Genomic DNA, 46,680 nt, shown 5'->3' on the forward strand with positions numbered 1-46,680 from the left:
TGTGATCAAATCTACAATCCCTTATCGAGCTCCGTGAGATAGGTGGGGGGCTGGTCAGGGAGTGTTGCTTGTTCCTCAGTTCCGGCAGGCTTCTCGATAGCGCTGCGCATCGCTGATGAACCGGCCGCAGCCATCGCAATTGAACATCATCATTTTGGGCCTTCTCGGCTTTGGCAGCTTGATGCCGGTGCCGCGCAGGGCTTCCTTGATGTTCACGTCATTGCGTTCGACCAACCGGCGGCTATGCGCGTCGATGTAGGGTCTGGGCCAGACCACTGCGCCTGATTGACCGAGCTTTCCGATCCAGATCACGATGTGAGCTCTCGGCACCACGACAGCCTTGGAAAGGTCGCTTGTGAACACGCCATCTTCGCAAAGCCAAATTAGGTTGTTGCCGTTCCAGTACTGCGGCTTTTGGATGTAAAACTCGGCTGCGTCGGGGTGTTGGTCCAGCGCCTCGCTCAAGGTGACATTCTGGCAATCGACACCGACTCGCGCCCTGGCATCGACGTAGGCCTTGGGCCACGGGATATCAGTGTCGCGGTGATCGCAAGCACCGTCCCGTGTGAACACCTGAGCCTTGGCCAGATCGGTGAGATATCCAGATCCGCCAAAGCCCCAGAACGACAACCCGTCACCAACGTAGGCGTGGCTGCGACTGTCTTGCAGGTAGAACTGATCGTCCATGGATTATCTCCAGTCAGGCGCCGCCCTCCGTTTACCGGATGCAGCGAGTGGGGTGGCTGGAAAGAGGGCTTTGATGTAGATTTCCTCTCTTTCAGGGAGGGGCGCCACTATGTCGGCAGAAGCAATCAAGGTGTTTATTTCATATTCACATGATGACGAAGAGCATAAAGAGTGGGTGTTGAAACTTGCGTCAGACCTAAGGGGCAGCGGACTAGACGCGATCCTTGATCAGTGGGATTTGGTCCTAGGTAGTAATCTTCCAAGATTTATGGAGCAGGGTCTAAGTTCCTCAGATAGAGTATTGGTGATATGTACTGATAATTACAATAATAAATCGAATGCTGGTAAAGGGGGAGTGGGCTACGAGGGGCAGATTCTTACTGCCGAGATGTATCGTAAGCAAGATAGCGTCAAGTATATCCCTATTGTAAAAGGTGCTACTACTGAGCCTAAAACTCCGACTTGTTTGGATGGGCGTATGTATATGGATTTTACAAATCCGGACTCGTACGACAATAATTTTAAGGACTTGATACACGATTTGTACGGCGTCAAGCGTGTACCTAAGCCTGCGCTTGGCCCGAGTCCTTTTCTAGAAAAACCAAAGCCGAGGCCAGAACTTTACACAAGCACTGCCGCTTTTTTCAGTGAGCGATTTGGTAAAGCATTTCCGGGTGTAAGAGGCATACAGTGGTTCGATGTGCCAAAGCTGGCTGTAGATCGATTGTGTTTGTTATTGAAAGAGCCATTGGTTTTTTCAAATGTCTCCCCAGTTTGGTGGTGGCGTAATGGTGATTTACAAATTTCATCCATCAAAAGAGAAGGTGAAGACTTTCTTTTAATGGATGGGCAAGAACTTTGGGTGAAGCGCATTGCGGCTGTTGATCCTGGCGCCTATTGGCAGCAGTTCGTGTATGTTGAGGTTTTGCCGATGCCTGCTACAGGTGTCTATCCAGACATGGATGTCGAGAGGCACATCGAATCCAGAGGCTATGCCTCTGAAGAGTTTGGCTTGTTTAAGGGGCGCTTCATATCAAGAGAGGAATATGATGATGGAGCTGCAGTCATAGATGGTAATGTGGAGTCGCTCGACGGAAATGCGGAGCTTAGAGCCCGTTACCTATCTCCTTACAATTTTATAATCGCGCCAGTAGGGTCATGCATCAACAATCAAGAGTTTGACAGCGTTAGGCAGGAGATGATGGATGGAATGCTCAAGGGTACTACGAGTATTGAAGATCTCGCCAAACTCGTTCGAAGGCTTCCGAAAAATAGAGACTCGGCCTAGACAAAGCTATCAAAGGTTTTAGGTTTTAGGTTTCACGATTCCATGGTGCGCTCGATGTTTTTTGGTTGCCTCAAAAGGTGGGAAACTCATCACCTGGATCGCGTCGCAATTCCTTTAAGCTTTCCTCTTCGAATAAACGCGCCACGTTTTCGCTAATAACGATTTCGTGGCGCGGATAACGCAAGAACTCGATCAGCTCGTGGTCGGGCATCAAGTCCATCTTCATGATGGCGATCTGCAGGACTTCGCTGATGATCGGCACTTTGCTGCGTAGCCGAATACGCTCCATGGCCTGCTCGATACCCGGCCTCACCTTGTGCCGCAATTCCTTCTCGGCGACCGACAGGCGCTTCTGCGCAGCCTTCGCCGATCTTTCCTGAACAGTCTTGGCCATGGCCTACCTCTTCTATTCCGCTGGCCGGCAGTGCGAGCCAGGTTTGACGTTTGCGTTGCTGGATGCTGGCTATGCGGCGCATGTAGTGCTACCACGCCGCGCTTTGGGATAGTCGATGCCGTGGGCGGTGATGATCCGCTCGAAGGCCTTGTTGCCAATCGCCAACTTTCCGCAGCATTGGCGACGAGTGATCCCCAGTTCCAGGAATGCACGGATCCGCTCGGCGTATTTCGCGTCGCGGGCTTCGTCGGCTTCCCGCCGCACAAGATTCTGACAACGCTTTCTGCCTTGTCACTGAACTCGCCCTGGATCTCGTCCATGGCGTGCTGCAGTGCCTCTTTCAGCCCCTCGTCGTCGGTGTCAGCCATTGCTTGAAGTTCGGCTAGCTTGCCGGTGAGTGTGTAGAGCTGGGTCATGCTGTAGCCTCCTTGTCGGCGTCGGTGATTCTTTTCCATTCCAGCGAGACACGTTCGGCGCCCTTGGTGTCCTTGCGTAGGGTGAGTTTGCGCACGGCAACGTCATGGATCTTTTTCAGCTCTTGTGGAGACTGGGCGCCGGCCATCGTGTCGATAATCGACTTGATATAGTCGAGACGCTCTTGTTTCTGCCGTGCCTCTTCCGCGATTTTGTCTTCAGCCTGGTCCAGCTTCTCTTCGTCTTTGAGTTGGTTAACGTATTCGTCGTCGTCGAACATTCCCAGGAACACGTCGGCGCTGAAACCGAGCATTGACAGGGATTTCTTTATTGCGTCGGTAAGCGATTTTTTCGGCGCCTCACCGTCGGTAGTGGTGCCGTACTTCGACTTGTAGAGGTACTTGGTGCACCCGTACTGCTCGATCTGGCCGCGCTTGCCATCCAGCTCAAACCAGAAGTTGATTTTAATGGTGTGGTTAAGCTCAAGCCCTAGGGATGCGCGCTTGTCGCCCTCACCAACAAACATTTCCGCGCCCGGGTCGAATCGCTCTTCCATCACCGACCATCCAAACCCGATTCCAACAGGCCCGAAAATCTCGGTCGCCTTCATGATCATCGCCGTACCGTTCAGGCTGGTGATCTTCTGGCCGCCAACCTCGGCAGCTTTGGTGTAGCGGGTATCGGTGGTGCTGACCTTTTCCCAGATCTGCATGTTCGTCGACATGGGGATTCCTTGCCGCGATGCTCGCAGCGATGAAAGGGGTAGGGGAAATAAGAGTTGATAAACGTTCTTATTCGTATTTAAGATACGTAATAACGTATCAACTCAATGCAAGGAGCCTCACCTATGAAAGTGCTGTCCTCACTCAAAGAAGCTAAAAGCCGTCATCGCGACTGCCAGATCGTGAAGCGCCGGGGCCGGATCTACGTGATCTGCAAATCCAATCCGAAATTCAAAGCGCGGCAGGGCAGTGCGAAGAACAAGAACAAAGGCAAAGGATGATCAGCTCTGCCGCTCAACTCGGTAGCGCAGGACCTGGAGCACTCGACCGCCGTAGCCAGGTTCTGCGTACTGCTCAACCGGTGCACCGAAGAATCCACGGCGCTCGGCCAACCTGTACGCCTCGCGTAGATTGTGAGCGCTGATATCCTCAAGCTGCTCGTCGATCAGTGATTGGACTGGTGCAGTAGTCATGGCCTTCTCCTTGTATATGCGCCGCTGATTCTGATGTGCCCGCGAATGGTTTTTTCGACGAGTGACGTGTCTAGATCAATGGTTCTAAGGGCATTAGGGGTTGTCACCTCAGAATTTGGTGTTTACTCTGAAAATGTTCGAATTGTTACGAATAATTTCGGAAGCGCCTGTTTGTGAGGCGCGATACTTCAGGACGAGGAACGAAAAATGTTTTCACACGAAGGTCCCGCAATAGAGCTGATGGTGTTGGTTTTTTGTCTGGCTGGGCTGCTTCTGGTTGCTTGGTTAATTCACCATCTGTACGAGCGTAAAAACGGGAAAGGCGTTAAAAAACAACAAAATCGTAACGCAGGTCGTTCAACTTAGGATCGTTGCAGTTCTATCCATTTGAGCCAGCCGCTTCCGGCTGGCTTTCAGTAACCACGCGCTGTAGTGGTGAAATTCATCCGCTGTGAAGGTGCCGCTGGTGAAGTGACACACTATTAGTTTTTCAACCAGTGCCTCTGCAAAAACTGTGGAGTCGGGATGATCCAAGGCGAGCAGGGCGGTCGAAACTTCGACGTGCGGGCTCATAGCTCGTCATCCACGTCGTCTTCGGCTTCCTCACGCTCTGCTGCTAAGGCATCGGCGGCGTAAGGCCTTAGCAGGTCCATGGCGAACCCTTCGACTGTCTCGACTGGGCGCTCATTGCTAAGCAAGTCAGACGCATGATTGCGTGCCTCGCCCTGGCTGCCCAGGATCGCCGATAGAAAGAGGCGGGCAAACGAGTCTCGCTCATCCAGACCATCAATCTGGCGCTGATTCAGGATGCCTTGCAGGTAGGTGCAGAATCTGTCGAACGTCACCACCTGTGGCTGGCCGTGGCGGCGCTTCCACTTGATATCCATCCCGCGCACCAGTCGTTCCGCTGAGTGGTCCAGCCACTCCTGCTCCTGGCTCACCTCGCTGACCTCTGGAGGCAACTGAGCGTCGTAACGCTCCTGGCATATCTTCAATGCTGCGTTCATGTTCGCCTCCAGGTTGGCGGATATAGATCCAACAAAATTCGGCTGCACTCTTTCGCTCCGCTGACTGCCGTTGGGCGCGGAGGGGAGTGCATGCGAGTGTTGTCTGGGTAATGCAGAGGGGATGCTGCGAGGAGGTGCCAACGGCCGGCGATCAAGCCAGGCCGTCAGCAAAATGGACCTTTACTCTACTGAGCAGATCCAGCGGTGATTTTGCCGATACGGGGCACGGATGAAGTGGACATCAGAAACTAGTTTCAGACCGCGCTCCCGGAGTGCCTCTGTCAGTTGTACGAGTGTCTCTGCTTGGATAGTCATTGCTGTTACCTCGTCAGATTTACTACGTTCATAATTCTTGACCGGAGGGACAACGGGCTAATTCAAATTTTCTACAGCGCTGATTGATGCATCCGCATCGGGGTGTGAACTGCATGACGTTTGTCTGCCTTCGCTCTCGCGCTGGCTGGCGGTACTCAGTTCACACTCCGATGCAGCCTGGCTTCTCAGGTACGGACCTCCAGCCAGGTGACCGGGCAGTTAACGACAGGCTGTCGTGCCGCTGGTTGTTCAGACGGCACGTTCCAGTTCGCAGCATTGTTCGTAAGGGGTGTCGCTAAAGAGCGGCGCAGCTTTCGCTGCTGGCCGGCGTTCTTCGTAGCTGGCTTGGGTTGAATTTAAGCAAGCTGAAATCAATGTGTCAAGCATGCTTAATTAAATAATTCAGATTGCTGAAATTCACAGGCGATAAAAAGCCCGCTCATCGGCGGGCTCTTTTATGAGTCGCAGTACTCGCGCCAGCCGATCCGGACGGCTCCGCCTTCCAGGTGCTCGACCCTTATGCCGGCGGTGTCGCCGATATCCTGGATGACCTGGCGCCACGCTTCAGGGCTTTCGTCGTCGCGCCTGGATACCTCCACCAACTGAATCCTCTGGACCCGGGGAGAAGCGATCAAGCCTTGCAGGCGGCGGCCAACAAGCTCGTAGGAGTTTCGTGGTTTTGATGCGGAGTAGGGTGCCTGGTTCATGCCTCGCTCCTTGCGAATACTGTATGCATACACAGTATTAGCGCTGACATATCTTGGCAAGAGGGTGGCAAGAAGTTTCATGCACAAATGCATATTTTAAGGTGAGTGCATTCCGTTAGGTATGAAAAAGCCCGCGTTGGCGGGCTTTAAGCGAATAGGTGAGCGGCGGCTACCCCGCCAAGTCCAAGTCTCCACGATGAGCGATATGTACCTTGTTGCCATCTGGATCACGTAGGTACGCACCGTAGTAGCCGTCACCATAGTGGGGACGTTGGCCAGGTTCACCTTCATCAGATCCGCCCGCAAGAAGCCCAGCTGCATAGGCGCTGTCTACCGCATTTTGAGATGGTGCGGTGAAAGCCACCATGCTGCCATTCCCTGCTCCGGCTTCATTGCGGTCATAGGGGCTGTACACATAAAAACGAGGGAGAACGCTTTCTGGGTTAATCCAGCATGCCGAAGGTGGACCGCCATCAGGCGTTACAGGCCTGCGGCAAAGCCCTAGGGGGATTAGCACTGCGTCATAGAAGGTCGAGGCCTTATCAAGATCGTTTGTCCCAACGGTTACGTGACTGAACATCCTGTATTCCTACTTACGAAGGCGAGGCGTTATCGTGTCATTTTGACGGTGGGCGTGTATAGCGGTCGTCGGGTAAGTCGGGGAGGGCGAGTGTCGGCCCTACAAATCGCAGACAAAGAAAAGCCCGCGATGGGGAGTAGCGGGCTTAAAGGGATGATCGCTAGGAGCTGGGGTAACCATAAGCGCCCGACTGTGAAAGGGATGTGAAAGGTCGCGCTCAGTAGGACGTCGCGATCGATTTGGCGAGTTGCATATCAGACATGTGGGGCGACTTATAGCTTAATCGGTAGTGTCGTGATGCTTGCTCAAACTGGGCACCGCGAATCTCTCCATCAGAACCAATGAACGCCAGAGCGTCGGTCTTGGCTGACTTGAAAACCTTTGGCGGCTCGGTCGTTAGGGATGTGGTCGCACCAATCAAAATGGTCGGTGCGGAGATTGTGAGAAATAACGCGGCAGCGATGGGGTTGGCGCCATCACCTGATACGGCCTGCGTGCTGACCGATGCCAGTAGGGCGATCGCCAGGGTCTTCCATGAGTCCATGCTTCGTTGCGTCCGTTGCGTTCAGAGGGCGCCACCATAGCAGAGCAGGACGCTAGCCAGATACAAGAAGCCCGGCGCTGGGCCGGGCTCGATGATGGCTGCTTATGCCGCTACCGCCAGGGTATCGGCTCTCACAAGCACCAGGATATTCACAAGGCGGCCTTCAGGAGGACTTTGCATTCGGCGTCGTATTTTTCACGCAGCTTGGCAGTGCTAGCTGGCGTCATCGGCCCTGGTGTCTCTTTGTGCAATTCCACCATTTTTTGCGCAACTTCTTCCTGGGCCTGCGGGGTGTAGCCAGCGTGCACCAATAGTACATAGGAGGCTCTTGAGGACTGACTGCGGCTTATGTCTGGCTGGTCACCAGCTACTGAAAGCACTTCGTAGTAAGCCGCGCAGTGGATGTCTCTTTCTTTTTTGGTGTCGGCTTGGGCTGTTAAGGAAGTGCAGGTGAAGATGGCGCACAAGGCCATTGGCGTCGAGGATAGGCGCATGAAAAACGAGTCCATTCGAGAGGGGAGCAGATTTTATCAGCTCAAGGTGGAGAAACAAGAAGCACGGCGCTGGGCCGGGCTTCTGCATCTAAAACTTGATCAGGCTGCCTGTAGCGCTGCGTAGAGCTTCTCGCTATTTCCCTCGAAGACCACGATCGATGCGGTTTCGGCTAAGGCAACCATGGCTTGCTGAGTGGACTCATCTTCGCCGCGCTCCAGAATAACGGTGCGCTTGGTATTGTCGCCCGAATTTTTCAGATCGCCCATCTTGCCGACGGCCCCATAGATACTCGCCCAGTTCGGTTTTCCAGCAGATCCCGCGGAGATAGTTTGGATGACCATCTGATTGGCGGTTCCTGGGTTTAGCACGAAAGGAAAGGAAAGTTGATGTCCGCTAGCCCCAGCCAAAATAAAATCTCGTCGTAAGCGGTCTTTATAAATGCGCGTCAAGATGGATCCGACCTTCCGCTGGAATTTGGGCGTTTTAATTACGAGCAAATCGCTGCAGGCGTCGCCGATTCTGGAGGCGGCCTCAATGAATCTAGCTATCTGAAAACCTGCCTCGCCCTCAGGGCAGACAGTGTGAAGCTCGCCATTATCAGATAAGGACATTCCGCTCAGCTTGGCGATATCTCCGAATTTCTTGGAGCGCCTCTGATCTGGGGCTATGCCATGAGTCATGGCAGTGAACAAAATGTCGGAATTATCACTTATACGAACTAGTCCGCGCCCAATATCCTGAACGAACGCGCCTATAGCCATGCCGTCGAAGGATAGCTTGAGAGGGGATTGGATGTAGGCCAGTCCATCGTTGATATGACGGCAACGAAAGCCCAGCTGCCTGCTGATGTCTGCACAGTTCATAGTAAGTCCATTTGCCCGCTTTCTGATTGCGGCTGTCGCGGCGGCAACGTAAAGGGCGGCGCACCTGAAATATTGGCACGCTCCAGGAAGATACGCCATAACGCCTGAATGTCGGTCCGATCAATGGGCTCTGCGTATCCCGAAGATCCTTCAGGGACTGGCAGGTGCACATGAGGATGGTCCGCATTTTTCCCATAATGCGGCATGCCCTTTCCGACGGTGTTGACGTGTTCGCTTGGACCATTTTCATCAAGGGCCAGCAGCCTGGCGCCACCAGCAACAAAGGTCATTGATACCTTGTCCGGCACTCCGTCAAAGTCACTGTACTTGTGGAAAATATCTAGGAAGTAGCCCTCCTGGACGACATCTTTTATCGATATGGGGATGCGACACTTGTGGGACGCCGGAAACCCTTTCCCGCCTTGGGCCTTCCAGATGATGTTCTTGGCTCCAGCCCAGGATTTTGGGACAGAAATTGCCGCCATGGCATCTGTGTATGGAATCTTGCCGGCTTGCGCCATTCCCTGCTCCTATAATTCACGAGCCTCAAATGAGCGCGCTTCCTTTTTTGGCCCAACTGAAAACACTATGTCACTCAACTGAGTGCACGAAGCCTAACTAGGCGTCGATCGCACAACCCTTCCCGCCTTCACCTCATCCGCCCACGCTATAGAAGTGGTTTAGCGCTATCAGCTCAACCACCGCCACGATGGTGCAGAGTACAACGAAGCCAGGGCTGAAGACTCGCTTGCGACCTGATGAGCCCCAACAACTAGGACCCGCGTCGGAAATGAAAGGAAGCACCATGAGCAACGCCAACCAGGTCCATACCCAAAACTTGCTCCAGAAGCTTTGCTCTCGCCATGCAGTCATCTGGTCTGGCTCGAAGCCCGGCTTATCAGGCCAGCCTTCACCTCATCCGCGTAACCCACCAGCCTGTCAGCTTCCTCATAAAGCGTACCTACTAACCCCACCAGGGCTATGGCGTCTGTATCGCTGAGTTTTTCTGCGAGCTTACCCAGGTCGACACAGGACTCCTCAAGGTTCGAGGCGATCGCCTTGAGGTCGCGGCGCAGTTGCTGGTTTGGCTTCGTGAGGGACATAGGGCCTCCTGAAAAGCATCAGTAAAACTTCTGCAGCGCCTGAACAACCACGCCTACGATCCGACAGTTCTCGTCGACTGCCTCGATCGGGTAGCTCGGGTTCAGCGGCTTCAGGAACAGCCGGCCGCCGTCGCTCACCAGCTTCTTGAATGTGGCCTCATTGCTGTCCGGCAGCTTGGCCACCACCAGCTTACCTGGTGCGACTTCAGCCTCAGTGTCCACCAGGATCAGCGTGCCTTCGGTGATGCTCTGGCCGGCGGGCGCAGTCATCGAGTCGCCTTTGACTGTCAGCCAGAACGCCGGTCCTTTGGAGTCGTACTCCGAAAATTCATAGGTGTCCGAGATTCCAGCTGGGTAGGGTTCCACTGCTTCCGCCCAGGCGCCGGCGGCTACCCAGCTCACAACCGGGTAGCGGAATGATTTGGTGGGCTGGACGGCAGGGGAGACGTTCGACTCTGAAACCTCGCGCTCTTCACCCTCACCGATAGCAAGCCACTCGGCCCGGAAGCCAGTCGCTTTCGCCAGCGCGTAAAGGTTCTCCGGTCTGAGGCTTTTGCTCTCACCAGTAATCCATTGAGTAACGGCAGAATTTGCAACGCCGCAAAGCGATGCAATTTCTCCTTTCTTTTTACCGCTGACCTGTATGGCGCGGGCGATGCGTTCGTGTCTTTCCATGGACTCAATATTAAGTTAACTGAATTTAAGCATGCAGTAGGCAGAAAACACCGTTGATGCCATAACTTAAGCATGCTTAAATTGCGACAGGCTCGGACGAGGATGCGCAATGAACACGCATGAAGTCGCCGAATTCTTCGGCAGCAAGACAAAGCTGGCGCTAGCCCTGGGTATCCGCCCAAGCGCAGTGACCATGTGGGGCGAAACAATCCCTGAATCCAGGCAATACCAGATTCAGGTTCTCTCCAAGGGCAGGTTCAAGGCAGCAAAGAAGGCTCAGGCCGCCTGACATCCGTGTCCGCCGATCCATTGAGCAAATGATCGCTTCTGCATCGGCAGGGCGCCACGGAAACAAATTTGAGGTTTTACGAATGGAAGACTTTTTGGATGCATGTCAGGCCGCAGTGAAGGGCAACGAGCCCAAGACCCTGGCTGCAAAGATGGGTATTCCGCATGTTGGCCTGCTTCAGCGCGCCAACCCTGACAACGAGGCTCATCACCTGACCGTGGAGCATCTGTTCGGGATCCTGCTGCACACCGGCGACATGCGCCCGTTGATTGTCCTGGCCAATGAGTTCGGCTTTGACTTGGTATCGAAGTCGGCGCCGGAGCCGCAAGCGCTCACCAAGTCGCTGATCAACGTAGGAAAGGAAGTTGCCGACCTGACGATCGCGGTGCACGAAGCTCTGGACGACAACCACGTCAGCTCTTTCGAAAAGAGCCTAATCCGCCAAGAGATCAATCACGTTCGGCAGAGCCTGGACGTGATGGATGCGTCGGTGAAGGCAGCCTGAAGTTCAGACACAAAAAAGCCGACGTACGAGGTCGGCTTCTTCAACAGCTTTAAGCGAGAGAAATCATGCCAAACATTGTTGCGTTACACAACCCTCGGGGATTCACCCGTATGGACAACAGCCTTATGGAGGCGTTGGCTACAGTTGACCTGCCGGCGCGTGAGCTGCGCGTGCTCATGGCCATTGCACGCCAGACCATCGGCTATCAACTGGAAACTAAACGCCTGACTGCCGACGACATCGGCAAGCAGACCAACTTACGCCGCGACGTCACGTCGAAGGCGATCAGCCACCTCCTTGAGCGTCGGATCATTTTTCGCGTAGGTGGGAGCCGTGGCGATATCGGAATCTCTCCGGTCCGCGAGTGGTCGTTCTTCGAAGAAAAACAACCGAGTCTCACTGAGACCAAAACGTCTCACTCAGATAATATCGTCTCACTGAGACCACCTGCGAGTGAGACCAAAACTGCTCACTCCCTTCTTTATACAAAGAAAGAACCCCTATTAACTCTTTCTTCGAAAGAGATTAATCCGCCCCAGCCAAAATCCGAACCGGCGAAGCCTGATCGCAAGGCTCCATTCGGCATGGTGCAGTTGCTGGCCGACAACCCGCACAGCATCCCTGAGCAATTGCTGGCCGACTGGCTCACCCAGCGAAAGGCCAAGCGCGCTGCCGTGACCGCAACTGTCTGGTCAACCGTGAACTCCGAGCTGGCCAAGTGCGCCGAAGCCGGGATCACCGCCGACGACGCAATCACCGAGGCGCTGAATTCCGGCTGGCAGGGTTTCAAGGCCTCCTGGGTGATCAAGCGATTGGCTGAGTCCGCACCACCACAGGCGCCACAATCTCGCCACACCGGGTTTGCAGAGCGCAACTACACCGATGGACTGATCCAGCGTGAGGACGGTTCCTATGCGATCTGAGTCCGCTGAGCAACCCGCTCCTGAGCTACCGCCAGGAACACGCATCCAGCCAGGCGACTGTGAGATTCACGGTGCTTTCGAGCAAAAGGTATTCCCTGTGCTGGGCAAGGAGCTGAAGAGCGCCTGCCCTGAGTGCAGCCGGCTCGCGCGCGAGAAGACCGAGGCCGCCGAGTTGGCGAACAAGGCAATGGAGCTGCGTATGGCCATGGAGCGCAAGCTCGGCGCCGCATTGATCCCCAAGCGCTTCGCCTCGAAAACCCTGGACGGCTACATCGCCACCACAGCTGAACAGCGCAAGGCTTTGAATACCTGCCGCCGATATGCCGCGGAGTTCAAGCAGATCGCCGAGGCCGGTCGATGCTTGTTGCTGCTGGGCAAGCCTGGTACCGGCAAGACGCATCTGTCGGTCGCGATCGCCAACGAGATCATGGCCAGGTCCAGCGCCACGGCTGTGTACCGCACCATTGGTTCTGTGCTGCAGGCGATCCGTGCCACCTACGACCGCACCAGCGACCAGAGCGAAAGCCAGATCCTCTCGAGCCTGATCAGCCCCACGCTGCTGGTGCTGGACGAAATCGGCGTCAGCAAGGAGAAGCCCAGCGACTTCGAGCTGACCACCCTGTTCGCAATCATCAACGGTCGGTACGAGCAGATGCGCCCCACGGTAATCGTTTCCAACCTCGAGGCCAGCCAGTTGCCCACCGCCATGGGTGACCGATGCATTGACCGGCTTCGGGAGGGTGGGGTGATCGTGGTCCCGTTCGATTGGGAATCTCAGCGCGGCAAGGAGGGCTTCTGATGTCCGACAAAATCTCAGTCAACTGCCAGGCCAAGCTCTCCGAGGTCATCACCAAAATCAGCGCCATGTACAAAGACAAGAAGTTTGTCGTGGTGACCCTGCGCGCGGGTAAGGACCGAACGCTTGACCAAAACCGGCTGTGGTTTGGGATGTACAAGCGCATCGCAGAAATGACTCAGATCGGCGAACCAGGCGAAGGCGCGCAAGTCGCTGGCCGATATCGGCCGCAAGGAGCTGCGCGCCGCGAAGGTGAAGATCAAGACGCGCGCCCAACACATGAAAGAGGCGCAGGCCGCCTTCAATGCCTGGATTCGCGAGCGGGATATCGGCCTGCCGTGCGTAAGTTGCGGCCGGCACCACAACGGCCAATGGCACGCCGGGCACTACCTCACTGTCGGTGGCAACCCAGAGCTTCGCTTCGAGCCGCTGAACGTGTGGCGCCAGTGCGCGCCGTGCAACAACCACAAGTCGGGCGACATTGTGAATTACCGGCTGGAGCTGGTGAGGCGAATCGGCGTCGAAAAAGTGGATTGGCTGGAAGGGCCTCATGAGCCCCGGCGCCACACCATTGAGCAGTTGCAAGCCATCAAGGCCGACTACCGAGCCAAAACCCGTGAACTGAAGAGGGCTGCAGCATGACCTATCGCAACGTTGTTTCAGCAGTAGTTCGAGCCCTCGCGGCCGAGACCATCAGTTCCGCCGGCGGCTGCGACTTTGAGCCTAAGGTGCAGTGCGCCAAGCAGAAGGGGGAGATCGTCGGCAAGGAGGCGGCGTTTCTTCAGGACTGCTGGGTGTTCGGTCGGCTGCACAAGGCGCTCACCCCGGCGCACTGGCGGGCACTTGTGGCAAAGTACTCGACGCACCAGGAGCGCAAGCATGGCGCCATCCTGGAATTGCTGAACTCGGTGAAGACACCGGCGCCGAAGCGCTTCCGGGAATGCGCGGTGCTGACCTGGGCCATTCCACAAGTTGCCGGTGCCGAGGGCAAGCGCTCCGCCGCGGTGCTGCCGGCCGCCTGGTACGACATTACGAATTGGGATAACGACGGCAAGCCAGAGTCAACTCGGTATCGTTGGCGTTCATCCATACGAAATTCTTTGGATGGCCAGGTGAATGAGGCGCTGATGGTCGCTCAAGAGATCCTTGACGCCGAGGGGCTAATGGAGAACCTCATGGCATCATAATTTGCTTCGACAATGAACTGGACAAATGACCTGTACGACGTCAGCTTTGAGATGGGCAGGAGGTGGTTACAGGCTTCCCGCCGACAGGTTTTGATGGACTACAAGGACTCGGTGCCTGGCGTTCTAGTCCTATCCCGCGCTGAAACCACCTTGTGCCAGCCATTTTTCTAATGGTTCCGCTTTCAGGGGTTTTGCTATCAGGTATCCCTGAGCCTCTGAACACCCCCAGAGCGTGATTAGGTCCAGAATGCTTTGGGTTTCGACGCCCTCTGCTACGACTCTATAGCCTAATCCTCTAGCAAGCTCGATGAGTGTCTTAACTAGCCGTTTATCTTTTTCGTTCGTGTTGAGGTTTCTGATTAGTGACTGGTCTAATTTAACGGTACTCACAGGCAGTTGTCTTAGATATGTCCAGTTGCTGTAGCCTGTGCCGAAGTCGTCCACGGAAACTTCAATGCCTAACGCGCGGGCGCGGTCAAGCTGCTCAATAACTGTCTTCGGGTCTGACATGAGCATGCTTTCCGTGAATTCAAGTTCTAGATTTTTCGGCAGAATGGTGCCGTTTTTTATATATTCTGTAATTTTATTTAAGAACTTAGAGTTATCAAGATCACTGGCAGTGACATTCATGGAGATTCGTAATTCAATACCTTTGCTAAACCACTCCTTAGCTTGGTTAACTACAGCGTCAAGTACCCACAGGGTAATTGAATGTATCAGCGCAGTTTTCTCTGCTAGTGGGATAAACTCTGCGGGGCTGATAGGTCCGAGCGTAGGATGATTCCATCGGATCAATGCTTCAACATTTTCACATGCTAGACTAGGTAATGTGACTTTCGGATGGAAAACCAAGCTCAGTTGATCTTCAGACCGAACTGCATCAGACAGGGAACTCAATAGGGCAAACGCTCGCTGCTGAGCTGCGTCTAACTCAGGTTGATACATCGCCCAGCCCAAGTTTCGAACCCTGGCGTCATCAGCTGCCCCTACCACTAACCGTAACCAGTCCCTCTCTTTTGCATCGGCGATTTTCAATACTCCAATACCTGTCTGCATGAGAATTGGGATTCCTTGACAATCCACCGGTTCGTCGAAATTTGAAAGAATTTCAAGGCAGAGACCTTCCACCGGCTGGCCACTTTCTAAGAGAAACCCAAAACGCGTTGGACTGATTTTGTACAAGAGAGAGTTCTTAGGTAATAAAGACTGAAGTCTACCCTTAACGCTGAGCATTAAATTTTGAGAAAAGCTGTAGCCGAGTGCTTTTACTACGTCATTCAAAAATTTTGGAGATATAACGTCTACGGCAAAGAGATCGTGCTGAATACCACTAGAGCTTGCGAGTCGAATATCTTCTTCCAGTCTGAGTCGGTTGAAAAGGCCGGTAGGCTGATCAATAAAATTACGGGAACGTAAACCCATAATCCGCAAGACAACGAGTTGAGCGAAATAAACGAGCATTGCTGCATCTCGTTTGCTCATTGGTTCTCGAGGTGAAGTATCTATTATGCATAGGCTACCCAGAGAGAAACCATCACTTGTGAGAAGTGGCGCGCTAGCGTAATAGCGAATGAAGGGCGCGCCGGTGACCATGGGGTTATCTTTGAAGCGCTCATCGTCCTTCGCGTCCAAAACCTCTAAAGGCTTTCTGTCGTGTAGCGAGTGAGCGCAGAACGAAACGTCCCGTGGTGTAGTGTATTCTTCGATTCCAATCCGAGCCCTGAACCATTGACGGTGCTTATCGACGATAGAAATTAGCGCGATGGGGGCACTGAAGTATTCTGAAGCCATCAAAATCATTTTTTCGAAGACTTCATCGTCTTGTTCATTTTGCGGGCAGAGAGCCTCAACGCGTTTTAAGCGTTGTGCTTCGTACTCAGGAAAATGGGCGTTAACGTCCATGATCAACCTCTTGCATCACGACCATATGGCTAAACGGTATCATATCCCCCTGCAGGCCTACGACTCCATTTACCTATCGCTCCAATAGGTTAGACCCGGTCACACGTATGGCGCATGCCTCGGATACGACTGTTTTGCCGTTCGAAAGAATTTGGCAGAAATTTGGAGAACTCAGGAAAGTACAATCGGCGGAGCTACAAGAAAAAACTGATACCCAAAAAAATGTTGCACTGAGTGAGAAAATGAGAGACTATTTGTTCATCCTATCGATCTTGCGCGTGAGGGACTCACACTTGAAAGCCCCGCTTATATGTCGGGCTTTTTATTGCGCTCAGTTTGTGCAAGGTCGAAAATAGAGCTTCCGACTATAAACTGGGAGAGCGTCATGGTTTTGCGTGGCATGGCACAGATGCATGTCGACGACTTGGCGGAACGGTTCAAGAAGTTGGTTGTAGGGCAGGCTGACAACGCGGATATTCAGTTTGCGTGGGTTGTTTTTTATCAGGGCAGAATGTTCGGAGCTTATTCAACGGCCGAGCTTGCACTGAAGAAAATAACGGACATTGAGCACTGCATAAGCATCGACGAGGCCCCAGTCCCTCAAACTTCAAGCGACTAAAGTTTTTATGAAGCCCCGCCTAGAGCGGGGTTTTTTATTGCCCATGGAAGGGCGATTCAGCAAAAGGAATTTGCAGATGTTGAAAGAAATCAGATGCGGTAACTGCAACCGACTTCTCGCCCGTACGGGTGGGTTTACAGAGCTCCAGATCAAATGTTCCCGATGCGGGACGTTGAATCATGTGAAGGCCACGAGCCTCGAGCAATCGCCTTTGAGCGACATGAATGCGGAATCCTCCGCGAACAATCAGTCGACTCAATAGGTGAAAACATGGAACCAGTACAAATCGGCAGCCGTTTCAAATCTGTTGCAACCAGCTACGCCGAGGCAATTTTCACTCCGGCACAGAACGTGAATGGCGCTGTAGTTCGGACAGCTACGATGATAAGCCCCGTCGGGAACGGATTTATTAGTACCGGCACGACCATTCCGGAAGGACGCTGGGTGACCAACGTGCCCGTTATCTTGTCCGCCGTTAGCGGTTCTTCCACTCTTCCATTCTCTGTGACCATTCCTGCGGGTCAGGGCCTGTGGGTCGCAATGACACAGAATGGTGGCGGTACGGCCTACGTGACCTACGACCTTCTGCCTTAAGGCGCGGTGGGCTGCTTATGCAGCCGTTTGCTTTTCTCCTGTCCACTACTGACAGGCCAAGGCCCCGGCATTTGCCGGGGCCTTCTTTTTTTCGGCTCCACCACACCCATTGCTCTGAGCTGGGAGTGCTGCTGGGGCTGACCTATTCAAACATGCCCCACGGAGTCGAGCGCATGGAGTATCTACAGCGCCTGCTCGACAAGATCGACAGGTTCGAATTACTGATTGCGGGCCTCGTTGGGGCGGTGATCGCGAGCTGGTGGCACAAGGACGACTTGAACGACTGGCGTGCCTGGATGATCTTCCTCATCACCGGCATGGCCTGCTCGATCTACCTGACGAGCATGGTCAGTACTTACCTGGGCGTGACCGAGCCGAAGATCGTCGCCGGCATCGGCTTCCTGCTGGGTGCCTTCGGCGGCTCGCTCCTGGCGGCCATCAATCGAGCCATTAAATCCGCTGACCTCTGGGCGCTCATTCGCCAGCGGTTCGGGGGAGGCAACCCATGAATCTTGAACTGATCAACTCCATCGCCTGCGGTCTTATCGCGCTGTGGGCAGCCTGGTGCGTACTGAGCGGGAAGGTGAGGGACGGCATCCTTGGGAAGCTGATCTACACCACGATCGCCATTACCGGTTTCGTCGTGTCGGTGCGCAGCCAGAACATCTTCTTCGGTCCGACTACGGCTGGCCTGACGCTGCATGTCGCCCTGGCACTTGCCGGTGCCCGCCACATCTTCATGGTCACTTACTGGCAGCCGGTGAAAGCCTGGTTGTGCCGCATGCTGCACTGCGAGAACTGCGCTCAGGAGACTAGCGAGACCCTGCGGAGAAAGCTGTAGACCTGTTCTCGAAAAGAACTATCTCCTCTGGTAGCGTACCGATTGTGAGCGTACGCACCTATCAGCGTGAGTGGGGGATTGAATTTGAGGCCTTCCAGCGCACTGATGGCTGGTGGGAGAGTGCGGAGAACGCGAGCCTGTACGAGCAGCACTACGACGCAGCGGGCTTTGTTCGCGTCGACCGGCCGCAGCGCGGTGATCTGATCGTCATGCACGTCGGGCGGACGGCTCACCCGAACCATGCCGGGATCTACCTAGGCACTGATCCGGCTCTACCAGGGGGAGACTCGGGCGCCTTCGGACCTGGGCCATTTCTTCTGCACCACCTGTACGGCAGGCCGTCCGAGATCATAGTTTTCGGCGGCCCCTGGCATGACAGAACGCGCCTGATCCTCAGGCATAAAGAAGCAAAACAACCATGACGCGGCCGGGCCGCTGGAGCAGGGCATGCAAACCTCGCAACGCTACATGCTGACTATTTACGACCTTTTCACCATTACCGATGCTGGTATCTGCGGCGCGGAAGCCGAAGTCGCCATTCTGGATAGTGGTGTCGAGATTGATCGCATGAAATTCTCCGGCAAGTGCCAGAGCAAAGGTGGCTACAGCCGCAGCTACCAAGGCAAGCCAGGGCTCAAAGCGGCGCTTTTATCAGGGCCTGGAAGAATTGATTTTGGTTTGGCACAGGCGGTCGCTATCTAGGCTCGTCGCCACCACCCATAAAGTCATCAGTTCCGAGCCTGTGCGACCCATATTTCACAGTGTGACCATCACCTAAGCGATCAGCCTCGATCTCTGCGACATGCTTGTCGGCGTAGATGTCAATAAAGCTCCATGGATCATTACGGCCCACTGCCCATCCCAGTACCCACCCAGGCATGTCTGGGTCTGCAGGTAGATTCTTTGCGAGGCTTCTGATTGACATGCCCTATCCCTGGCTGCTGTATATGAAGGCGCAAAGCTACTACGGCTGAATCCAATCCCGTTACTGGGTTTGCGTCCAGGCTGGATGGGTGGACAGGAACATACATTCCAGAGAAGCGTCGCACGCATCGCATACGCTACGAGAGTGACGAACGGGATCTGCGGAAGAACAGGGACGTACCCTTCAGTTTGGTTTAATATCCTTCACACTTTGGAGTAGAAAATTTGGCGGTCGGAGATGATTACGGGTTTTGCAGTCCGCGGATTCAAATCGTTGGCTCACTTTAAAATTGGTGGCCTTACGGAGTTCACCTGTCTCGTCGGTCTCAACGGCGCGGGTAAGAGCAGTGTTCTTCAGTTTCTAGATTTTGCAGCTCACCTTATGAGGGGGGATGTTAATCACTGGCTCATAAAAAGAGGTTGGAATGTTTCAGAGCTCCACTCAAAACTTCGAACAAAGTCCAATATTGTATTTGCTATACAAGTTAGTGTGGCTAGCGGGGAAAGCTATATCTGGGGGGCTAGCTTTAATAGGGTGACTTGTTCATGTACAACCGAACAGTTTACTCGGGTCTCCGATAAAGAAATTGTGTTTTCTCTGGCTAAAGGTCGCTACTCAATAGGTGGTGGAAGTCCAAATAAGTTGGACTTTAATTATACTGGTTCGGTTTTGTCCTCTCTCAAACAGGAGATGTTGCCTGCTGATATTATTGATGCTAAAAATCAAATTGCAAGCATGCGATCTTTAGAGCTTTTATCACCTCATCTAATGCGAACCGCTTGGCGCGATGCTGCAGGCGACATTGGAGTTGGTGGTGAAAAGCTTTCACCTTTCCTTTATTCAATAAAGGGGGTGGAGCGTGATAATCTTTTAGTGTTGTTGCGTAAGTTTTACCCTGCCGTCGTCGATTTTAAGATAAAGCATGAGAGGGCGGGTTGGAAGAAGTTGTATATTATTGAGGAGTTTGATGGCGTGCGCGTTGAAACGGAGTCCAAGCACGTTAATGACGGCTTGCTTCGAATTCTAGCTATTATCGCCCAGTCGAGTCATGGTGACTCCCTGTTATTGTTTGACGAAATTGAAAATGGAGTTAATCCAGAGGTTGTTGAACTTCTGGTCCAGTCTCTTGCTGAGACAAAGCAACAAGTTATAGTGACCACGCATAGTCCAATGATCTTGAATTATTTGTCGGATGATGTAGCCAGGAACTCAGTTCGTTTTGTTTATCGGTCCTTTGATGGTGGTACAAGAAGTCGCCCACTTTTTGCTTCTCCAAAAATGAAGGATAAGCTTAGTATAATGGGGCCGGGAGAGGCTTTTGTTGATACTAGCTTAACACAGCTTGCTCAGGAGTTTTCTGAGTCCGATAAGGCGCTAGCTCCGGTCGAGTCCAAGGATTTAGTGTCATCATGATTATTGTTTGTAGTGGTGAGGGTGTAAGTGATTTGGGGGCCTGTTCTAACCTTCAAGGGGTCTGTAGTGGGGACGATTTTAGGTTCGGACCACTCAGTATTATTTTAGATGGACTGATAAATGATTGCCTAGGCTACAGTCCAAAAGAGGCTCTTCCTGCGACGTATAGATATTACAGTGAGGCTGCTTTGTCGCATCGCGCCCAAGAAAGGAAGAGACAGCGCCGGGGGTTTGTACTGGCAGGGAAAAAACACGGTGCCGAAACAGGATTTTTTTACATAAATGCTTGGATGTTGGGCGAGATAGCAACTGGCCTAGAAGAACAAGAACAAGATAATGCTGTGGCAGTTTTATTTCGAGACTCAGATGGTACAAATTCTTCTCCAAGGGATCTGTGGGATCGTAAAATTGAATCCATGAAGGAAGGGTTTGTCAGGGCTGATTTTTCCCGTGGTATACCTATGGTCCCGAGGCCGAAGTCAGAGGCCTGGCTTCTTTGTGCTGTAAAAGAAAACCCTTATCAGCATTGTGGATCACTTGAAGATTTACCCGGAAATGACAACTCTCCTAACGCTGCGAAGCAGATGCTTGCAAGATCTCTCGGAATGGATGCGACTGCAGATGCACTTTCAGAATGGATAGCAAATAACGGTATAAATCAGGAAATGCTAGCAGCGCAAATGTCAAGCTTTGCGAGCTTTTATGAACGAGCGAAATTTGTTTTTGGTTCTCTCAGGGAGTAATTTAAGCTGATTGCACTCGAGCTGCTATCTTGGAATATTAGTGGTACGTAATTTGGAGTGCTTTCAGAGATGAACTTATTTAGCTTGCCCCCGCCCCCTAGCTGAGTTACGAACTTTGCGATCAGCAACTTCTTATGTTTGCACTACTTGATTGACTAAAATATACAACGATCTAGCGGGATCCCTTTTCATGCTTCGGGCAGAGGCAAGGTGCCTGGGCTCGACAGAGATCGTCGCGGTCTTACCGCTGCGACTGTCAGTCACTTCCAGGTCGTAGCGCCCGAGCAGACCGTCATCGCGCTTGGTGTGGCCCAGGCATTTGAAGGTGAGGGTGGTGTCGGGCACGCTGATCTCCTATGTTGGACGGCTGAATCCGGCATACACAAAGCCCCATTCTATATAGTATAGAATGGGGCTTTGTGTATGAGGCTGAGATGAAACGACGGGCGAGATAGGGAGCGCTTGGCTAGTAGAGGCGGCGACCATGTCGTTTGATGCGGTGTCGATGCTTCAGAATTTCATCTACGCGGGCTAGCTAACAGTCAAGCCCCTTAATCGACTCAAGCGCGTGTGGATCGCAGACCTTTGATATCGAATGGAAATCAATAAATATTCTTTGCTCTCCATCTGCATAGCTAGCGATTGCATATTCGGGAAAAGTAAAGGTTATGCCGTACTCCTCCACGTTAAACAGAGAAAAATTCTCTGGCGTGGGCTCTGTCCCCGAGGCAAGCGAACCTTCGCTGTAGAGTCCGGTTTCGCCAAGTCTCTGACGAACTATATCTGCGAGTAGCGGTAGGCGATTAAGGTCACCCAATAGATGGTCAAGCGTGATCGGGGCAAACGGTTTCAGCGTGTAGTTGAGAACACGAGTCCTTCGCCCACCGTGTGCCGCACCGGTGAAATAGGTATCAATGCTGAATCTAATGCTGATGACTTTCTCGTCTCTCCGTACGATTTGGTAATGCCCTGAAAGTGCAGATTTGATGCCCATGAGGCAGCCCTGCAGCTCCTCCGGATGCTGATCCCAGCGTTCCTGATTTTCGTCAAAGTCAGCGAGTAGCTCTAAACCCCATGCTTCAATATTTCGAGATACGATACGTTCGACAGGGCTAGGGAAATCAGGGAAGTCGAATTGAAATGTGAATCCTGGAGAGCCATCGTTTATTTTGCTCAATCTACGCTTGTACTCAACAACTGGCGCTAGGAAAGCACCGTTGTCGTGTTTGCCGAATTCGCTGGCTAAATTTTGCTTGTAGATATGTAGAGATTTACGGTCGATGTCCCCGTTGTGGACGCGGCGATGACAGATTGGGCACAGCGCAATCAAGTTGGAGTACTCGTGCTTTCTGCAAGTTTCCCAAGGCACGATGTGATGCACATCGAGCTCTGTCTGGTTACAGCGAGGGATTGCACAGCGGTGGCCTGCCTCCACTAAGACTGCGCGTCGGACTTCGGCAGGAATCGCTGGCCTGGACGAGGCTGACTTCTCTGTTGCGGGGGCAGGCTTATTGGTGGGCATATGAACTCCTTGTTCGAATGGCTTATTCCTTAGGGTATCGCTTGCGAGGCTTGGGCCCGGTGTTTGGGCTCTCAACATCTTCTTCTTCGAATTTGCCGATGCCGCGCAGGGCTTTGATCATGGCTGACATGATCTTTTCTTCTTGTGCCGTGAGCGGCCCATCCAGACCGGTGATCAGACGATCCTTGTGGATTTTCGTGGTTATCTGGGGGTAGGGGCCTGGACTGTAAAATGGGTGCTCAGGATTCATCCGATCAAGATCGCTAACCCCCATTTCATCTGTTTCAGTAAAGCTTCGCTCTAGGCGATCAAGTATCTCAGCAGTAGCTGAACGCTTGTTTTGCTTGGCCGCGACCATTACCAAGTCCCGAAGATCCTCTGGTATGCGGAGATTGAACTGTGGATCGCTGCGACTCATCTCAAACCCGGTTCTATTTAATTGAACGAAATAATGCATCACGGTGGTATTGACGGCAATGCATCACCGTTATACATTTGTGCTATGAACAACGGTGATGCATCTGGAGGGAATATGAAGGTAAGGGAAATGGCGCAGGTGGTATTTCGGGCAGAGCCGGATATCAAGGCCTGGCTTGAAAAGAAGGCTCAACAAGAGGAGCGCAGCCAGAACTGGCTCGTTGGGAAGGCGCTAAGGGAGGCGATGCAGAGAGATGAACAAATCAAACAGGCATGAAAAAGCCCCAAGCGCGCCAACGCTTGAGGCTCATGAAGCAGAACGTCTAACTATCAGGAAAAACGTCATGAGCAAGAATACCACAGTAGTTGACATGCGCAAATTCGTGGAGGCTCGCAACGGCGAGGTTTTCACCTCAACTCGGCAGGTCGCTGAAGCATTTGAAAAGCTCCACAACCACGTTATTGCCAAGGTCAGAGCACTTGAGTGTTCTGATCAATTTTTAACCGACAACTTTTCGTCGGTTCAGTTTGAGCATCGCGGCAACACTTATGAAGCTTTCGAGATGACCAAGGACGGTTTCATATTCCTGGTTATGAGTTTCACCGGCAAGAAAGCCGCAGCTATCAAGGAAGGTTACATCGCAGCCTTCAATTGGATGGCAGAGCAGCTTGGCCTTTCGAGTAAGTCTCTGGTTGCCAAAGCTGTCTCCGAGGCACTGGGCGCAGAAGGCGCGCGGACGCTCAGCAATGTGATGCGCTGCCGTGTAGCCAAGCTGGATGCTGAGCATCAGCGCAGCGCCACAGCCAAACTCGCTTCAGCACTTCACGCCCGCTTCGATGTTCCGCGCATGGAACTGATACCCGCTGACCAAATGGACGCAGCCTGCAATTTCGTTGCGAGCTATGCCATTGAGGGCGAGTACCTGCCGAAGGGCGGCAACCAATCTGTAGACATCCCGACCGAACTTTCGGAAACCCAGCGCTACCTGGTGTTCACTGACGGCACCGGCAAGCGTCAGGTTCAGCCTGTCCCGTTAGACGCGTGCGTGATGTCGCCGACTCAGTTCCTGGTGGCCGTCACTACATCGAACGGACTTCATGTGCCGCCTGCGGCACTGTTCGACTTCGCCTTGGCGGCGATGGAGAAAGTGAAGTGGAGGGTAGCCGCATGAACTTCATCCTAAAAGTTGGTGGCCGTGCCCTGATCCTGATGCCGGAGCGGCCAAACCTGGTCGGTCGCTCCGGCCAACTGATCCGCAAGATCGAAGAAAACTGGCTGATGCTGGTCGAGGGCAAGCGCTAATCGGTCAGCGAGAAAAACCTGATGCCGCTCGACGGCTTCAATCCTGGTGCAGCAGCCTCGGTCGAGTGGAGGAAAACAGCATGAGCAATATCGTTCCGTTTGATTACGAAGGTCATCCGGTACAACTGAGCGCGGATGGCTGGCTGAATGCGACAGCGATATCTAAGAAATTTGGCAAAAGGCCAAGTCACTGGCTCGCGCTCCCGACCACGTCTGAATACCTGGAGGCTCTGGCCAAACGACTATGTGTCGGATTCTCTGACACATTAATTCGTCGGAAGATGGGGCGAAACGGTGGGGTATGGTTGCACCCCAAGTTGGCTGTCGCATTTGCGCGGTGGTTGTCCGCCGACTTCTCGGTTTGGTGTGACCTACAAATCGACGCGCTTCTCCATGGCGATGTGGATGCTCGTAAGCGCTTCGACTCCGCATGCCTCGCGCTTGAGCGGGGCCAGCAGCTCGCGAGCCTAAGTGGAAAAGAGCTTTCGGGATGGCGGTGGGCCAAGCCCGGCCTGGAGCATAACGTCGACTATTGGAGGGAGCAGCTTCAACTAACACTGCAGCTCGACGCAGCGTAACCCTTCTCACGAACCCGAAGAACCCCGCCCGTGCGGGGCTTTCGTCGTACCAAAATCAGATTAAAGGGATTCAAAATGGATTACAGCAAGATCGAAGCTAAAGAACGCATCAAGCTAGCAGTGAAGGCTATGGCCAAGCAGGATCTTGCTGAAGTGAAGTTGCTTTCTGATTCTGCTCCCGTCGAGTCAGTGTTGGTTTCCGAACTGGTGTTCTCCAAGGCGCTTCAAGGGCTGATTCAGAGCGTCACTTCTTTCGAAATGGAGATGAGAGGGCTTGCGCTCACGTTCGCTTGCTACAGAGGAGATGATCGAGGGATGGTCCTTGGCGACTGCGTCGACCAAGCAACAGCAGCTAAGAAAGCCTGGGCCGACTTTTCTGCGGATAAGGGTTTCTCTTCGCAGGAACTGATGGCCATTATTGGTGGGCACCATCAAATGGTGCTTAACCTTTTCGATACGAACCTTGAGCCTAAGCCCGGATTGGTCGAGCATTGGAGGTCATTGCTTGAGTTCTGCTTTGCCGGCCATATGGAAGTGAAGGGCCTCCATTGATTTGACGGTCAGCAGGCGCATGTTAGTTTGTCTTCTTTCATCACTATTGAAGGGCGACTGTCATGCGTTTTGTTGGAGTTCTTGCATTGCTTTTTACTGCGCTGCTAGGTGGTTGCTCGAGCGTGGCAGAGACCCGAGAAAATCCACCGATCCTTCAACTCTCCTCAGCCCACAAGGCCAAGGACGTAGCGGAGTGCATTCGTGACGGATGGCAGGGAACTACGGTATTAGGCGCTGGTATTGGAGGTATTTTGCAAACGTCCGGTGATCGCTACACGATCCTTGCGCCGGATGCTCAGTCGCCTTTGCATCTGGTCGATGTAATTCCGAATAAGGGCGGCTCAAGTATCCGCTATCACTTTTACAGAACTTGGCAATCTCCATTAGAGAGAGTCACTGATGTAGTGAGGTCCTGTGCCAAATAGGCGGGATAACCAAGAAGCCACCTTCGGGTGGTTTTTTATTACCTGGAGAAAAGCTATGCCTGCATTGGCTATTGAATATTCACCGCTAGAAACTATTCGTCTTGGTGGAATGCTGCGTCAGTTTGGCAAGGAGTACAGGTTATCGGTGCGCACGCCTGCCGAGGCCATAAAGGCGTTATGCGTTCAAATTCCTGGTTTTGAGAGATTCATCTCTAATGCTAAATCCAGAGGCTTGGAGTTCGCCGTTTTTCGAGGAAAGAAAAACATCGGAGAGGGCGAACTCTGCTTTCAGGGCAAAGGAGAAATCAGGATCGTCCCCGTCATTACGGGCTCCAAGCGTGCGGGCTTGCTGCAAACCATTATTGGGGTGGTAATCGTTGCATTGGCGTGGTGGAACCCACTTGGCTGGTCAGCAGCTACGGCTCTTGCGGTAGGAATGGGGGGCGGTTCAATGGCCATTGGGGGCGCGATTCAAATGCTCAGTCCACAAGCTGGCGGCCTCAAGATGAGCGCTGCGCAAGAGAACACGCCTGGCTACGCCTTCGGAAGCGCCAAGAACACCACGGCATCCGGTAATCCGGTACCGCTCTGCATCGGCGAGCGCCGCTGGGGCGGGGCAATCATCAGTGCCGCGATTTACGCCGAAGATCAGATGTAGCTGTTATGTCTCCCTTATTGGGAAGACAGCTAAAGGAGCGTGAGGGTAATTGGGCACCTAATGACTACAGAAACCCTCACTAAGGCTACGCAGCATCAAATAGTCGGGAAACCGACACCCAGAGCCGCAGATGATCGAGAGATCGCCGGGCCAGAAAAGCAAAACCCCCGGACGTTCGCAGCGTACCGGGGGTTTTTATTTCAACCCCATGACCATTCCATGAGGAGAACTATTTGAAGAATACCAAAGGGAAGCTAACCGTGACAGGAAAGATGACGGAAGGCGGCGCCAACGTTGCTGGTGTCATGTTGGCATTTGGCGCAATGGCGCTGATGATCGGCGGCGCGGCTGCTTTAGTGCTGCATGCGATTCACTAACACTTCGAAGAATTGAGCACATGACCGCTTTAGGCGGTTTTTTATTGCCTGGAGGAAAGCATGGGCGCAGCACGCAAGATTGAAATCCACGGCGCCAAGGGCGGCGAAGACAAACCAAAAACGCCAACGGAAGCCCCGGACAGTCTGCGCTCAGTCGCTATTGCCAAGATGCTCATCGCTATCGGTGAGGGTGAGTTCGAAGGCACGCCTACGGCGCGCGACATCTATCTCGACAACACCCCACTGCAAGACCCCCAGGGCAACATGAACTTCCCGAACGTGAAGTGGGAATGGCGCACCGGTGCGGTGGACCAGACCTATATCCAGGGGATCCCGTCGGTCGAGAACGAAACCACAATCAGCACTGAGCTACGCAGCGGCACGCCATGGGTCCGGGCGATCAGCAACACCCAGCTTTCCGCCGTGCGCGTGCGCTTCGCCTGGCCGGCGCTCCAGTCTGTGGATGCCGGCGGGAACATCAATGGGTACCGGATCGAGTACAAGGTTGAACTGGCAACCGACGGCGGTGCTTACCAGCAGGTGCTTAGCGAAGCTGTCGACGGCAAGGCCACCAGCGTGTACGAGCGCACCCGCCGCATCGATTTGCCGAAGGCTACTTCTGGCTGGCTGATGCGCATTACGCGACTGACGATCAACCAGAACAACAACAAAATCTCCGACACGATGCAGATCGCCGGCTTCACGGAGGTGATCGACGCCAAGTTGCGGTACCCGAACACCGCACTGCTCTACATCGAGTTTTCGGCCGAGCAGTTCCGCAGCATTCCAGCGGTAACAGTCGGCTGCAAGGCTCGTAAATGGCAGGTCCCCAGTAACTATGACCCCGTTTCGCGGACATACAGCGGTATCTGGGATGGGACGCTGAAAGAGGCATACACCAATAACCCAGTCTGGGCGACCTACGGAATCACTACCGTCGACCGCTTCGGCCTTGGCCGCCGCATAAAGCCGTGGATGGTCGATAAATGGGAGCTCTACAGGATCTCCCAGTATGCGGACCAGTTGGTGCCCGACGGTAAGGGTGGCATGGAGCCGCGCTTCATCTGCAACCTGAACCTGCAAAGCAAGGCTGATGCCTGGTCGCTTCTGCGCGATATCTCGGCGATCTACCGGGGCATGACTTACTGGGCTCAGGGCCAAGTGTTCACCCTGTCGGATATGCCGCGCGCTATCGACTACGACTTTGCCTATACCGGCGCGAACGTCATCACTGAGGGGCGTCAGCCGTTCACCTACTCGAGCGCATCGGAGCGCAGCTTCCCGGATACTTCGCCGCCTGCCATAGAGATTGAACCCGTACTCTTGGAGAGCCCAGTGAATGATTGACTTGAGCAAGCTGGAAAGGATCAAGACTCCTGCCGATATCGCGCAAGAAGTTTCAGCTGAAGAGGCGCGCCGCTATCTGCGGGATACCGACTGGTACGTCCTTCGACAGATAGAGACGGGGCAGGCTATCCCTGATGATATCAAGTCGGGCCGCAAAGCCGCCCGAGACACCATCAGCGCGGTAGCCGCTGACGCCTGACTCATTGATGCCCGAACACACCAGCCGCCTTGAGCGGTTTTTTTGTGCCTGGAGAAAAGCATGCCGATCACCGAGCAGCAGTTGCTGCAGATCCTCCCGAACGCCGGCCGCCAAGCCGGCGTTTTTGTTTCTGCCCTGAACACGTCCATGAACCGCTACGGCATCGTGGGCCCCGCGCGGGCCACCGCATTCATCGCCCAGGTTGGGCATGAGTCTGGCCAACTGCGCTACGTGCGTGAGATCTGGGGGGCCACCGCGCAGCAGCTCACCTACGAAGGCCGTGCCGACCTGGGCAACATAGTCAAGGGGGACGGCTCGAAGTACCGTGGGCGCGGACTGATCCAGATCACCGGCCGAGCCAACTATGGTGCATGCGGTGAAGCCCTGGGCCTGGACCTGATCAACACCCCGGAGTTACTTGAGCTGCCGCAGCACGCAGCGATGTCGGCGGCCTGGTTCTGGTCCACCAAGGGGCTCAACACGCTGGCGGATCAGGGTGAGTTCACAAAGATCACGCGGCGCATCAATGGTGGGCTCACTGGCCTGGCCGATCGCCTGCAACTGTGGGAGCGGGCGAAAAAGGTGCTGGTATGACACCCGTGCAGAAGCTGGCCGGGCTGGTGCTGCTGATCCTGGTGCTGATGGCCAGCGCCGCGGGCGTGACCTGGCAGGTTCAGGACTGGCGCATGGGCAAGCTGCTCGCCGTGCAGGCTGGCCTACACCAGGATGATTTGGCGGCAATCAGCAATGCCGCTGCCGCCCAGGCGCGCACCGAGCAGGACAACCGCCTGGCGCTGGAGCAGCACCTCGCCATCCAGGACCAACAACACACCAAGGAATTATCCGATGAGAAACACAAGCAGGCTGTTATTCGCGATCGCCTTGCCACTTCTGATCTGCGGCTGTCAGTCCTCCTTGCCAAGGATACAGCCAGTGCCTGCGACGTGCCTGCCGCCCCCGGCGCCGCCGGCGTGGTTCATGCAGCCCGTCGAGCCCAACTTGACCCAGCGCATGCTCAACGAATTATCGCCATCACCGACGCCGGCGACCAAGGACTGATCGCGCTGCGGGCTTGCCAGGCGTATGTCCGGACTATTGCGCACTGACAGGATTGATAATTCCGGCCTGTTGGTTTCGCACGTTACCAACTGCGAAATCCACTTTGAACCACTCAAACACCTCGGACGGTTCGCTCTGGTGCAGCAACATCTGCTCGGCGCGCTCCTTGGGCGTGGCCGGGTCCAACCATTCCCGCGCCAGATCCGGGGTCAGCACCACGGGGCGCCGGTCATGAATGTCCACCATTCCCCCGGCGCTTTCGGCTGTGATGATCACGAAGCCATCATGCTCGCCCGGGCCTTCATCAGCATCCGGTAGCTGGCCGATGGCAGCGCAGAATATCGGTGCACCATCCCTGCGACGGATCAGATATGGCTGCTTCTTGGGGCCGCCTTCATCTACCCATTCAAACCAACCGTCTATGGGTGTGATAGCCCGGTGCGGCCAGATCGCCCGGAAGAATGGTCCGTGGGCTACCTTCTCGACGCGCGCGTTGATTGGAGCTGCGCGTTCCTTCGCCCAATGTGGTCTCCATCCCCAACGGACCGGGTCGGCGTGCAGTAAGTCTCCCTGCAGATGGAGCAGCGCAACCTGAGTTGTTGGCGCGACGTTGTAGCGCTCAATCGGCTGATCGCCCACAGAGATGGCCAGGGCATTGGGCATGCTCAGCGCTGCAACAAAGTCATGGATGCCGCGGTACTGCGTCAATCTTCCGCACATGATCGTCTCCGCTCGTCGGGGCTGGTGAACAGACAGGCTTCGGTCAGTCTCTACAGGGTAGACACTGGGCAAGAGCATTCGTCATGACGATCAGTAATGGGCAAGGCAAGGCATTAGAGGGATCAACCCCGCCGAGCAATAGCACAGCGCCGGGGTCTCTATCCCCCCAAGAGCGGTACGACATGAGCATGTCTGCTGCGAACGTTTTGAGGTCGCATGGACTGATTGACGGGGCCGGTTTTATCGACTTGTCAGATAGAGCTTTGACTGCATACGCAGACGAGCTAGGTTGAAGGCTCTTTTAGATTTGTCAGCTCCACCAGCAACCGCTGATTCTCCCTTAATAGGTGCTCGTTCTGACTTGCGATCATTTTCAAGCCCATGATCTCTTTTGCCATTTCCGAGGACTGGACATTTGTACGGCTTAGCTCTGCTTCAAAATATCGCAGCTTCGTTTCTGCTGTCGTCTTCCCGGTAGCCAGCAAGTCATTCATCTGGACAAGGCCGGCCACATTGGCCCGTGCCTTGCGAAGCATTGCCTCGGTCTGGATGAGTTCGTCCTCCAAAAGCGCGCATTGGTGCTGGTACATTTCGAGGGGCGAGGGGCACCCGAGCCAGTCCTCTGTGTCCAAGTCGATGCTCATGTTTGTCATATCCAAATGCTGTATGCGTGCACAGTAATTTGGATTTGATTAGGCGGAAGGCTTGAGGCGACGAACTGCAGGGTTACGCGTCGGTCAGTCAGGAGACATGAGGACTGCCAGAGTCAGCTTAATGAATTCCTCGTTTTCGTCGATGGTGTGCAAAGCGCCGCGGATGTTCTCAGCCACATCGGCTGAGCCGCGCTGTTCGATCCAGTTCGATAGCTCCATGATGGAGGCTTCCAGGGCCAGCTGATTTTCGTAGAGCTTGGACAGGAGGGAGGGAAGTAGGTCTGAGTTTGGCATCGGCGTTCCTCTGGTGGAGTGAACAGCGTAGCAGTTGGCGATTGGGAGCCCATCCCAAGGTTATGAGTGTCCACCCTCGACCCAAAGCTGGCTCTAGTGAACGGCAGCGGCCGGCCAGAAGCTGCCGTTCACTACTCATGAGTCGGTTGAGCTGGCTTCGAACTCTGGACGACCGATCATTGAGTCGTTTACTCACGAAAAGATTAAAGACTTACCGCCACGGAGTTACAGTACCGTAAGCGCGCCCTGGTAAAGCACCGGACCTGTCGGCTGTCCTGTCGGCGATCCGCCATCGGGTTCAAGACTGACGGCCAAAGTGCTTGACTCACCCATGAGAGCTTTCTGCGCGCTGGCCAACTTGATCTCCCCATCTCCACCTGGCGGTATCACCCCAAGGGACACGGGTTTGCCACTTAGCGGAATAAGCCACATTTCCAGGCTACGACCCTTTTCAACTTTCGCTAACGCCTGCGGTTTGATTCTCAGGTAGTCCTCTCGCGTTTCAATGCTCATCCAAGACTGTGCGTCAGCGCTATACAACGTGGCACCGTAGCGTACATCGTCACGGCTGTAGATAACGCTTAGCGATACTGCTGCTACGAGTGAGCATGCTGCGATCGTCATTCGGAGCCAGTTCCAGAGAGGCCGTTTCATAGGCAGCTGCATTGTTTGCGGATCTATGCGAGCCGTAACTTTGCGCCAAACACGATCCGGTACAGGTTGTTCAGGCAGAGCCTCCGTGAGGCTCATGAGGCATTCCTGCCATTGCGCAAGTTCCGCGCGAAGTTCCGAGTCTTTTAGTAAAAGTTGCTCAAAGCGCCGGCGTGCGGTGCGCGGCATCAACCCGATGGCATAGTCGGCGGCAAGTGCGCGACGCATACTTGGAGTTTGGTAGTTCATGACTCAAGGCACCTGCGCAGATGCTCCATGCCCCGGCGTATCCAAGACTTCACCGACCCTAGCGGTGCTGAAAGGTGTTCGGCCAACTCTGAACAGGAGAGTCCCCCAAAGTAGGCAATAGTGATCGACTGGCGTTGCATCCCTTCTAGCTTATCCAGGCACCGATGTAATGTGCTGGACTCACGGGAACTGTTCAGTTGGTCATGTGCCGAGGGGCTGTCATCAACCAACGTCTGCGCGTCGAGATCATTCAGCGGACGGTCGCGATATTTTCGCAATTGGTCGATGGCCTGGTTTCGCGTTATGTTGATCATCCAGGTCATCGGCGCGGACAGGTGGGATTGGTAGCGTGAAGCATTGTTCCAAATGCGCACAAAACTTTCCTGCAGCACCTCTTCAGCGAGATCCGAACGTCCCATGAGCCGCAAAGCCACGCCGTGCAAGCGCGGACTCACGCTACGATACAGCGTTTCAAATGCGCGTCGATCACCCAGGGAGCACTGGGCTAAAAGGTGTTTGAGTTGGTCGATGTCGGCGATTGGAATAGCCTTTCTCCAAACGATTAAGTCGTGAGGTGCTAAATGTCGATTGCAGCCAGAGGTTAGCCCACGGCGCGCTGTTGTTCCATTCACGGGTGGGCTCCTCGGAAAACTCGCCAATCCTGCGGATGGCGACCGGCGATGTCAGTCAACTTTTCGGCATCAGCACCTTATCGATGACCTGTATCACACCGTTCGACTGGTACACGTCATAGGTGGTGATGTCGGCGACGTTACCCTTCTCGTCTTTGATGGTGATGTTGTGCGGGCCATTCATCATTGCCCACAGCTTGCCTCCTGAGACAGTGGTAAGTTCGGCCTTACCGCCACCGGCCTTGATCTTTTCGGCAAGGGTGGCCATGTCCAGTTTGCCGCTCACAACGTGGTAAGTGAGGATCTTGCTGAGGGTTGCCTTGTTTTCCGGCTTCAGCAACGTATCGACGGTTCCGGCGGGCAAAGCAGTAAAGGCTGAATTGACCGGTGCGAACACGGTAAAGGGACCTTTGCCCTTGAGAGTGTCGACTAGACCGGCAGCTTTGACAGCGGCGACCAGGGTCGTGTGATCTGCGGAATTTACTGCGTTATCAACGATGTCCTTGCTCGGCAACATGCTTTGCCCGCCTACCATTACGCTGCCGTGGCTCATCGTCGCTGCCTGTGCCGCGTTGAACACTAAGCCGCTACCTGCCGCCAAGGTCAGCAGGCCGACTATCAACGGCGTTTTGATGGAGATGCTTTTCATCGCGATGATCCTTTATGAGGAGATTCGGCCAGGAAGGTCTGTCCGTGTTTGATATACGTGGCGGCGTTCGGAATGGATGCAGTACCTCAGTTTTTTTGTGATCTGGAAATTACGCGATCCAGTGATCACTGCTTCTTAAGCAAGGTGGCCATATTCCAGCTAGAAGGTGTTTTTTGTGCACGGCTGCTTTTGGCCGGTAACGGCCCTTCTTGGCCGGGGGGTCCCAATCGAATGCTGCCGTCGGCGACCAGCGGCTTTCGGCCAGGTGCAGTCATACGATTTGTCTGGTGAGTAGCGGCCTATTAGTGGTTTTGGTTTGGTCGGCAGGACGGCGGGGGAGGGGTAATTCGTTTCCGCAACCTGATGCGTGCCCCTTGTTCTATGCGGCTTGTAGGGCATCAAAAAATGCTCTGATGCGGAAATGATGATGTCCTAAGCTGTTGATTTGTATTGTTAATTTGGCAGTCTTGAAAACCGGCGGACGTTAATAGCGTCTCCAGGGTTCGAATCCCTGGTTTCCCGCCAAACATGAAAAAAGATCCCGCGAGCCAAAAGGCTTTGCGGGATTTTTTTTGCCTGCTATTTCGTTATCGCCGGGTGGGGTGCGGTATTCCAATAGTGCATTGCTGATGTGTGTCGATGAAAGAATCGACCCGACATCCATTGCAGGAACGCACAGATGAGTTGCAACGAACCGACTAAAAACGAAAATGCGCGGGGCATCGACGTGTCGCGCTGGCAGGGCGATATTGACTGGACCCGCGTCGCGGCTGCGGGCATCACCCATGCAATCGCCAAAATGACAGAGGGTGGAGACTACACCGACCCAAAATTTGTCACGAACTTCCAAGGTATGCAGGCAAACGGTGTGAACGCCGGGGTCTATCACTATTTTCGTGCGTTGAGCAGTACGCCGTGCGAGCAACTGACCAATATCAAGGGGCGTCTGGCCGAGGTGGCGTTCAACGCCAGGCGGGATACTCTGGTCATTGATGTCGAGACCAATCGCAACGAGGGGGCGAGCCCGGATCAGATGGCCGATGCCCTGTTTCAGCTGGTGACGCTAATTAGGGTTTCGCTGCTGGAGGGGGCATACCCGCACATCTACGCCTCTCCCAGCATCTGGAGTAACCGCGTGGCCTGGCGCAAGTACGATTTCAGTGAGTGCCCGCTGTGGATTGCCCATTGGGAAGTGGCTCAGCCCACAGTGCCTGAAACCTGGAGCGCCAAGGGTAAAAGCTGGGAGTGGTGGCAACACAGCAGCAAGGGCCAGGTTGACGGTATCCACGGGCCGGTAGATTTGGATTGGGTCAAGTCTTAATGCCCTGCATCACAACGGCCCCATTCAGGGCCGTTGCTATTGACTACCTTTGCCTATTTGAAGGGCTTGGCGGTTGCACGAATTGCATTGACCCTCGCGTCTGCTCTGCGATCGAGCTTTTACTCGTCATCTCTTTGTTTTTTTACTACTATTACCCGTCTGTGCGCTCAAGGAAGAGAGGCTGAGCGCCTTGAGTCTGGTAGAAAATCTACACTCGATCATTGAGTGAGCTATTGCTTTTACCCAGAACCTAACGACTCAGCCAACCATAATTACTTCTTGGTGAAACCGATGGATAAAATGTGTGGCATCGTTGTAGTGGTAGGACTTGCCCTCGCGGGATGCGCTACGAAAACTCCAGAAAAAACTGAAGTGACTCCACCTCCTGCCGTCGTCCATGAAGCATCACCTGAAGCCGTACCGTCGTCACCTAATTATACTGTGCGATATGAGTCTGAACCTGCTGCTGACGTTGCAGCCCATGCTTCTCCAGAGGCCGCTCAGCCAGAATCAGAAACAAGTCGCGCAGAGCAGTGCCGTAAAGAGCTGGATGTTTTGAAGGTTTACAACAAGCCGTCTTACGTTAAATACGAGGCGGAATACCAAGCCATTGCTTCCAAGACCGCTAAATATATGGAAATCAAGGACTCATTGGGTGCTGATTTGAACTATATGGTCATGCCCGCCTATCAATTTCAAATTCGTGAGTTCTGCTTCCGGGTGAAGACCCGTCTGTCGCAGCTTGTGCTTCGCCAAGCCAAATAATATAGGTTGACCCGCCGTGGGTGCTTCCTGGTCTAAAGAGGTCAGGTGGGCCCGTAAGGCTTAAAAGCGCTGTGGGTTTACCCAAGACTACAAAAGCCAATGCCCCGACTTGTCGGGGCATTGGCTTTTTACGTTTCGACACAGCCCGTGCCGACACTGAGCGTTCTACAAATAGCTCATCACAAAGGTTACCGACGCGTTTGCAGTACCCGCCTTGAGTTCGCCATTGGCCAGCCGGTAATAAGCCGCAGAAAGCGGGATGTTGAAGCTGGTGCCGGTGCTATTGAAGCCATTGAATGGGTAAGTGGTGCCCAAGGCGATGGGTTGACCGCTGTCGTTCATCAGTTTCAGGCCGATGCCTTTGGCCGTTGAGCTGGCGTTCAACGCTACGATGCCCTGCTGCTGATCAATCACTTGAGAAGTTGCGTTAAGGGAATAAGTGACCTTCTGGATACCGGTTTGGCACTGGTTAAGGCTAATGTTGAATTTAACGGCTTGAGACGTATCACCGATATGGCTGAACTCATCCAGGTAGTAGTCATCTCCCATTTGAACAGACACATCTGGTGTCTCGCAGGACGCGGCGTTCAAGATGATTGGATTGGCCAGGTTGATCCTCACAAGGTCAAGGTCACCGTACCGATGCGCCCCAAGACTGCCTGCGGGAACCTCATTTTTCGATGACAGTTCACCTGATTTAATAATTTCAATGGTGTATGTCCTGATAGGGTCTAAGTAAGACCCACTGAGAAGCCTGTCTGCAGTTAAATAACCATTCTGTGTGTTCTTGACTTTGAGTGATAGCCCTGTCTTACCCAGGGGATAGGTGTTGCCAGTGGTAACACTGCCGAGTGTCGGGTTGAGTCTAAAGATAAAAGGGGATGAACCGGTGCAGTTAAAACCTTGCTGTGGTGCTGTGATGGATTCCTCATAAACCACCGTGCCTGCAGGCGCATCTCGAGGAACCGTCAAGGCAACCGGTGCAGCTGCGTAGTTAGCTGTGAACGTTTTCCCTTGGGTGAAAGCACAATTCGCGGCCAATGTATCCGTTGAATAAGCAGAGACTATTACGGCTGCGGTATTCAACAGTACACGCAGTCGGCGTTGTTTTTTTGAAACGCACATTTTGTTTGCGGCCGTGATGGGGAAAAGATGGACGGCCACCCTATCGATCACGCACACCTGAGAAAATCAGGCGATCCTTAGAGTGTGTGCTGCGATGATGCTTTTGGCGTTGGGAGGGGGAAATCATTTGCGCACCTTGATACCTACCCGCGACTTGATTAGTCCACCGTCTGCAACCATTCAATCAGCGCCATTTCGACGCTGCCTTTCTCAGGCTCAGCCGGAGACAGTAGGCAATAGTTTGAGCCGTCTTCAACGAATCCCATGGGCGCAGCCAATACGCCGTTCTGGAGGTCGTCGCGCACTAAATGCCAGGGGCCGATGGCAACCCCGAGGCCTGCTACAGCCGCCTGGATGCTGAAGTAAAAGTGCTCAAATGCTTGCATCTCCATCACAGGGGGTGGCAGTTCTTTTGCCGTTGCCCATTCCTGCCACGCCGTCGGCCGGCTTTTCGTCTGAAGTCGTGGGGCCGATGAGTGCAAAATGTTCTTGCTTGTGTCGAACCATGTGTCGACCTTTTCCGGCCGACAGACAGGTCCAACCTTTTCCGGGAATAGCGCCACGGCGTGATAGTCGGGCGGACGGGGGAAGTCGTCACGTCGAATAGCGAGGTCTATGCCCTGGTCGAAGGAAAATGGGCCACCACCTGCCACCAAGTGAATGTCCAACCCTGGGTAACGTGCCTGGAAGTCGCTCCAGCGCGGGATCAGCCAGCGCATCAACAGGGTGGGCTCGCAGGACAGAACAAGCTGTCGTGCGCGACGGGATTCGGTGCGGATCTCGCGCACGGCGTGGCTCATCACCCCAAACCCTTCACTGACAGCCTTTGCGAAGCGTCTTCCGGTATCCGTTAGAAAAACCTTGCGGTTACGTCGATCAAACAGGTCAACGCCCAAGTCCTCTTCAAGCAAGCGAACCGCGCGGCTGATGGCGCCTGGCGTCAGGTGCAATTCCTCTGCTGCACGGGCAAAGCTTTCAAACCGCCCGGCGGATTCGAAGCAACGCAGTGCAAGTAAAGAGGGCATGCGCAGGTCAGAAATAGACGATTCAAAATCACCTTTTTCTTTAGAAAACATCGTTAGTGCCTGTCGTTAGAGTCTGAAAAAGTAATGGGCCGTGATCGATATTTCTCAAGGTACACCATGAACGAATGGATAGCAGTAATCACCATCACACTGTTGGCATGCATCAGTCCTGGGCCGGATTTCGCCATGGTTTCCCGCAACGGGTTGCTACTGTCCCGGCGGGCGGGCGTTTTCACGGCGCTGGGAATCGGAATGGGGGTGCTGGTACACGTGGGCTATACGCTGCTCGGCCTTGGGTGGGTACTTCAACAAAGCCTGTGGTTGTTCACCGTGTTGAAGTTGGCCGGGGCGGCGTATCTGGTCTACCTGGGCATCAACATGCTGCGTGCCAGGCCAGCAAGTGAGCATGCCGACACTCCGGCGCCGGCCCTGTCCGATCTGGCGGCGCTGCGCACCGGGTTTCTGACCAATGCGTTGAATCCTAAAACCGCGATTTTCATTGTCAGTCTGTTCATGGGGGTGGTGCGACCGGAAACGGGCGTAGCCGTGCAGATGGCCTATGGCGTGTTTATCGCGGGGGCACACGTCGCGTGGTTCAGCCTGGTCGCGCTGTGCTTCTCCGCCGGGCGGGTGCGTGAGAAGTTGCTGGCCGCACGGCATTGGATTGACCGAGTGTTTGGTGGCCTGCTTGTGGCCTTTGGTGCGTCATTGGCGATTGCTCAGCGTTCGAGCTAGGTCGTCACAGAAGATCATCGCCAGCCCGGCTGGCGATTAATTCCACCGCAACCTTTTCACCCGATACATCTCCCCGTCCGCATGACTCAATAGCGTATCCGCATCTTCCCCATCCGCCGGGTAAAGCGCCACGCCGACGCTGCACGACGGCATCTTGACCCCGCCAAACTCAGTGCCCAGCGGCTCAGCCATGACCGCCAGTATCTGCGCCACCTTGCCGGCCATCGCATCCTGAGACTGAACATCCGTGATTAGCACGGTGAATTCATCTCCGCCCATGCGGGCTACCAGGTCGCTCTCGCGCACGCAGCGCTCCAGTCGTCGGGCAATCACACAGAGCACGCGATCGCCCATGGCATGGCCATGCACATCGTTGATGCCCTTGAAGTCATTGATGTCCAGAAACAGCAACGCGAGCGTTTGGTTGTGATGCCGTGCGGATTGCAGGGCTTGGTTCAGTCGCTCATTGAACAGCGAGCGGTTGGTGAGGGCCGTCAGCGGATCATGATGGGCGAGAAAGCGTAATTCTTCCTCGGCCTGGGTGAGCGCCGTCACGTCCCGCGCGACACCGATCCGCGCGCCGACTTCCTTGGACCAGAAGGCCGCCCACAGAATGTGCACGACGCTGCCATCCTTGCGCAGGTAACGATTGCGGAAGTCGACGTGGGGTTGGCCATTCATGACCCGCACAATGGAGGCGCGGGTGCGCGCCAGGTCTTCAGGGTGCATGTAGTCGGTGATCGGGGTGCCGGTCAACTCTTGGGCGCGGTAGCCGAGCAGTGCCTCGCAGGCATCGCTCACGAAGACAATCTGGTTATCGCTGTCGACGACGAAGACCGTATCCAGCATCAAGTGGATCAGTTTGGGATAAAGGGCTTGCAGGTCAACGGGCATGGGGCATAGGGCGTCCGGTTCAGATGGACGATCATAGCCCGATCATCACGTAAGGCGCCTAGGGGGATTGCACATTTTTAATGCCGTTCATGCCAATTGTGCCCTGATTGTTAAAAACCGCTGGCCAAACGTATGATCGGAGCCAGCGCCTAATCTGGTCGCTGAGACTCACCCCTATAAAGGACATGAGCATGCAAAAGCACTTCGGCAATTCAGGCCTGTTCAAGGCTGCTTCGTATCTCTGCAACGAGACTCTCGGCAGCGGCATCGCCCGCTGGGAGTTGAAAAACAGTGCGTTGAATACGAAGGAGTTTTTGATATGTCCAAAGAATTACTCGGAGTTTCTGCTCTAGGATTGATGATCGTCGGTGAGTTTTGTGCAATCTACAGTGAGGTAGTCACTGCCAGGCTGGCTCAAGCCAGTGACGGCTCGTGGCAGGCATTCATCATGCCGGTGGTGGTGATGTGCTTTGCGGGGCTTTGTCTGTTGGGGGCTTATTGGCTGGGGTATCGGGCGGTCGGTGATATCTGGGTGGTCACAGTGGTTTCCGTCACCTCGTTATTGCTGCTGGAACCGGTCGTGATCTGGGTGCTGTTCCAGGAGTTTCCCGGGCGAGGCGCGTTGATCGGGTTTTGCCTGGGGGCCTTGGGCATGCTGGCCACTGTCTTGCTGTAGCTGCACGTGCTGGCCCGGCATACGGATGTCGGGCCAGATTGGAGTGGGTAGTTGGCAATACCTTCCACCGCCGCAACGGCGGCTGAGTGTTGAAACGGTGACATGCAGCTCAGCAAAAAAGCTGTGCCACCGAAAGCAGGCAAATCATCTGAACAACCATTTGCGCACGAATTGGATGTTTCATCGCCATCACCCTTATGTACTGCTGTTTTAATGAGTATAGATCCTGAAAAGAATTATTCAGAATCAAGCCCATTCATCTGCCCAGCGGTCTTTAGTTACAACTATCTGCTCTCGACCGCTGCACTTTTCTGGATTTCTCTGCTCTATCCTTGTCCCAGTCCCGCCGATCACCCGCGTGGGCGGATGAATCAGATCGGGTGCCGATGGATCGCACGTTTCCTTGTTTTAACAGTCGACGGATGCGCCAGCCGTTGCTGCTGGCGGCCTTGTTAATGCTGTGTGCCAGCGGTTGCAGCCAGCAACAGGGTCGGGATATCGCCAAGCAGTTCAGCAATGGCAAGCCCGATGAGTTCTTCCAGACCAGTGTCGATCGCATGGCGACCCTGGGCATGCGCGACAACCTGCAGAGCCTGTATTTGCTGATGAACAAGCTCTATCTGCGCAACCCCAGCCAGTGGCGGCAGTCGGGGTACCCAGACGCTGTGACGGCGGCGCGGGAGATTCGCCTGGCCATTGAGCAACGTCGATCCCTGCCCGCGCTGGGCGATCGGCGTGATCTGGAGGCGCTGAGCTATTCCTTGGGGCCGGACTTCAAGGGCGATCGGGTCGGCGCTTTTATCTATGCCATCGGCAGTATGATCGTGACCGCCCACGGCGGACGCACCGAGTTCTACATCACCGACTCGATCGACCCGCAGTTCGTCAGCAATGCCGCGCGCAATATCGAGAAGGCCACCTGGCTGCTGAGCAAACGCCAGGATGCGAATGGCGTGCTGCTGCTGTTTTCCAACGAGATATCGGAGGAGGGCAGCAACCTCAGTTTCGCGGTGGAGTTCGGCAAGATCGTCGCGCGTCTCGACCTGCTGACCCAGATGCTCGACGAGCGCTACCGGCGTATTGGCCTGAACTATGCGCAGAGTTTGTTGCTGATGAATTTTTTGCCGGTGCAATAAACGGGTCAGCGTCAGGATAAGTGTACGGTGTTTCCTTTTGACGTGTAGGACTTGGCCTATCTTGCCGCCCCATGCTTGAAACACTTCGCGCTCATCAATAGCCTCGGATTTTTCTGAAATCTGAGGCCTTTACCATGGGTAAGCGAAAAACGGTTTGGCCTACTGAAAGAGAAATACGCTTGCGTTTTATCCTGTTTGCAGTGATCGACGCGGCGAGCGTTCATGGCGTTTCATCCGATTTGCTACTGCCCGCGCACAAGTTATTGCGTGATTCCCCGACTGAGGCGCAATTGCTGGAGGTATTGGGCGAAATTCTCAGCACTGATGAGATGTATGGCTTCCGGTTTGTTCCTGGATCAGAAGCGGAAGAATTGATGCGGGTGCTGAAAGTCTTCGATAGTTGAGGGTTTTGTGTGGGGGCGACAGCGTCTGCGAACCAGCTACAGTTGAACGTACTGTGCTGCAGTTTGGCTTTCACAGTATTTCGATCAATGAACGGAGACGTTTCCAATGAAGAAATTACTGATAGGTGTACTGGCAGTATTGTTTTCAACCTTGGCCCATGCGCAGTTTTCTACTGCGGTTCGCCAAGACCAGTCCGGATTGGATGTATTCGCGACCAATACCGACGATAAGCCCCATACTTGTCACATCAGCTTCAGATTCACTACAGAAAACAGTCCTGGAGGTCAAAGTGTGGACACTCAGGCAACCGCGCACCGAGGAATCCAGAATCAAGTGATTCACTCTACGCGAGGTGGGTGGTCGCAGTTCAGCGCGAGTAATGTCAGCGTACAGTGTAACTAAGCGCTGAATTTAGATGACGTTGTCGGGAGGCTGGGTTTGAGCTTCCCAGGTCATGAGGTGTCGAATGGTTGCGTCTCCCCATCCGTTAGAACGTTTATTTCCTTAAGATTGGTCGCTATTCCGCCACCGAATATCCATAGCGTCAAATGGCGAAGTACAGCAGTTGTTGACGCTGCAAGAGTGTCGAAATAGTCGCTTTTACAGCCATTACAGCTGTTTTCTTCAACTAAGCTTCCCTCCGAACACCCATTCCTGCTGCTCCGCCGCCGTCTTGCGCCGCCGTTCTCCGGCTTTAGAATCGACGCCAGAACTTACTCATTTCCTGTCGATTACGGAGTTTCGAAGATGATGAATGCCATGCAGATGCCAATGAACACCGCCATGCCAATGATGCCGATGATGGGCATGCCGATGATGATGGCCACCATGAAATGCGAAATGGCCGCGGACGCCATGATGTGCACCATGAAGCCGGCCGCCGGCATGGACATGGCTCAGTTCAAGACCAACGCCGAAATGATGGCGATGATGATGAACTGCGGCATGCCGATGATGATGCAGTGCGCCAATATGTCGATGATGTGCATGTCGGCCGATGCCATGGCCATGATGACGGGCATGAACATGATGCCGATGATGGGCATGCCAATGCCGATGATGAAGTGCGTGATGGAATGCACGCTGATGGGTGACAGCATGATGTGCAAAATGATGCCAATGCCGGGCATGAGCATGGACATGATGAAGAACTGCTGCATGCTGATGAACAAAATGATGAACGACTGCGCCATGCCGATGATGATGAGCTGCAACGGCATGCCGATGATGTGCTGCACCTGCTGATAGGTCCGGCGCAATAGAAAACGCCCCGATTATTCGGGGCGTTTTGCATTTCAATCCAGGTCAATCCAGGCGCTCGGGGTAAGTGATCACCAGGAAGGCCACTGCCTCGCTGTCTGCCGGGTTGCGGTAGCGGTGGGGCTGATCGGCGTAGAACAAGATCGAGTCGCCGGTTGAAAGGAGGTAGCGCTCATCGTTGACGCTGACTTCCAACACCCCTTGGGCCACCACCAGGTTTTCCTGGATACCGGGCCCGTGGCCTTCGGAAATCTCCTCGCCCAGCGCCCGCAGGCGGATCTCGTAAAACTCTGACTGGCGCGCCGTATCATAGGGGAACAACGCTCGGCTGATAAACGCACCATCGGCACTGACCAGGCGCTTGCTCTGTTGCGCCGGCAGCACCTCCACCCCCTCAAACGCGCGGTCCTCCAGAAACGCTGCCACCGATACCTTCAAACCCTTGGCAATCTTGCACAGAACCTTGATCGACGGCACGCTGCGCCCGGATTCGATCTGCGCCAGCATCGCTCGGCTCACGCCACAGGCGCGCGCCAACCCGTCCAGGGACAAATGACGCTTGCTGCACAGGCGTTGCAGGTTGTGGGCGACGCACTGGCTGATTACATCGTCGTCAGTGCCGGGCTTGGGCAGCGGTTCAGGTGGTTCTGGAATCACGTGCAGGAAATTCATCGGCCTTACGCCCGGCGGGTATCGCTGGACGTTGCGGCCTGAGCGGTAAACACCGCCAGCCCGGCACGCGCTGCGTACATCGCCCACATCAACTCGGCCGCTGCACGCGCTTGGCGGCGTTTACGGTGGAGAGTGAAGTCGATGACGGTGGCGGATACTTGCATGGGGGCGATCTCTGGTACGTGGGTGACTCAGTGACTCCACAGTAATGCGTGGCGGTTATTTCTTTAAATACTGAGTTTGCATGTGGTAATTCGATTTCGGACTTAGCAAAGAATTCCGGTCCGACGCTGTTGTAGGAAGGGTCTGGTCCGTTAATAAGGAGTGACCTGGCGGGCGTCCCAGCCTTCCCACCACGTGCCCCCCGAATTCCAAGGACCTGCCTGATGCTGTTGCGCCACCCTCCGTTGCTGTTTGCCGCCCTGACGTTAAGCTCGCTGGTGCACGCCGAAGACCTGCAATTGGCCCCGGTCGAAGTCACCAGCAGCGAAGCCAGTGCGGGTGAAGTGGCTGAGGCGCAGCTCAAGAGCGTGCCCGGCGGCACCAACTACATCGACATGAATAGTGTGCAGCAGGGGCGGGTGAGCACCAACGAAGACGTGTTCAAGTACCAGGCCGGGGTATACGCCAAGGCGGCGAACAACGAAGGGGTGAAACTCTCGATTCGCGGTTCGGGCCTGAACCGCAGCCCCGGTTCCCATGCCTCCGGTCTATACGAAATGTTCGATGGCCTGCCGCTGACCGGCCCCGGCGGCACACCTTATGAACTGAAAGACCCGTTGTGGCAAAGCCGCGTCGAGGTGCTGCGGGGCGCCAACGGTTTTGACCAGGGGGCCTTGGCCCTCGGCGGCGCCGTCAACTACGTGACGCGCACCGGCTACGACGCACCCAAGCTGCAACTGCGCTACGAAGCGGGCAGCAAAGGCTACGCCCAGCGCGAGATCAGCTCGGGCCAGGTGCTGGGAGACGCTGACTACTACATCAGCCTCACCGACTCCGAGTCCGACGGCTACCAGCGCCAGAGCGCCGGCACCGGCAAGGGCGTGGCCGCCAACTTCGGCTACCGTTTCAACCCGGACCTGGAAACCCGCTTCTATTTCCGCTACCGCGAAACCACCAACGACACCCCTGGCAAACTCACGCGCAGCCAGATCAGCCATGACCCACGTGCGGCCAACAGCCTCAACGCCGCCCGCGATTCCAAGCGCCTGCAACCAGGGTCTACCTGGATCGCCAACAAAACCACCTTGCAGTTGGATGACAATGCCCGGCTCGAAGTCGGCCTGGCGTACCACGACTACCCGATGGACCTGCGCGAAGGCACCAACCGGCTGAAAGTCGCTTACACCGATATCAGCAGTACCCTCAATTACATCCGCCAGGACACGCTGTTCGGCCACGACAGCAAAACCACCGTTGGCCTGCGCACCACCCAGGCGATGCCCAATAACGGCGCTTCGGAGTACGTGCGCACGCCGGCCGGCAATACTGCTGGCTACGCGCCCGGCACCAAGACCCGTGACTACAGCTACCTGGGTTCCGACACCGTGCTGCATGTCGGTAACGACCTCGAACTGGTCCCCGACCTGTGGCTCACCACCGGCCTGGCGGCGATCTACACGCGTCGCGAGACCCAAGTCACCTACCCAGAAGGCCAGGCGCCGCTCAGCCAGCATGACTGGGACTACGCCCCGCGCATCGGCCTGCGGTATGACTTCACCCCGCAACTGCAGGTGTATGGCAACCTGAGCCGTTCGGTCGAGCCGCCGCATGCGTGGTCGATGATCTGGGGTTCGAACAAATACTTTCCTAAAAACAGCGGCCCGGCCACCGGCCTGCAGCGCGAAGGCGTGAGCCTGAAAAACCAGACCGCCACCACTTTGGAAATCGGCGGCCGTGGTGACACGTGGCTCGGCCAGTGGGACCTGGCGCTGTACCGCTCCGAAGTACGCCATGAGTTGCTCACAGTGGAAACCCAGGCCCAGACGTCGACCAGCAACGCCATCGTCGCTGAAAACAATGCCAGCCCGACAATTCACCAGGGCGTGGAACTCAGCCTGCTCAGCCCGTTATGGGAAGGCGGCCGCAATGGCCAGCTCACCCTGCGCCAGGCTTACACCTTCAGTGACTTCCACTACCGCGACGATGACCGTTTCGGCGACAACACCTTGCCGGGCATCCCTAAGCATTACTATCAGGCGCAAGTGCGCTACAGCCATCCGACCGGTTTCTACACCAGCCTCAACACCGAGCATTCATCAAGAGTGGCGGTGGACTACGCCAATTCCTACTACGCCGCGTCCTACACCATTCTCGGCGCTACCTTCGGCTACGACGCACCCAAGCAGGATTGGCAAGCTTGGGTCGACCTGCGCAACCTGACCAACCGGCGCTACGCCAATACCGTCACGCCGGGGTATGACGACAAGGGCGTAGACGTGGCGCGCTCCACGCCAGCGGACGGCCGTGGCCTCTACACCGGCGTGTCATGGAGCTGGCGCTAAAGGAACGTAATTTTTACAACACCCCCGTTCCACTGTATGAGCCCGGCCTGCCGGCGATAGCGATCTTAAGGGCGCCATCGCCGGCAAGCCGGGCTCCTGCAGTGGGCAGCATCCGACATAGGAGCGGCACTTGCTCCTACACCGTTTTACTGGCATTGTTTGCGCAATTGGCAACTATTCCCATTTGAGATCTTTTTGCGCATGCATGACATTCCGGCCGCGCTGGGCGACTCCGTCCGGCAGCAGACCCTCACGGCGATGTACAGCGAGCACCACGGTTGGTTGCATGGCTGGCTGCGCAAGAAGCTCGGGTGTTCCCAACATGCTGCCGACCTTGCCCATGACGCCTTCATTCGCGTCTTGATGCTGGCCGAACCCCAACAGATCAAAGAGCCGCGTGCATTCCTTGCCACCACGGCAGGGCGGTTGCTGATCGATGGCGCCCGTCGTCGTCGCATCGAAAAAGCCTACATGGAAGCCCTGGTGATCCAGAGCGAAGACGCAGGCATGCCCGACCCGGCCGCTATTCATGTGGCGCTGCAAGCCCTGGAACGCATTGCTGAGATGCTTGCCGGATTGCCGGCCAAGGCCCGCGAAGCGTTCCTCTTGAGTCGTCTCGATGGGCTGACCTACAGCGAAATCGCCACACGTCTGGACGTGTCACCCAGCACCGTCAAAAACTACATCTCCAGCGCGCTGGTGCACTGCTACCACAGCCTGCACCCGGCAGACCCGCTGGCATGAGTTCCGAACAGATCATCCAGCAAGCGGCGCAGTGGCTGACCCGCCTGCACGACGAGGGCGTCACCGAAGCGGGCCCCCCCCGCGGGGACACCAAGCGGGGGGGCCCCCCCCCCCCAGGGCGGGGGCACC

68 protein-coding genes and 5 pseudogenes (1 of these 73 only partly in view) are annotated in these 46,680 nt (G+C 54.9%); 40 read left to right on the forward strand and 33 right to left on the reverse strand.

Annotation, left to right across the window (positions count from 1 at the left end; all coding sequences use genetic code 11):
* Positions 1-37 carry the final stretch of a DUF2971 domain-containing protein gene (locus tag WH299_RS15360; RefSeq protein WP_339550684.1) on the forward strand. Its footprint begins 791 nt before the window's first position, so only the last 37 of its 828 coding nucleotides appear in the window; its start codon lies beyond the left edge, outside the window; it ends in the stop codon at positions 35-37.
* Positions 38-75: 38 nt separating this feature from the next.
* Here the strand turns inward: WH299_RS15360 and WH299_RS15365 are convergent, their stop codons facing one another.
* The gene (locus tag WH299_RS15365; RefSeq protein WP_339550685.1) at positions 76-687 is read right to left on the reverse strand and encodes a hypothetical protein; all 612 of its coding nucleotides are present in this window, start codon (positions 685-687) and stop codon (positions 76-78) included.
* A 109-nt stretch (positions 688-796) separates the two neighbouring features.
* Here WH299_RS15365 and WH299_RS15370 point away from each other — a divergent pair, with 109 nt between their 5' ends.
* The gene (locus WH299_RS15370; protein WP_339550686.1) at positions 797-1,975 is read left to right on the forward strand and encodes a toll/interleukin-1 receptor domain-containing protein; all 1,179 of its coding nucleotides are present in this window, start codon (positions 797-799) and stop codon (positions 1,973-1,975) included.
* A 70-nt stretch (positions 1,976-2,045) separates the two neighbouring features.
* On the opposite strand, the gene WH299_RS15375 is transcribed toward WH299_RS15370, so the two are convergent.
* From WH299_RS15375 to WH299_RS15390, 4 genes and pseudogenes are all read right to left on the reverse strand, one after another.
* The gene (locus WH299_RS15375; protein ID WP_339550687.1) at positions 2,046-2,369 is read right to left on the reverse strand and encodes a hypothetical protein; all 324 of its coding nucleotides are present in this window, start codon (positions 2,367-2,369) and stop codon (positions 2,046-2,048) included.
* 69 nt (positions 2,370-2,438) lie between these two features.
* Positions 2,439-2,633, reverse strand: coding sequence for a hypothetical protein (locus WH299_RS15380; protein WP_339550736.1), 195 nt, complete (start codon positions 2,631-2,633; stop codon positions 2,439-2,441).
* A gap of 2 nt (positions 2,634-2,635) precedes the next feature.
* Positions 2,636-2,785, reverse strand: a pseudogene (locus tag WH299_RS15385) (siphovirus Gp157 family protein); the annotation flags it as partial.
* Positions 2,782-3,507 carry a hypothetical protein gene (locus WH299_RS15390; protein ID WP_323986445.1) on the reverse strand — a complete coding sequence of 242 codons (726 nt, stop codon included), beginning with the start codon at positions 3,505-3,507 and terminating at the stop codon, positions 2,782-2,784. The pseudogene WH299_RS15385 and the gene WH299_RS15390, both read right to left, overlap by 4 nt.
* 123 nt (positions 3,508-3,630) lie before the next feature.
* Between WH299_RS15390 and ykgO the strand changes: the two genes are divergently transcribed.
* Positions 3,631-3,786, forward strand: coding sequence for a type B 50S ribosomal protein L36 (gene ykgO / locus WH299_RS15395; protein WP_339550690.1), 156 nt, complete (start codon positions 3,631-3,633; stop codon positions 3,784-3,786).
* Here ykgO and WH299_RS15400 read toward each other — a convergent pair whose 3' ends face one another.
* From WH299_RS15400 to WH299_RS15455, 12 genes are all read right to left on the reverse strand, one after another.
* The gene (locus WH299_RS15400; RefSeq protein ID WP_339550691.1) at positions 3,787-3,978 is read right to left on the reverse strand and encodes a hypothetical protein; all 192 of its coding nucleotides are present in this window, start codon (positions 3,976-3,978) and stop codon (positions 3,787-3,789) included. It lies immediately after the preceding gene.
* A gap of 357 nt (positions 3,979-4,335) precedes the next feature.
* Positions 4,336-4,551, reverse strand: coding sequence for a hypothetical protein (locus tag WH299_RS15405; protein ID WP_177049250.1), 216 nt, complete (start codon positions 4,549-4,551; stop codon positions 4,336-4,338).
* The gene (locus WH299_RS15410) at positions 4,548-4,985 is read right to left on the reverse strand and encodes a hypothetical protein (protein WP_305453996.1); all 438 of its coding nucleotides are present in this window, start codon (positions 4,983-4,985) and stop codon (positions 4,548-4,550) included. Before WH299_RS15410 ends, WH299_RS15405 begins: the two co-directional genes overlap by 4 nt.
* 770 nt (positions 4,986-5,755) lie before the next feature.
* Positions 5,756-6,007 (reverse strand): DUF1654 domain-containing protein, encoded by a 252-nt coding sequence (locus tag WH299_RS15415; protein WP_339550693.1) that lies wholly within the window; start codon positions 6,005-6,007, stop codon positions 5,756-5,758.
* Positions 6,008-6,176: 169 nt separating this feature from the next.
* Positions 6,177-6,587, reverse strand: coding sequence for a VOC family protein (locus WH299_RS15420; RefSeq protein WP_339550695.1), 411 nt, complete (start codon positions 6,585-6,587; stop codon positions 6,177-6,179).
* 217 nt (positions 6,588-6,804) lie between these two features.
* Positions 6,805-7,131: a DUF2388 domain-containing protein gene (locus tag WH299_RS15425; RefSeq protein ID WP_339550696.1), complete on the reverse strand. Its 327-nt coding sequence runs from the start codon at positions 7,129-7,131 to the stop codon at positions 6,805-6,807.
* A 149-nt stretch (positions 7,132-7,280) separates the two neighbouring features.
* The gene (locus WH299_RS15430; protein WP_339550697.1) at positions 7,281-7,625 is read right to left on the reverse strand and encodes a hypothetical protein; all 345 of its coding nucleotides are present in this window, start codon (positions 7,623-7,625) and stop codon (positions 7,281-7,283) included.
* Positions 7,626-7,724: 99 nt separating this feature from the next.
* Positions 7,725-8,489 carry a DUF1828 domain-containing protein gene (locus WH299_RS15435; protein WP_164671568.1) on the reverse strand — a complete coding sequence of 255 codons (765 nt, stop codon included), beginning with the start codon at positions 8,487-8,489 and terminating at the stop codon, positions 7,725-7,727.
* Entirely contained in the window at positions 8,486-9,010 is a 525-nt protein-coding gene (locus WH299_RS15440) for a hypothetical protein (RefSeq protein ID WP_164671569.1), read from the reverse strand. Before WH299_RS15440 ends, WH299_RS15435 begins: the two co-directional genes overlap by 4 nt.
* 133 nt (positions 9,011-9,143) lie before the next feature.
* Positions 9,144-9,362, reverse strand: a complete 219-nt coding sequence (locus WH299_RS15445) for a hypothetical protein (RefSeq protein ID WP_339550699.1) — start codon at positions 9,360-9,362, stop codon at positions 9,144-9,146.
* Complete coding sequence (locus WH299_RS15450) at positions 9,359-9,592, reverse strand: hypothetical protein (protein WP_339550700.1); 234 nt, start codon at positions 9,590-9,592, stop codon at positions 9,359-9,361. The genes WH299_RS15445 and WH299_RS15450 overlap by 4 nt, the downstream gene beginning before the upstream one ends.
* An 18-nt stretch (positions 9,593-9,610) precedes the next feature.
* Entirely contained in the window at positions 9,611-10,267 is a 657-nt protein-coding gene (locus tag WH299_RS15455) for a LexA family protein (protein ID WP_177049267.1), read from the reverse strand.
* A gap of 109 nt (positions 10,268-10,376) precedes the next feature.
* On the opposite strand from WH299_RS15455, the gene WH299_RS15460 reads away from it, so the two are divergent.
* The 7 genes and pseudogenes from WH299_RS15460 (at position 10,377) to WH299_RS15490 (ending at position 13,967) form a co-directional block, all read left to right on the forward strand.
* Positions 10,377-10,556: a Cro/CI family transcriptional regulator gene (locus tag WH299_RS15460; RefSeq protein WP_024075251.1), complete on the forward strand. Its 180-nt coding sequence runs from the start codon at positions 10,377-10,379 to the stop codon at positions 10,554-10,556.
* 82 nt (positions 10,557-10,638) lie between these two features.
* Positions 10,639-11,061 carry a phage regulatory CII family protein gene (locus tag WH299_RS15465; RefSeq protein ID WP_122683786.1) on the forward strand — a complete coding sequence of 141 codons (423 nt, stop codon included), beginning with the start codon at positions 10,639-10,641 and terminating at the stop codon, positions 11,059-11,061.
* A gap of 65 nt (positions 11,062-11,126) precedes the next feature.
* Positions 11,127-11,984 (forward strand): replication protein, encoded by an 858-nt coding sequence (locus WH299_RS15470; protein ID WP_122683784.1) that lies wholly within the window; start codon positions 11,127-11,129, stop codon positions 11,982-11,984.
* Positions 11,974-12,783: an ATP-binding protein gene (locus tag WH299_RS15475; RefSeq protein WP_339550702.1), complete on the forward strand. Its 810-nt coding sequence runs from the start codon at positions 11,974-11,976 to the stop codon at positions 12,781-12,783. The genes WH299_RS15470 and WH299_RS15475 overlap by 11 nt, the downstream gene beginning before the upstream one ends.
* Positions 12,783-12,980: pseudogene (locus WH299_RS15480) on the forward strand (hypothetical protein); the annotation flags it as partial. The gene WH299_RS15475 and the pseudogene WH299_RS15480, both read left to right, overlap by 1 nt.
* A pseudogene (locus tag WH299_RS15485) lies at positions 12,958-13,422 on the forward strand (recombination protein NinG); the annotation flags it as partial. The pseudogenes WH299_RS15480 and WH299_RS15485, both read left to right, overlap by 23 nt.
* The gene (locus tag WH299_RS15490; protein WP_068936747.1) at positions 13,419-13,967 is read left to right on the forward strand and encodes a hypothetical protein; all 549 of its coding nucleotides are present in this window, start codon (positions 13,419-13,421) and stop codon (positions 13,965-13,967) included. The pseudogene WH299_RS15485 and the gene WH299_RS15490, both read left to right, overlap by 4 nt.
* 129 nt (positions 13,968-14,096) lie before the next feature.
* On the opposite strand, the gene WH299_RS15495 is transcribed toward WH299_RS15490, so the two are convergent.
* Positions 14,097-15,869, reverse strand: a complete 1,773-nt coding sequence (locus WH299_RS15495; protein WP_305377723.1) for a sensor domain-containing phosphodiesterase — start codon at positions 15,867-15,869, stop codon at positions 14,097-14,099.
* Between the two features lie 385 nt (positions 15,870-16,254).
* On the opposite strand from WH299_RS15495, the gene WH299_RS15500 reads away from it, so the two are divergent.
* From WH299_RS15500 to WH299_RS15530, 7 genes and pseudogenes are all read left to right on the forward strand, one after another.
* A complete protein-coding gene (locus WH299_RS15500; RefSeq protein ID WP_068936743.1) occupies positions 16,255-16,488 on the forward strand; it encodes a hypothetical protein in 234 nt (77 codons plus the stop codon).
* 76 nt (positions 16,489-16,564) lie between these two features.
* Positions 16,565-16,750 carry a zinc finger domain-containing protein gene (locus WH299_RS15505; protein ID WP_099491193.1) on the forward strand — a complete coding sequence of 62 codons (186 nt, stop codon included), beginning with the start codon at positions 16,565-16,567 and terminating at the stop codon, positions 16,748-16,750.
* Positions 16,751-16,758: 8 nt separating this feature from the next.
* Positions 16,759-17,082 (forward strand): hypothetical protein, encoded by a 324-nt coding sequence (locus tag WH299_RS15510; protein ID WP_092489149.1) that lies wholly within the window; start codon positions 16,759-16,761, stop codon positions 17,080-17,082.
* A gap of 173 nt (positions 17,083-17,255) precedes the next feature.
* On the forward strand, positions 17,256-17,591 hold the full coding sequence (locus WH299_RS15515) for an MFS transporter (protein WP_099489835.1): 336 nt from the start codon (positions 17,256-17,258) through the stop codon (positions 17,589-17,591).
* Complete coding sequence (locus tag WH299_RS15520; RefSeq protein ID WP_122555118.1) at positions 17,588-17,923, forward strand: hypothetical protein; 336 nt, start codon at positions 17,588-17,590, stop codon at positions 17,921-17,923. Before WH299_RS15515 ends, WH299_RS15520 begins: the two co-directional genes overlap by 4 nt.
* A 59-nt stretch (positions 17,924-17,982) precedes the next feature.
* Positions 17,983-18,345: pseudogene (locus tag WH299_RS15525) on the forward strand (NlpC/P60 family protein); the annotation flags it as partial.
* Positions 18,346-18,370: 25 nt separating this feature from the next.
* Complete coding sequence (locus WH299_RS15530) at positions 18,371-18,625, forward strand: hypothetical protein (RefSeq protein WP_339550703.1); 255 nt, start codon at positions 18,371-18,373, stop codon at positions 18,623-18,625.
* On the opposite strand, the gene WH299_RS15535 is transcribed toward WH299_RS15530, so the two are convergent.
* Positions 18,618-18,848: a hypothetical protein gene (locus WH299_RS15535; protein WP_081253158.1), complete on the reverse strand. Its 231-nt coding sequence runs from the start codon at positions 18,846-18,848 to the stop codon at positions 18,618-18,620. The two genes, WH299_RS15530 and WH299_RS15535, sit on opposite strands and share 8 nt — an antisense overlap.
* A gap of 237 nt (positions 18,849-19,085) precedes the next feature.
* Here WH299_RS15535 and WH299_RS15540 point away from each other — a divergent pair, with 237 nt between their 5' ends.
* Positions 19,086-20,261 (forward strand): AAA family ATPase, encoded by a 1,176-nt coding sequence (locus WH299_RS15540; protein ID WP_339550705.1) that lies wholly within the window; start codon positions 19,086-19,088, stop codon positions 20,259-20,261.
* Positions 20,258-21,004, forward strand: coding sequence for a hypothetical protein (locus WH299_RS15545; protein ID WP_339550707.1), 747 nt, complete (start codon positions 20,258-20,260; stop codon positions 21,002-21,004). The genes WH299_RS15540 and WH299_RS15545 overlap by 4 nt, the downstream gene beginning before the upstream one ends.
* Before the next feature lie 132 nt (positions 21,005-21,136).
* On the opposite strand, the gene WH299_RS15550 is transcribed toward WH299_RS15545, so the two are convergent.
* The 3 genes from WH299_RS15550 to WH299_RS15560 form a co-directional block, all read right to left on the reverse strand.
* Positions 21,137-21,349, reverse strand: a complete 213-nt coding sequence (locus tag WH299_RS15550; protein WP_339550708.1) for a hypothetical protein — start codon at positions 21,347-21,349, stop codon at positions 21,137-21,139.
* Positions 21,350-21,539: 190 nt separating this feature from the next.
* Complete coding sequence (locus WH299_RS15555; RefSeq protein WP_339550709.1) at positions 21,540-22,526, reverse strand: HNH endonuclease; 987 nt, start codon at positions 22,524-22,526, stop codon at positions 21,540-21,542.
* A 22-nt stretch (positions 22,527-22,548) separates the two neighbouring features.
* Positions 22,549-22,983, reverse strand: coding sequence for an Arc family DNA-binding protein (locus tag WH299_RS15560; protein WP_339550710.1), 435 nt, complete (start codon positions 22,981-22,983; stop codon positions 22,549-22,551).
* 75 nt (positions 22,984-23,058) lie between these two features.
* Between WH299_RS15560 and WH299_RS15565 the strand changes: the two genes are divergently transcribed.
* The 11 genes and pseudogenes from WH299_RS15565 (at position 23,059) to WH299_RS15615 (ending at position 29,488) form a co-directional block, all read left to right on the forward strand.
* The gene (locus tag WH299_RS15565) at positions 23,059-23,220 is read left to right on the forward strand and encodes a hypothetical protein (protein WP_339550711.1); all 162 of its coding nucleotides are present in this window, start codon (positions 23,059-23,061) and stop codon (positions 23,218-23,220) included.
* 67 nt (positions 23,221-23,287) lie between these two features.
* Complete coding sequence (locus tag WH299_RS15570; protein ID WP_339550713.1) at positions 23,288-24,115, forward strand: Rha family transcriptional regulator; 828 nt, start codon at positions 23,288-23,290, stop codon at positions 24,113-24,115.
* Positions 24,112-24,246: a hypothetical protein gene (locus tag WH299_RS15575; protein WP_339550714.1), complete on the forward strand. Its 135-nt coding sequence runs from the start codon at positions 24,112-24,114 to the stop codon at positions 24,244-24,246. Before WH299_RS15570 ends, WH299_RS15575 begins: the two co-directional genes overlap by 4 nt.
* Positions 24,247-24,326: 80 nt before the next feature.
* The gene (locus tag WH299_RS15580; protein ID WP_339550715.1) at positions 24,327-24,824 is read left to right on the forward strand and encodes a KilA-N domain-containing protein; all 498 of its coding nucleotides are present in this window, start codon (positions 24,327-24,329) and stop codon (positions 24,822-24,824) included.
* A 75-nt stretch (positions 24,825-24,899) separates the two neighbouring features.
* Positions 24,900-25,376 (forward strand): hypothetical protein, encoded by a 477-nt coding sequence (locus WH299_RS15585; protein ID WP_305385242.1) that lies wholly within the window; start codon positions 24,900-24,902, stop codon positions 25,374-25,376.
* A gap of 480 nt (positions 25,377-25,856) precedes the next feature.
* The gene (locus WH299_RS15590; protein ID WP_339550717.1) at positions 25,857-26,459 is read left to right on the forward strand and encodes a tail assembly protein; all 603 of its coding nucleotides are present in this window, start codon (positions 25,857-25,859) and stop codon (positions 26,457-26,459) included.
* A 233-nt stretch (positions 26,460-26,692) separates the two neighbouring features.
* On the forward strand, positions 26,693-26,836 hold the full coding sequence (locus WH299_RS15595; protein WP_158213546.1) for a hypothetical protein: 144 nt from the start codon (positions 26,693-26,695) through the stop codon (positions 26,834-26,836).
* Positions 26,837-26,896: 60 nt separating this feature from the next.
* Positions 26,897-28,114 (forward strand): annotated as a pseudogene (gpJ, locus tag WH299_RS15600) (TipJ family phage tail tip protein); the annotation flags it as partial.
* 61 nt (positions 28,115-28,175) lie between these two features.
* A complete protein-coding gene (locus WH299_RS15605; protein ID WP_339550718.1) occupies positions 28,176-28,382 on the forward strand; it encodes a hypothetical protein in 207 nt (68 codons plus the stop codon).
* Positions 28,383-28,442: 60 nt separating this feature from the next.
* Positions 28,443-28,976: a glycoside hydrolase family 19 protein gene (locus tag WH299_RS15610; RefSeq protein WP_339550720.1), complete on the forward strand. Its 534-nt coding sequence runs from the start codon at positions 28,443-28,445 to the stop codon at positions 28,974-28,976.
* Entirely contained in the window at positions 28,973-29,488 is a 516-nt protein-coding gene (locus WH299_RS15615; RefSeq protein ID WP_339550721.1) for a lysis system i-spanin subunit Rz, read from the forward strand. Before WH299_RS15610 ends, WH299_RS15615 begins: the two co-directional genes overlap by 4 nt.
* Here the strand turns inward: WH299_RS15615 and WH299_RS15620 are convergent.
* From WH299_RS15620 to WH299_RS15645, 6 genes are all read right to left on the reverse strand, one after another.
* A complete protein-coding gene (locus tag WH299_RS15620; RefSeq protein ID WP_339550722.1) occupies positions 29,475-30,161 on the reverse strand; it encodes an SOS response-associated peptidase family protein in 687 nt (228 codons plus the stop codon). The genes WH299_RS15615 and WH299_RS15620 overlap by 14 nt on opposite strands.
* A 284-nt stretch (positions 30,162-30,445) precedes the next feature.
* Positions 30,446-30,805 (reverse strand): hypothetical protein, encoded by a 360-nt coding sequence (locus WH299_RS15625; RefSeq protein WP_339550723.1) that lies wholly within the window; start codon positions 30,803-30,805, stop codon positions 30,446-30,448.
* A gap of 93 nt (positions 30,806-30,898) precedes the next feature.
* Complete coding sequence (locus tag WH299_RS15630; protein WP_028616697.1) at positions 30,899-31,108, reverse strand: hypothetical protein; 210 nt, start codon at positions 31,106-31,108, stop codon at positions 30,899-30,901.
* A gap of 225 nt (positions 31,109-31,333) precedes the next feature.
* Positions 31,334-32,008 (reverse strand): anti-sigma factor, encoded by a 675-nt coding sequence (locus tag WH299_RS15635; protein WP_339550724.1) that lies wholly within the window; start codon positions 32,006-32,008, stop codon positions 31,334-31,336.
* Positions 32,005-32,640 (reverse strand): sigma-70 family RNA polymerase sigma factor, encoded by a 636-nt coding sequence (locus WH299_RS15640; RefSeq protein WP_068932020.1) that lies wholly within the window; start codon positions 32,638-32,640, stop codon positions 32,005-32,007. The genes WH299_RS15635 and WH299_RS15640 overlap by 4 nt, the downstream gene beginning before the upstream one ends.
* A gap of 55 nt (positions 32,641-32,695) precedes the next feature.
* Positions 32,696-33,289 carry a fasciclin domain-containing protein gene (locus tag WH299_RS15645; protein ID WP_339550726.1) on the reverse strand — a complete coding sequence of 198 codons (594 nt, stop codon included), beginning with the start codon at positions 33,287-33,289 and terminating at the stop codon, positions 32,696-32,698.
* A 679-nt stretch (positions 33,290-33,968) separates the two neighbouring features.
* On the opposite strand from WH299_RS15645, the gene WH299_RS15650 reads away from it, so the two are divergent.
* Together WH299_RS15650 and WH299_RS15655 are read left to right on the forward strand one after the other, a co-directional pair.
* Complete coding sequence (locus WH299_RS15650) at positions 33,969-34,610, forward strand: glycoside hydrolase family 25 protein (RefSeq protein ID WP_339550727.1); 642 nt, start codon at positions 33,969-33,971, stop codon at positions 34,608-34,610.
* Positions 34,611-34,901: 291 nt separating this feature from the next.
* Complete coding sequence (locus WH299_RS15655; protein ID WP_240037370.1) at positions 34,902-35,375, forward strand: hypothetical protein; 474 nt, start codon at positions 34,902-34,904, stop codon at positions 35,373-35,375.
* A 165-nt stretch (positions 35,376-35,540) separates the two neighbouring features.
* Here WH299_RS15655 and WH299_RS15660 read toward each other — a convergent pair whose 3' ends face one another.
* Positions 35,541-36,539: a fimbrial protein gene (locus WH299_RS15660; RefSeq protein WP_339550728.1), complete on the reverse strand. Its 999-nt coding sequence runs from the start codon at positions 36,537-36,539 to the stop codon at positions 35,541-35,543.
* A 119-nt stretch (positions 36,540-36,658) separates the two neighbouring features.
* Positions 36,659-37,576, reverse strand: a complete 918-nt coding sequence (locus tag WH299_RS15665; RefSeq protein WP_339550730.1) for a LysR family transcriptional regulator — start codon at positions 37,574-37,576, stop codon at positions 36,659-36,661.
* 66 nt (positions 37,577-37,642) lie between these two features.
* On the opposite strand from WH299_RS15665, the gene WH299_RS15670 reads away from it, so the two are divergent.
* The gene (locus tag WH299_RS15670; protein ID WP_126570896.1) at positions 37,643-38,260 is read left to right on the forward strand and encodes a LysE family translocator; all 618 of its coding nucleotides are present in this window, start codon (positions 37,643-37,645) and stop codon (positions 38,258-38,260) included.
* A gap of 36 nt (positions 38,261-38,296) precedes the next feature.
* Here WH299_RS15670 and WH299_RS15675 read toward each other — a convergent pair whose 3' ends face one another.
* Positions 38,297-39,154: a diguanylate cyclase domain-containing protein gene (locus WH299_RS15675; RefSeq protein ID WP_122728942.1), complete on the reverse strand. Its 858-nt coding sequence runs from the start codon at positions 39,152-39,154 to the stop codon at positions 38,297-38,299.
* 191 nt (positions 39,155-39,345) lie between these two features.
* Between WH299_RS15675 and WH299_RS15680 the strand changes: the two genes are divergently transcribed.
* The 5 genes from WH299_RS15680 to WH299_RS15700 all read left to right on the forward strand — a co-directional run bounded on the left by WH299_RS15680 (position 39,346) and on the right by WH299_RS15700 (position 42,616).
* Positions 39,346-39,507, forward strand: coding sequence for a hypothetical protein (locus WH299_RS15680; protein ID WP_178083555.1), 162 nt, complete (start codon positions 39,346-39,348; stop codon positions 39,505-39,507).
* Positions 39,508-39,512: 5 nt separating this feature from the next.
* Complete coding sequence (locus tag WH299_RS15685) at positions 39,513-39,830, forward strand: hypothetical protein (RefSeq protein WP_164393843.1); 318 nt, start codon at positions 39,513-39,515, stop codon at positions 39,828-39,830.
* A gap of 422 nt (positions 39,831-40,252) precedes the next feature.
* Positions 40,253-40,966, forward strand: coding sequence for a hypothetical protein (locus WH299_RS15690; protein ID WP_339550732.1), 714 nt, complete (start codon positions 40,253-40,255; stop codon positions 40,964-40,966).
* 134 nt (positions 40,967-41,100) lie between these two features.
* Positions 41,101-41,370: a hypothetical protein gene (locus tag WH299_RS15695; RefSeq protein ID WP_122728934.1), complete on the forward strand. Its 270-nt coding sequence runs from the start codon at positions 41,101-41,103 to the stop codon at positions 41,368-41,370.
* A 748-nt stretch (positions 41,371-42,118) separates the two neighbouring features.
* Positions 42,119-42,616 carry a hypothetical protein gene (locus tag WH299_RS15700; RefSeq protein ID WP_073860010.1) on the forward strand — a complete coding sequence of 166 codons (498 nt, stop codon included), beginning with the start codon at positions 42,119-42,121 and terminating at the stop codon, positions 42,614-42,616.
* Between the two features lie 60 nt (positions 42,617-42,676).
* Here WH299_RS15700 and WH299_RS15705 read toward each other — a convergent pair whose 3' ends face one another.
* Both WH299_RS15705 and WH299_RS15710 read right to left on the reverse strand, forming a co-directional pair.
* Positions 42,677-43,303: a helix-turn-helix domain-containing protein gene (locus tag WH299_RS15705; protein WP_339550733.1), complete on the reverse strand. Its 627-nt coding sequence runs from the start codon at positions 43,301-43,303 to the stop codon at positions 42,677-42,679.
* A gap of 5 nt (positions 43,304-43,308) precedes the next feature.
* Entirely contained in the window at positions 43,309-43,467 is a 159-nt protein-coding gene (locus WH299_RS15710) for a hypothetical protein (protein WP_164393835.1), read from the reverse strand.
* Positions 43,468-43,689: 222 nt separating this feature from the next.
* Here WH299_RS15710 and WH299_RS15715 point away from each other — a divergent pair, with 222 nt between their 5' ends.
* Together WH299_RS15715 and WH299_RS15720 are read left to right on the forward strand one after the other, a co-directional pair.
* Positions 43,690-45,807 (forward strand): TonB-dependent receptor family protein, encoded by a 2,118-nt coding sequence (locus WH299_RS15715; RefSeq protein ID WP_339550735.1) that lies wholly within the window; start codon positions 43,690-43,692, stop codon positions 45,805-45,807.
* A gap of 201 nt (positions 45,808-46,008) precedes the next feature.
* Positions 46,009-46,551, forward strand: coding sequence for a sigma-70 family RNA polymerase sigma factor (locus WH299_RS15720; RefSeq protein ID WP_028616684.1), 543 nt, complete (start codon positions 46,009-46,011; stop codon positions 46,549-46,551).
* Positions 46,552-46,680: the final 129 nt, after the last annotated feature.

Source organism: Pseudomonas sp. MYb541 (genome assembly GCF_037479595.1).
Classification (GTDB): Bacteria; Pseudomonadota; Gammaproteobacteria; order Pseudomonadales; family Pseudomonadaceae; genus Aquipseudomonas; species Aquipseudomonas canadensis.

What these genes read in the sequence shown, in the direction of transcription:
- WH299_RS15365 (WP_339550685.1), bottom strand. Translation starts at nt 687, where the DNA reads ATGGACGATCAGTTCTACCTGCAAGACAGTCGCAGCCACGCCTACGTT.
- WH299_RS15370 (WP_339550686.1), top strand. Translation starts at nt 797, where the DNA reads ATGTCGGCAGAAGCAATCAAGGTGTTTATTTCATATTCACATGATGAC.
- WH299_RS15375 (WP_339550687.1), bottom strand. Translation starts at nt 2,369, where the DNA reads ATGGCCAAGACTGTTCAGGAAAGATCGGCGAAGGCTGCGCAGAAGCGC.
- WH299_RS15390 (WP_323986445.1), bottom strand. Translation starts at nt 3,507, where the DNA reads ATGTCGACGAACATGCAGATCTGGGAAAAGGTCAGCACCACCGATACC.
- ykgO (WP_339550690.1), top strand. Translation starts at nt 3,631, where the DNA reads ATGAAAGTGCTGTCCTCACTCAAAGAAGCTAAAAGCCGTCATCGCGAC.
- WH299_RS15400 (WP_339550691.1), bottom strand. Translation starts at nt 3,978, where the DNA reads ATGACTACTGCACCAGTCCAATCACTGATCGACGAGCAGCTTGAGGAT.
- WH299_RS15405 (WP_177049250.1), bottom strand. Translation starts at nt 4,551, where the DNA reads ATGAGCCCGCACGTCGAAGTTTCGACCGCCCTGCTCGCCTTGGATCAT.
- WH299_RS15410 (WP_305453996.1), bottom strand. Translation starts at nt 4,985, where the DNA reads ATGAACGCAGCATTGAAGATATGCCAGGAGCGTTACGACGCTCAGTTG.
- WH299_RS15415 (WP_339550693.1), bottom strand. Translation starts at nt 6,007, where the DNA reads ATGAACCAGGCACCCTACTCCGCATCAAAACCACGAAACTCCTACGAG.
- WH299_RS15420 (WP_339550695.1), bottom strand. Translation starts at nt 6,587, where the DNA reads ATGTTCAGTCACGTAACCGTTGGGACAAACGATCTTGATAAGGCCTCG.
- WH299_RS15425 (WP_339550696.1), bottom strand. Translation starts at nt 7,131, where the DNA reads ATGGACTCATGGAAGACCCTGGCGATCGCCCTACTGGCATCGGTCAGC.
- WH299_RS15430 (WP_339550697.1), bottom strand. Translation starts at nt 7,625, where the DNA reads ATGCGCCTATCCTCGACGCCAATGGCCTTGTGCGCCATCTTCACCTGC.
- WH299_RS15435 (WP_164671568.1), bottom strand. Translation starts at nt 8,489, where the DNA reads ATGAACTGTGCAGACATCAGCAGGCAGCTGGGCTTTCGTTGCCGTCAT.
- WH299_RS15440 (WP_164671569.1), bottom strand. Translation starts at nt 9,010, where the DNA reads ATGGCGCAAGCCGGCAAGATTCCATACACAGATGCCATGGCGGCAATT.
- WH299_RS15445 (WP_339550699.1), bottom strand. Translation starts at nt 9,362, where the DNA reads ATGACTGCATGGCGAGAGCAAAGCTTCTGGAGCAAGTTTTGGGTATGG.
- WH299_RS15450 (WP_339550700.1), bottom strand. Translation starts at nt 9,592, where the DNA reads ATGTCCCTCACGAAGCCAAACCAGCAACTGCGCCGCGACCTCAAGGCG.
- WH299_RS15455 (WP_177049267.1), bottom strand. Translation starts at nt 10,267, where the DNA reads ATGGAAAGACACGAACGCATCGCCCGCGCCATACAGGTCAGCGGTAAA.
- WH299_RS15460 (WP_024075251.1), top strand. Translation starts at nt 10,377, where the DNA reads ATGAACACGCATGAAGTCGCCGAATTCTTCGGCAGCAAGACAAAGCTG.
- WH299_RS15465 (WP_122683786.1), top strand. Translation starts at nt 10,639, where the DNA reads ATGGAAGACTTTTTGGATGCATGTCAGGCCGCAGTGAAGGGCAACGAG.
- WH299_RS15470 (WP_122683784.1), top strand. Translation starts at nt 11,127, where the DNA reads ATGCCAAACATTGTTGCGTTACACAACCCTCGGGGATTCACCCGTATG.
- WH299_RS15475 (WP_339550702.1), top strand. Translation starts at nt 11,974, where the DNA reads ATGCGATCTGAGTCCGCTGAGCAACCCGCTCCTGAGCTACCGCCAGGA.
- WH299_RS15490 (WP_068936747.1), top strand. Translation starts at nt 13,419, where the DNA reads ATGACCTATCGCAACGTTGTTTCAGCAGTAGTTCGAGCCCTCGCGGCC.
- WH299_RS15495 (WP_305377723.1), bottom strand. Translation starts at nt 15,869, where the DNA reads ATGGACGTTAACGCCCATTTTCCTGAGTACGAAGCACAACGCTTAAAA.
- WH299_RS15500 (WP_068936743.1), top strand. Translation starts at nt 16,255, where the DNA reads ATGGTTTTGCGTGGCATGGCACAGATGCATGTCGACGACTTGGCGGAA.
- WH299_RS15505 (WP_099491193.1), top strand. Translation starts at nt 16,565, where the DNA reads ATGTTGAAAGAAATCAGATGCGGTAACTGCAACCGACTTCTCGCCCGT.
- WH299_RS15510 (WP_092489149.1), top strand. Translation starts at nt 16,759, where the DNA reads ATGGAACCAGTACAAATCGGCAGCCGTTTCAAATCTGTTGCAACCAGC.
- WH299_RS15515 (WP_099489835.1), top strand. Translation starts at nt 17,256, where the DNA reads ATGGAGTATCTACAGCGCCTGCTCGACAAGATCGACAGGTTCGAATTA.
- WH299_RS15520 (WP_122555118.1), top strand. Translation starts at nt 17,588, where the DNA reads ATGAATCTTGAACTGATCAACTCCATCGCCTGCGGTCTTATCGCGCTG.
- WH299_RS15530 (WP_339550703.1), top strand. Translation starts at nt 18,371, where the DNA reads ATGCAAACCTCGCAACGCTACATGCTGACTATTTACGACCTTTTCACC.
- WH299_RS15535 (WP_081253158.1), bottom strand. Translation starts at nt 18,848, where the DNA reads ATGTCAATCAGAAGCCTCGCAAAGAATCTACCTGCAGACCCAGACATG.
- WH299_RS15540 (WP_339550705.1), top strand. Translation starts at nt 19,086, where the DNA reads ATGATTACGGGTTTTGCAGTCCGCGGATTCAAATCGTTGGCTCACTTT.
- WH299_RS15545 (WP_339550707.1), top strand. Translation starts at nt 20,258, where the DNA reads ATGATTATTGTTTGTAGTGGTGAGGGTGTAAGTGATTTGGGGGCCTGT.
- WH299_RS15555 (WP_339550709.1), bottom strand. Translation starts at nt 22,526, where the DNA reads ATGCCCACCAATAAGCCTGCCCCCGCAACAGAGAAGTCAGCCTCGTCC.
- WH299_RS15560 (WP_339550710.1), bottom strand. Translation starts at nt 22,983, where the DNA reads ATGCATTATTTCGTTCAATTAAATAGAACCGGGTTTGAGATGAGTCGC.
- WH299_RS15565 (WP_339550711.1), top strand. Translation starts at nt 23,059, where the DNA reads ATGAAGGTAAGGGAAATGGCGCAGGTGGTATTTCGGGCAGAGCCGGAT.
- WH299_RS15570 (WP_339550713.1), top strand. Translation starts at nt 23,288, where the DNA reads ATGAGCAAGAATACCACAGTAGTTGACATGCGCAAATTCGTGGAGGCT.
- WH299_RS15575 (WP_339550714.1), top strand. Translation starts at nt 24,112, where the DNA reads ATGAACTTCATCCTAAAAGTTGGTGGCCGTGCCCTGATCCTGATGCCG.
- WH299_RS15580 (WP_339550715.1), top strand. Translation starts at nt 24,327, where the DNA reads ATGAGCAATATCGTTCCGTTTGATTACGAAGGTCATCCGGTACAACTG.
- WH299_RS15585 (WP_305385242.1), top strand. Translation starts at nt 24,900, where the DNA reads ATGGATTACAGCAAGATCGAAGCTAAAGAACGCATCAAGCTAGCAGTG.
- WH299_RS15590 (WP_339550717.1), top strand. Translation starts at nt 25,857, where the DNA reads ATGCCTGCATTGGCTATTGAATATTCACCGCTAGAAACTATTCGTCTT.
- WH299_RS15605 (WP_339550718.1), top strand. Translation starts at nt 28,176, where the DNA reads ATGATTGACTTGAGCAAGCTGGAAAGGATCAAGACTCCTGCCGATATC.
- WH299_RS15610 (WP_339550720.1), top strand. Translation starts at nt 28,443, where the DNA reads ATGCCGATCACCGAGCAGCAGTTGCTGCAGATCCTCCCGAACGCCGGC.
- WH299_RS15615 (WP_339550721.1), top strand. Translation starts at nt 28,973, where the DNA reads ATGACACCCGTGCAGAAGCTGGCCGGGCTGGTGCTGCTGATCCTGGTG.
- WH299_RS15620 (WP_339550722.1), bottom strand. Translation starts at nt 30,161, where the DNA reads ATGTGCGGAAGATTGACGCAGTACCGCGGCATCCATGACTTTGTTGCA.
- WH299_RS15625 (WP_339550723.1), bottom strand. Translation starts at nt 30,805, where the DNA reads ATGAGCATCGACTTGGACACAGAGGACTGGCTCGGGTGCCCCTCGCCC.
- WH299_RS15630 (WP_028616697.1), bottom strand. Translation starts at nt 31,108, where the DNA reads ATGCCAAACTCAGACCTACTTCCCTCCCTCCTGTCCAAGCTCTACGAA.
- WH299_RS15635 (WP_339550724.1), bottom strand. Translation starts at nt 32,008, where the DNA reads ATGAACTACCAAACTCCAAGTATGCGTCGCGCACTTGCCGCCGACTAT.
- WH299_RS15645 (WP_339550726.1), bottom strand. Translation starts at nt 33,289, where the DNA reads ATGAAAAGCATCTCCATCAAAACGCCGTTGATAGTCGGCCTGCTGACC.
- WH299_RS15650 (WP_339550727.1), top strand. Translation starts at nt 33,969, where the DNA reads ATGAGTTGCAACGAACCGACTAAAAACGAAAATGCGCGGGGCATCGAC.
- WH299_RS15655 (WP_240037370.1), top strand. Translation starts at nt 34,902, where the DNA reads ATGGATAAAATGTGTGGCATCGTTGTAGTGGTAGGACTTGCCCTCGCG.
- WH299_RS15665 (WP_339550730.1), bottom strand. Translation starts at nt 37,576, where the DNA reads ATGTTTTCTAAAGAAAAAGGTGATTTTGAATCGTCTATTTCTGACCTG.
- WH299_RS15670 (WP_126570896.1), top strand. Translation starts at nt 37,643, where the DNA reads ATGAACGAATGGATAGCAGTAATCACCATCACACTGTTGGCATGCATC.
- WH299_RS15675 (WP_122728942.1), bottom strand. Translation starts at nt 39,154, where the DNA reads ATGCCCGTTGACCTGCAAGCCCTTTATCCCAAACTGATCCACTTGATG.
- WH299_RS15680 (WP_178083555.1), top strand. Translation starts at nt 39,346, where the DNA reads ATGCAAAAGCACTTCGGCAATTCAGGCCTGTTCAAGGCTGCTTCGTAT.
- WH299_RS15685 (WP_164393843.1), top strand. Translation starts at nt 39,513, where the DNA reads ATGATCGTCGGTGAGTTTTGTGCAATCTACAGTGAGGTAGTCACTGCC.
- WH299_RS15690 (WP_339550732.1), top strand. Translation starts at nt 40,253, where the DNA reads ATGCGCCAGCCGTTGCTGCTGGCGGCCTTGTTAATGCTGTGTGCCAGC.
- WH299_RS15695 (WP_122728934.1), top strand. Translation starts at nt 41,101, where the DNA reads ATGGGTAAGCGAAAAACGGTTTGGCCTACTGAAAGAGAAATACGCTTG.
- WH299_RS15700 (WP_073860010.1), top strand. Translation starts at nt 42,119, where the DNA reads ATGATGAATGCCATGCAGATGCCAATGAACACCGCCATGCCAATGATG.
- WH299_RS15705 (WP_339550733.1), bottom strand. Translation starts at nt 43,303, where the DNA reads ATGAATTTCCTGCACGTGATTCCAGAACCACCTGAACCGCTGCCCAAG.
- WH299_RS15710 (WP_164393835.1), bottom strand. Translation starts at nt 43,467, where the DNA reads ATGCAAGTATCCGCCACCGTCATCGACTTCACTCTCCACCGTAAACGC.
- WH299_RS15715 (WP_339550735.1), top strand. Translation starts at nt 43,690, where the DNA reads ATGCTGTTGCGCCACCCTCCGTTGCTGTTTGCCGCCCTGACGTTAAGC.
- WH299_RS15720 (WP_028616684.1), top strand. Translation starts at nt 46,009, where the DNA reads ATGCATGACATTCCGGCCGCGCTGGGCGACTCCGTCCGGCAGCAGACC.